We start from the raw sequence: 57,671 nt of genomic DNA on the forward strand, positions 1-57,671 counted from the left end.
GTTTCAGTAAATCCACAGAGATACCTGTGACCAGGGTCTGGTAATCGCCGATGATTTTGTAAGCTTCAAAGGGATCATCCTGTTCCAGCATGATGATCATTGAGCCCTTGGGCAGCTGTCTGAAACGGTCCAGTGTATTCATGAAGGAGCCTTCACCCAGCAGGAAGAATTTGGCGCCGGCCTCCATATAAGGCTCGCAGTGCTTCTTAAAATCTTTGAAGAACAGCTCGTCGTACATTTTAGGTGAGAGGAAGCACTCACTGTGGTAGACGGTAGACCCGAAAGGCAGCGGATCGTCGCCAAAATCCCGTTTGATTTCAGCCACATCCGTTTTATAGCCAGCCGTGGTCCAGTCAATAATCGAATCGCAGGCAGCTTTTACCTTGTTTGGCATTCTGCGGAGGTCGATCAGGGAATTTTTCACACCGCGCAGACGGTCAAAGAGGAAGTTAAAGCCGGAATAAAAGCTGGGCGCCTTTGATGGCCACACAGACACAACGCCCTTTTCAGCGCCCTTCTGCCCAATGAGCATGTTGGTCATCGCAAAATTCTTAAATGCCGGCAGCGCTTTGCGCATGGCGGCAACAGCCTCGTCCCGCGGACCCTTGAACACCGGGCAGCGGTTTTTAATGAAAAGATCATTGATGACATATTCCGGGTTTGAGATGAGTAAATCGTAATCTTCTTCAGAAATATAGTTTTCCAGTGCCTGGCCATGCGAAATACAGGTATCGTCATTGGCGAGGTAATAAACCGTTGAGTTCAGCGCTTCAAAAGTTCTGACAGCCAGAGGAATCCCGAGAGTCATGGCAAAATCAATGTTCAGGTCGTCCACGAATTTTGTGTAGGCCTCCGCTGCGGCTGCCGGATCGTCAATGACAGCGCGGTAGGTGGTACCGGCATAGGCAAAAGCCCAGGTGGTTGCCAGAATGGCGGTGGGGACTTTTTCAGGCTCCCTGAAATTGGTCGTATCAATCATGCTTTGCAGACGTTTGGCTTGAATACTTGTCGTGTCCATATTTACACCCCTTTTCATATTTTGTTAATGTTTTATTTTTTACGATTATATCAGCTTTCTGCTGGCTTTGAAATGACAAATCAGCACAGAATGTCCAAGATAGACACTCTGTGCTGATTTGTCCGGATTTTACCGGAGAAAAAGGGAAAAAGGGTATAAGAAAGGCCTGGATGTCACAGAAGAGGACATCCAGGCCTTATATTTTATCAGTCGTCAATACCAATCATGACAGAGGTTGCCTTGATCACCGCGTAAGCGTCAGAGCCGACAGTGAGGCCAAGCTCTTTGATGGCAGCCATGGAGATAGTGGAGGAAATCTGGTTTCCACCGCCGATATCTAAAACAACAATGCCGTTAACCGCGCCCTCCTTGATGGAGACGACCTTGCCGGCCAGCTGGTTGCGTGCGCTTAATTTCATAAGAAACGCCTTCTTTCTATGGTTTATTTTGTCCTTATCATAATGAATACAGCTTAAGAAGAGCTTTATTGGTTTTTGAGCCCATTATCGATCAGTGTGGTGTATGTTTACGATCTTAATACGGGTCCTATGAATCAATTCATAAAAAGTTTTGAGAAAATAAAAACAGGCGGTTATAAGGCTGTTATTCCGGGGAAGTCTTGGATTTATATACGAAGCCAGAAGGTCGGCTCAGCGATCGAGTACGGTCGGCTTTCTGGCTATATTTTATGACACATATTTATTTAGTCCGGATAAGATTTGACAGAAGAAGTAAGGGGCTTTTTAATTATGCAGTGATGTCCGGTTGATCATATCCAGCAAAACCTGGCGGCCTGCTTCGAAATCCTTATCACGAATAGAATAATATAGTTTCCAATGGTCCTCTGTACTGAAAATAGCATCGCCAGGCTTTAGGTTTTTTATCCTTTCGTGTCCAATTGTCAGCATGTGTTCACGAATTGCTTCCTTGGCAACTGAGAAAGAGTAGCTCAATAAATCGTTATGTGACATGGCACTGATCTGTGAGTGAAGATCAATATCACTGTCGTTAAATTTTTGAAACAGAACACTACGGTTTTTAGAGCTCTCGGAGGTGTTAATGTATGCGGTGATATCCCGCTCAAAGGTTTCACAGCACTCTTTTAATAAATTCAGATCTTCTTCTGTGGCACGAAGAACCGCTAATCGCAGACATTCCACTTCAATAATTGAACGAAATTCAGCCACATCCTTTAGCAAATCAGCCGTCATGTATAGTTCGGAAATAGTTTGCATATGTTTGTCAAAATCAAAAGAACAAACATAAGAGCCATCACCCACCCGAGTCTCCAAGATCCCCAGCGTGTTTAATTTTTGCAGTGCCATGCGTACGGTAAAGCGATTGACGCCGAATAATTCGGCTAGATCCCCTTCGGATGGAATCTTTTCATCTTCCAACCAAACACCTCTTAAAATAAGAGATTTTATTTCTTCGCACACCAAATCGGGTGCCGACATTTTTCTGATTTTTAAATCCTTTTTGTCCATGCAGTGCCTCAATTCTCCAATTATTATTAATATAATACACTTAATCTATTTTATACGTCAAGGACAAAAAATATATCGATACGAGTAAATTGAAAACAATGAATATCAATTGATTTTCAATAAATTTTCAGCTTTCAAAAAAATGTTGACAAATAGAATCGAAGACGTTATCATGTACACATAGTGAACAGGTGATCTAATGATTTGATCAATTTGCGATAAAGCTTGAAGAAAGGAGATATTAATGGCCAATGTACTGGAAATGCTAATGCTGATTTGTTTTGGGGCTTCCTGGCCAATTAATCTAAAAAAGGCTCTACAAACTGGCACGGCACAGGGAACGAGCTTGATTTTTCTGTGCTTGATTGAATTTGGTTATGTGTGTGGTATCGGAGCGAAAATCTTGCACGATAATATGAACTACGTTCTGTTTTTTTACATTCTGAACCTTGTTGTAGTTGCTGCAAATATTATTGTTTATTTTATCAACAGGCAGAAAGACAAGAAAAATGGTATAACTTAATAATTTTAAAGGAGTCGTAAAGATGACATTAATTAAAAAGTTTATGGAAGATGTAGAGGCGAATGGGTTCTTTATCATTGGGGCTCAGGTTCGGAAGGACGGTGAAGTGGTGGATGAGTGGACACGATTCCCCGCAAAACCGAGATTTGAAACTTATTCGGTAGCTAAGACGTATGTAGGTGTTGCTGCCGGAATTGCCCTTGAGGAAGGCTTGATTACGCTCGATGAACGCGTTGCGGACAGTTTTCCTGAATCCAATTTCGACATCACGAATGAAAACGCCCTCAGCATTACGGTCAGGGACTTGCTGACAATGACCTCGGGTCTCAGTGAGACAATGATTTGGCGCGATGGTTATGAAAGAAAACACGAACAGGATTGGGTTCGCTTTTTCTATACTAAAGGTAAATTTGACAAAAAACCTGGAACGACATTTTTATACAATAACGTTAATCCTTATATTTTAGGCTGCTTAATAGAGAAAAAATGTGGTCAGAATTTACGTGAATATCTGAGGTACCGTTTATTTGAACCCATTGGTATCAACAATGTTGAATGGACGAGCTGCCCGAAGGGGCATACGATTGCTGCCAATGCGTTACAGATCAGTATTGATGAAATGGGTCAATTTGGACAACTTTTGGCGAATGGCGGCGAATACAATGGAAAACGAATTGTGGCTGAAAAATATGTCAAGGAAATGATGACACCGTTTGGTTTGGAAACCGGTGAGTTTATTCCTTCAGATCCACCAGTTGGAGCCGGCTACGGTTACCAAATGTGGATAGACAGTGTAAACGATGCTGCTTACATGTGGGGGATTTTCGGACAGTACTGTGTTGTATTGCCGAAAAAAAATGCGGTCGTTTCTGTTATTTCGCTGGAAAAAACAGATGGCGGGTCTAACGGTGCTTATGAAACATCTCCACTTCGTAAAGTTATTTGGGATAACTTGGTTTCACAGATTTAAGCATGTCCTGCATGATATAAAAAGAGATAAACATTTCAGGAAAATGTTTATCAAAATTAAGTAACGATTTTAAATTGTGAGATTTAAAATATAAAATTTAAAGGAGGTATTTTATAATGAGTACCAAAAAAGACATTAAGGTATGTATTAATCCACATTTTGACGCAGTATCTTTGTGGATCGGTTCGTTTGGTGGTGAAGATTCGCCTTGCGATATTTCCAGAGGTGTACATGGTGCAAAACGCGGTGTTCCACGTTTATTAGATTTATTTAATCGGTTTAATATTCCTGTAACCTGGGGTGTAACAGGACATTCAATGGAAAGTTTCCCAAAAGCAGCTGAAATGATTTGCGATGCTGTTGCAACGCGGGGGCATGAAATTGGAATTCACGGTTATTGCCATGAAAACCCCATCGCCATGACACGTCAGCAGGAAGCAGATGTTCTTGACAGAACAATCAGTACGGTTGAAAAAATCTCAGGAAAAAAACCACAGGGCTATATGGCACCATGGTGGGAATTAAGTCCGAATACGGTTGAATTATTGTTTGAACGCGGTATTAATTATGACTCCAGTTTAATGGAAGACGACTATCATCCATACTACTGCCGTGTTGGCGATAGCTGGACAAAGATCAATTACAATGGTGACGCTGCAGATTGGATGAAGCCCTGGCAGCCAGGTAAGGCCGTTGATTTGGTAGAAATTCCTGCGAGCTGGCATCTGGATGATGCGCCTCCGTTCCTTTTTGTTAAGGCTTCTGCGAACAGCGCAGGTTGGCTGACAGGCCGTCAGCTTGGTGAAATCTGGCAAGATCAGTTTGACTGGGTCTACCGCCATCACGACTATGCGGTTATTCCAATTTGCTGCCATCCTGACGCATGCGGTATCAACCCACATGGCCTGATGATGCTTGAACGTCTGATCGCCCATATGCAAAATCATGAAGGCGTTTCGTTCGTTACGATGCAGGAGGTCGCGGACGACTATCGTAAGAGAGCACCTTTTGGCTCAAAGATTGAAGTTGGTCCGGAAAGCGGATTACATGAAGCTTGCTATTAAAAAGCAGGAATATTGATATCCATACGATTATAATTTAGATTAATATAGACAATTGCAACGCTCCCGTCAGTGTTATTGCACTGTCGGAAGCGTTTGTTAAGGAGGAAAACTATGTGTGCAGCTTGTGGGGTTTTAAATGGAGGAGCCGACTGGCTTGAACGTGCGGGGAATCCTGAAGGTATCGGTTCAGAGGAAGGAGCTACAACGCGAAAAGCAGAGCGGCAAAAACTTATTGGGATGATCAATATCCTGTTAAAGCCCAGTCGGGCAAAACTCTGTGACTTCGATACAAAGCTGGTAATCAAAGGACCGACTGGACAAACTAAAATTGCCGATGATCTGGCACACGTTTGGGTTATGGCGGATATGATCGGATTGCGCCAGGTTGATCCGCTTGATGAAGAATACCTGGAAGCCATTGGATTTTAGACAGAAGGGGTAGAAAAATGACAGAAAGAATACCGGTAACGGTTCTGACAGGATTTCTGGGAAGTGGAAAAACCACATTATTACAGCGATTACTCGAATGTGAAGGAGGTGACGGCGTTGCCGTCATCATGAACGAACTTGGGGAAATTGCGCTGGATAATCTCTTTGTACAAAAAGTTACAGAGAGCATGGTTGTTCTGAAAAACGGCTGCGTATGCTGTACAATGCGTCAGGATCTTCAGACAGGACTGCGGGAGCTTATAGATAACAGAGACATGGGAAAGGTGAAGCCCTTTAACCGGATAGTTGTGGAAACGACAGGATTGGCGGACCCTACTCCTATTGCGATGACACTGGATGCGGATCCGCTGTTACGCCGTCATACCCGGCTGGCAAATATTATTACGACGATTGATGCAATATTTGGCGCAGAGCAGCTTAAAACCCATGAAGAAAGTTTACGGCAGGCAGGTATTGCAGACCGACTTGTATTAACGAAAACAGACATTGCTACGCCTGAGCAGGCCAGACGAACAAAGGAAATGATTCACAGGGTTAATCCAACAGCGATGATTTTGGATTCTAACAGTGATGAATCGCTCTGGACGCAGCTTTTTGATATTGACCCGTTCGATCCATTGACTAAGTCCGATGAAGTGCAGCATTGGCTGTCACAGATAGCAGAAATTGATGAAAAAGATGAACCTGCCCACCAGCATCACAGCGAAGGCGGGGAAGGGGAAGTGCATCATTATCACGGCAGCCATCATCATCACGATGAAAACGATATTCAAACCTTTTCTTTCAGAACAGAAGAGCCACTGAACTGGACCGCTTTTGGCATTTGGCTCTCAGCTTTGCTTCATCGGCATGGCAGCAAAATATTACGTATTAAAGGGCTTCTGAACGTTCCCGGAGCGTTGGGCCCCGTCGTCATCAACACAGTGCAAAGCCATATCACACCACCAATGCATCTGGATGGATGGCCTGATGAAGATCATTCTTCACGTCTGGTCTTTATTGTACAAGGTATTAAACCGGAAGTCGTCAGAAAATCACTGAATCATTTTTTGGCAGTTCTGGATCAATAGTTTTCTTTTACAAGATGTATAGCTGGTTTATTAGTGATAAAAAACGTTATAAACAAGCTGAAAAGTTGTATCAATTAAAAACTGTTTTTTAAAGCGTTTTATAACGTTCACATAAGAGCCGCTAAAAATTGAAGAGAGATATTATTTATAATTTTGAGAGGTGATATTATGACTATGGGTGAAAAATTAAGGAGACATACGCCGATCGCTTTATTTGTTGGCATACAGGCTTGTGTGATTCAAATAATCGACAACTGCTTACATGGTGTTTTACCGCCAGCAGTCAATGTTGGCTTTTCGTGTATTTCATTTTTGGGCTGGGCCACTTACTTTATGGCTGGCTGTACGATCAAAGACGGCATCCGCTGTTTTGCCGGATTTATCGTTGGTATTATTGCATCAATTGTGATCATGAAATTAGGCGGTGCCTTCGGTATTTTGGGAACTTTTGCGACCCCTGCCGCTATTTTGATTATTGCCTGGCTGCTGTTCTACCTTGAGCTCGCGCCCTTTCCCTTTAACTTTGTTCCTGCTGTTTATATCTCTGCAGGCGCCTACTTTGCGACAATGTCGTACGTGCCGAATGCGACAATGAGCGGTATGTTTATGACGGAGATGGTATACTTGACACTCGGCCTGGTTTTCGGTTGGATGACAATTGCTTTCAGAACATGGTTCGAAACGAAACGCGACAATCAAAAGTAAAAAGTGAGTAAGTAAATTTTTTGACAGGAGAAAAATATGAATTTCCCATATATTGAAATTGAAGGAACGCCCTACGAAATTGGTTTTCAGGAGGGGGAAAACTTCAAGGAACAAATTCAAGGAAGCATCGACTGCTATAAAGCGATGTTCATGGATTACTCAAATCTTAGCTGGGACAGGGCCAAAGCGTTATCAAAACAATTCATTCCTGTGATCACAGAGTACAATCAGGATTACATCGCCGAAATGCAGGGCATTTCAGATGGCTCAGGCTTTGACTTCGAGGATATACTCGCTTTAAACTGCCGTAGCGAGCTGGTATTTGTGGGTAAAGAATTTGACAAAGTTGATGGAGGGTGCACATCCATTGGTATCAGCAGAGACGCCGGTATTTCCAGTAACGCATTTCTGGCGCATAATTGGGATTGGAAAACGAGTCAGCGTTCCTCAATGGTCATGATGAAAATCACTCAAAAAAATGGAAAACCAACCATTTTTATGGTGACGGAAGCCGGAATTATTGGTAAGACTGGCTTTAATTCTGCAGGTGTTTGCCTGTATTTAAATGCTTTATCAACAGACCAGGCTCCAGCTGGTTTGCCTTTGCACATGGCAATGCGCGGGATTCTGGACTGTAAAACCATCGCCGAAGCAATCGGAACGGCGACGCGAATGCCATTAGGCTGCTGTGCGAGCTTTATGATTGGGCATAAAAATGGTGAATGTGTTGTTCTTGAAATTGAAAATGAGGACTTCGATGTGCTTTATCCAAAAGACGGTATTCTCATTCACACCAATCATTTTATCAGTCCACGATTGCCTCGGGCACCGAGGAAAGATACCTGTAAGTACAAACTTCCGGACAGTTTCGTCCGCCTTGGACGCGCAGAGAAAATCATGCGTAAAAAAGAAAAATATATCACCCCAGAAGATATTATGGTCGTGCTTAAAGATCATGTGGAATATCCGACAAGTATTTGCCGGCACAATGACCCAGAGGTGGAACCTGGACTGCAAATGGGCACGGTATTTTCAATGATTGCCAACTTAACAACTGGAGCTATTTATTTTTGCAAGGGTAATCCTTGTGAAAATGAGTATGAAATGTACCATATTGATTTAATATAGTTGATTCAGGCAGCGAAAAACGCTGCCTTTAAAATGCAAAAATTCAAAGAGGTGCTCTATGCAATTAGAATTTGGCTATGGTCAGAGTACACAGAAGGTCAATGTACCCGACCAAAATTTGATAAGGGTATTAACTGCGAATCCGGTAGAACACAAGCGCGAAGGGACAGAAGCGGTACGTTACGCGTTGGCACATCCCATTGGTTCTGTAAGGTTAAAGGATAGGGTTAGGACTGGACTTCGTATTGCAATTATCACAAGTGATGTTTCACGGCCTTTGCCATCTTATGATGTGCTTCCGGACCTGCTGGACGAATTATATGAAGGCGGCATCTGTCCTGAAAATATTACGGTTGTGTTTGGTCTTGGATCTCATCGCAGGCAAACCGAGGAAGAAAAACGCCGCCTTGTCGGCGAACGGTGCTACAATGAGGTACGCTGTGTTGACTCAGATGTGGAGGATTATGTGCGGGCAGGCATAACGGCAAATGGAACACCCGTGGACATTACGCGGATCGTGGCAGAAGCGGATTTCAGAATCTGTCTTGGCAATATTGAGTTTCATTATTTTGCCGGTTATTCTGGCGGGGCAAAAGCACTGATGCCAGGAGTATCGACACCGGAAGCCATCCAGCAAAATCATCGTTTAATGGTCAAAGACGGAGCATGTGCTGGAAACCTTGCTGATAATCCATTACGGCAGGATATTGAAGAAGCAGGACAAATCGTCGGCGTTGATTTTATTGTTAATGTGGTTTTGGATGAAAAGAAAAAAATTGTTTATTGTGTGGCAGGTGACGTCATCAAAGCACATCGGGCCGGTTGTGCGTATCTTGACAAAATGTATCGTACACCCATTCCTAAACGTGCAGACATTGTAATTGTATCCCAAGGCGGAGCGCCAAAAGACGCTAACTTGTATCAGACGCAAAAAGCCTTAGATAATGCCAAGCATGCTGTCCGAACGGGCGGTACAATTATCCTGATCGGCGCGTGTAATGAGGGGCTCGGGAGCACCAAATTGGAACAATGGCTTTTTGAAGCTTCTAATGCGCATGATTTAATCGAACGTATCGAAGATGATTTTCAGCTGGGAGGGCATAAAGCTGCTGCGATTGCAATGGTTTTAGAGAATGCACAGATTGATTTGGTCTCCGAGCTGGACGATGCTTTAGTGCGTCGTATTTTTCTTAAGCCTGAACCCTCGGCTCAAAGTGCTTTTGAAAAGGCAATGGTGCGATACGGCTCTAATGCAACTGTGATTGCCATGCCCCACGGAGGGGCAACCCTGCCAATTATAAATTGAAAAAAATAGCTGTATTGTCTAGAATAGAACGCAAAAAATAAAAAGGTGGAGGTAAGTTAATGGACTACGCTAAGGAATCATTAAAAATGCACTATAAATGGCATGGAAAAATTGAAGTTACTGCCAAAGTGGCAGTAGATAACAAGGAAGCGCTTTCGCTTGCTTATACGCCAGGAGTGGCTCAACCTTGTCTTGAAATCCAGAAGGATATCGATAAAAGCTATGACCTGACTCGTCGTTGGAATACTGTTGCTGTTATTACGGATGGAACAGCAGTGCTCGGGCTTGGTGACATCGGGCCCGAAGCCGGTATGCCTGTTATGGAAGGAAAGTGCGTCCTGTTCAAAGCTTTTGGCGATGTGGATGCCATTCCGCTTTGTATCCGAAGCAAGGATGTCGATGAAATTGTGAACACGGCTGCCATGATTGCCGGAAGCTTTGGTGGCATTAATCTGGAGGATATTGCTGCGCCACGCTGCTTTGAAATCGAAAAAAAACTAAAAGAACGTTGCGACATTCCTGTTTTTCATGATGACCAGCATGGCACTGCGGTCATCACCTTGGCAGGACTCATTAATGCTCTGAAGATTGTGAATAAAAAAGCTGAAGAGATTAAAGTCGTTACTTGTGGTGCAGGCGCTGCGGGAATCGCCATTGTCAGACTACTGATCAGCCATGGGGTAAAACACATCGTCATGACGAATCGCAAGGGGGCTGTTTATAAAGGCAAGGAAGGGCTTAATCCTGTGCTTGAAGAAATGGCCGAAGTGACAAACGAAGATCGTGAGTCTGGAGCACTCGCTGATGTTATAAATGGTGCGGATGTTTTCATTGGTGTTTCTGGACCAGGAACGCTCACAAAGGAAATGGTCAGAAGCATGAATAAAGACCCAATTGTTTTTGCCTGTGCGAATCCCATACCAGAGATCTTTCCTGATGAAGCTAAAGCCGCCGGTGCCGCCATTGTTTCAACCGGACGTTCAGATTTTCCGAACCAGATCAACAATGTCTTAGCTTTTCCGGGAATTTTCAGAGGCGCACTAGATGTGCGGGCGTCTGACATTAATGACGATATGAAAATTGCTGCGGCTTATGCTCTGGCAGGTCTAGTAAGCAATGATGAGCTCAGTGCCGACTATATTATTCCTGAGGCTTTTGACCCACGGGTTAAGGACGTTGTGGCTAAAGCTGTGGCCGAAGCTGCTGTTGTAAGCGGTGTTGCGAGGTTAAAAAAATAAAATTAATTTGCGTCGTGCCCTTACGGTAATTTAAGTGAGTGTGGATTTAAGCAGGGTACTTTGAGAAACAGAATTTTTATAGGATAGTCGTTTTACGGGAGTCTAACATGTAAGTTGTTGTCTTTACCTTATTGGTGTCTGCTCTGTCAATGCGCATTGGCACTGTTTTGTTTATTAAACTAAATGAAAAATATCCCTCCAGCATTGGTATGCTGTCGAGTCTGTCCGCTGGATTTTTGATGACGATTAATTTTGTTGGAATTATCCTGATGCTCCGGAGGGCCCACAAACTTATATAAACTAAGAAAACCCTTATAAATAAAGAATTTAAAGGTTTTTTGGACCAATAGATATCTTTGTATTTATAGAGGTAAACTATTGACTTTCTCAAAAAACCTGCTATTATGTTATTATAAGTATAACAAATAAAAGAAATTTGTAGAGAGTCCTGTTAAAGGAAAGTAACCTCGTTACTCTGGAAAATTAAGTGAGAATCTTTTACTGATGCACAGCCGTATTTTGTTTACAATAAGTCGGTAACCCTCAATCTACAAAGACAGCATAATAAAGTTTTACGCATCTCTTAAACTTCTGTCATAAGCCTTTTTGGTTGACAGAAGTTTTTTGTTTATATTAAGCGATTTTGTTAACGGTTATTCTGGACAAAGCAAGATGAGCTTATACGAATTGAATCTTTTTTATAGCAAGAGATCAAATACATTGGATACTGTTCAAGATAAAATGAAAGTTAAGGTAATTATATGACAAAATCAGATTTTAAGTATGCAATGCAGCGCGGCTTGGGCAGCTGCGCTCTGGCAATCCAATCTGCCAGCGATATGGAGCAGTATCGTGATATCATTCTCTGGGGATGTCTGCGAAATCTGTCGTTTGACACCCAATGTGAGGGAACCAGGGCGCGCTATCTCTATGAGCTTGCAGCCCACTATGATAATGAGGCATATTTTGTTGAGCCAGTTGTCGCTGCATTTAAAAAAATACGCTCAACAAATGGATGGGGAAAGTGGCGGTTCACCCATTATTGTGAAATTCTCCTGTGTTTTGCGCAGGCCGGAAATGCAGAAGCAAGAGCCGCCCTTTACGAAAAATACAATGTCCTTTATCAAAAGCTTCTCCGTGCGCATAACGGCTCAAGAGCGTCATGGAGTCTTGCGTGGGATTTTGAAGCACTGTGCATCGTTTTAACATCCTTGGATGGCATTGACCGGTATCTTTCGACAGCATCCGATATTGGAGCTTTGTTTAAAAAATCCCGCTTTACTGTAGACGACTTTTGGTGCTTTATTGACAATGGTAAAAGTGAGTTCGGAGAGAAACGTATCTGCAAGAACCTTTTAAAAGCAGCTGAGGATTCAGAAACACTGGCTTGCTTTTGCGACCAGATCAGAGAACAGGAACGAGTAAATCGTGAACGGAGACCAGTGCCGACCCAAATGGCAGACACAGCCGACGAGCTCTTAGAAAAGGCCGCCACTGGCGAATTATCCATTGCTAAAAGAGTCCAATTCAGGAGAGCCGCCAGTGATGAGGAAAAGAAAAAATTAGCAGAGCATATTCTTGCCTGTGATCAACCATCAGTAAAGGCAGTGCTCCTTTCTACATTTTTCGGAATAGATTTTCCCGGTCCATGCGAAGCGATTATCGCAGACGTCTGTTCGGAAAATCCACAGCTCCAAGAGGCTGCGCTTAAGGTGCTTGAAACATGCCGGGATGAGGCAGTAAGAATATTGGCCCTCAAACTGCTGTCGGAAAAAGTACACACAGCAAATGCGATCTGTATGCTGATTACGAACTATTGTAAAAATGATAAAAATGCACTGCTCAAGGCTTTATACCGTTTGCCTGTTACATACTCCAATGTGAGCGGTTGGCATGGAATAACGCGGCACATACTCTGGGCGTTTGAACAGGGAGTGTGTCGGGTCTATCCAAGAGAGCTTCTGGATTACATATACCGAAATTCGCTTTGCTCCGGTTGCCGTGAAGAAGCCGTTAAACAGCTTATAAGGCAAAAATGGTTAACCTCTGAAATCATGAATGAATGTCATTATGACAGTAACGCGCATATTAGAGAGTATATTGCCCATATCCAAAAAGAAAAAAAGTATAGCGAATAATCAATATCGACTCGTATATCGAGTAGATACTCTACTTCAGCGCAGCAGCTTTTAGATTATGGCCGTTACGGTACGCTTGAACAAATCAAGATACTGGCGGGTCCAATAGGAGCAAAGCCAGTTACAAAAGAAAAAGAAGCGCCTGTTCCATTTGTGCTTCCTGAAAAAAAGAAGCCCTATCGGAACCTTTTCGCCCATCTCATCAAAAACCGCAAGATCAACCAGCTCATTGTCCAGTATTTTAACGAGCAGAAGAAGCTTTACATGGATAAACACAATAACTGCGTCTTCCTAAGCCAAGGACAGCCCGTCGCTGCCTTTCTGCACGGCACTTATGTTGTATACAGGCTTTATAGCCCTGCCGGTACGGCTGGCCCTTAAGAACGATCTGCCACTACTGTTGATTTTGTCCTTAGCCGGTCTTGTCCTGATGCTGCTATTTACTTTGCATGGTGTCGGTGTGATGGTTTGCCAACATCATTATCATTGGATTGGACAGGAGCATGTGCGGGAGAGGGAATATGATCTTAAACGTGAATAAATCAGTTGTTGTACTTCAAGTGAAACGGTATAATTAAAGTATTACAACAAACTAAAATTTGTAAGTTTGTACTGGAAGGAAATTAAAGTATAATGACATATACATTTGAAGAAAAACTATTCAAATCGGGAAATCGATATTTCATAAAAATTCCTTTTAATGTATGGGAAGAGTGTGATCAAAAGGGGTTGATTCCAGTAAAAGTTTCCATAGAAAGCTGTACATTTGAGTGCCGCCTCATTCCAAAAGGAGAGGGGATCTATTACATTCCAATTACAAAAAATATTGTAAATCAGATTAATTGTGATGATGAGATTAGTATTTCCTTTAAAATCATTAGCGGATTAACCCGAATAAATCATGATAGTCCATATTCAAAGGAAAACCCTATACGAAAAATTGACAATATTCATGCTATTACTTATCCAAAAGACGGATATTGCGGTCAAATATGTATTGCTATGCTAACTGGACTTAGTGTAGATGAAGTTATAGATATTATGCACGCAAAAGCATGGCAGTGTTCTTTCTCAAAACTGTTAGAAACATTGGACTATTTTGGTATTATACACGATGATAAAATAACTTATACCAAGCGGAAAGAATTTAGTTTGCCAAAGTGTTGTATTGTTAATGTGAAAGAGGAGCAAATTAACCATCTTGTTTTGTATTATAAAGGACATTATTATGATAAGAAAGATATTAATCTTGACAGTATAATAAGTTATTTAGGAATTAGAGTTGATTAGAAAGATAAAGGATAGATTAAAATGAAATCGAAAAAATTCACTTTAGTTTTGTTTATCTTTTACTGTGTAATTTTGATATGGATTATTATTTTCAAATTACAGTTTACTTTTGAAGATTTGCCACATTTCAGAAGTCTTAACTTGATTCCATTTAGTGAATCGGCTATTGTAAATAACAAAATGAATTTTAATGAAATCATTCAAAATATGTTAGTATTTATACCTTTTGGCATTTTTGTTCATGTTCTTTTGGAAAAGGAAATGTTAATAAAACAATTCATTCCAGTCATTCTTACAAGCTTATTTTTTGAAGGAATACAATATATTTTTGCTATTGGTGCAAGTGATATCACGGATATTATTTCTAATTCATTAGGTGGAATAATAGGAATTGTTGTTGCAATTGTTATTTCAAAAATAACAATTGCAAAAATTGGATAACGTTGATAAATATGATCAGTTTTATTGGAGGAGTTATGTTAACGCTATTGATTATGATTGTACTTTTGGCAAACATGTAAATGTCTTAAAGAAAATGGGAATAAAAAGGAGAATAGCAGTGGACAGAACCCAGATGATACAGTTTATAGCAGAACAATATAACGCATATGAAGAAAACCCCTGGAAGAAGTATCCAAATCATTCTGTATTCAGACATAAAGATAATCAAAAATGGTTTGCCCTTATTATGAGTATTTCTAAAAGTAAGTTAGGCTTAACCAGTAGTGAGATGATCGATGTGTTGAACGTCAAGTGTGATCAGATGCTTGTCAGTACACTCAGAAATGAAAAAGGAGTCTATCCCGCATATCATATGAACAAAGAAAACTGGGTGACGCTTGCTTTGGATGGAAGTATCAAGGACGAGCAATTAAAATGGTTACTCGATCAGAGTTTTGAATTAACAGCATCAAAGAAGAAACAGAAGTAGAATCGTGGACTCGTGAAGAGAGAGCGCTCATTTTATCAGTTTTAACACATTGCTGGTATGGCTACAAGAATAATTTATCTTTCTGGGAGAAGAATGATGATTAAAAAATACGCAGGAATACAAAGGAGAGTAGACATGGAGTTTGAGGCCATGGTAAAGGAAGCTGAAAAAGTGATAAATAAAAACGGTGCAGATGAGGGTAACGCGTTTGCTCTGTTTACAAATAAAGGAAATTTATATATTCCTTTTTGTGCTGACGGCTGTTGTGGCTATGGAAAAAAGTTTTGTGAAAACCACAACCTTTTTAATGATATGATTGACGCTAATGATACAAGAATAATAAAAATTGCTGGTGTTTTCAAACAAACTGAACTGGCAAAACAAACAGGTATTAACATCCCTTGCGCTTGGATTCTACAGTTCATTTACAGTATGAACAAAGAGAATATTAATGCCGAAATTCTTATGCCATCAAGTGGCACCAAAACACTTATGGTTTGTTGTCCGCCAAATATGGAAATATCAAGACATGAAAGAGAAAAAAGATTTAAGTAGAGTATATTAGAATTTTGTTAGAAAAATAAAAAAAGGCTTACATTGTGGGTTTAAAAACCAAAATCAGGGTATATTATTAACATTTAGACTGAAATTAACGCTTGCCAAATAGAATGAATTAATATTACCTAACACCGCATAAATAAAGGTTTTGAAGCATTTCAGAACTATAAATACCGACGACATGCGAAATACTGATATTGGCCACTTTTTATCCATTTGTTAGAAAAATGTTAGAAAAGTCCCATAACTACTTAATGGATAATCAATGGATTTTTAATGAGGTGTTTTGTATGAAAAGACAAAAAATATTGATTAAAAAAGGTTTTATTAAAAATTAAATTGTAAATAGAGTTGGCAGATTAGCTTTTTATCCAGAGAGTTAATCTGCTTTTTTTATTGGAAAGGAGAGCTTATGTACAGTGATGATCAAATCACCTTTGTGAATCAAATCAACATCCTTGACTACGCCCGGGCAATCGGTCTTGAACTGGATTATCGACCGAAGCATGTTTTAGTCAGAGGAATCGACAGCCTTGAATTGACCCTTGACGGCAGAGAATGGCATTACCATTACAGCAGTATCGGTGGCGGAATTGTCCAGTTCGTCACCTGGCTTCAGGATATCAGCTGGAAGGAAGCCATGCAGCAGCTCTTAGATTATGGCCGTTACGGCACGCCTGAACAAATCAGGATACTAGCGTGTCCGATAGCGGCTAAGCCGGTTACAAAAGAAAAAGAAGCGCCTGCGCCATTTGTGCTTCCTGAAAGAAAGAAGCCCTACCGGAACCTTTTTGCTTACCTGATTAAAACCCGCAAGATCAGCCAGCCCGTCGTTCAGTATTTTATCGAGCAGAAGAAGCTCTACATGGATAAACACAATAACTGCGTCTTCCTAAGCCTTAATGAACAGGGACAGCCCGTCTCTGCCTTTCTGCGCGGTACTTATGACCGTGAGGGAAAGGACCATTTTAAGTTCATTGTGCCCGGAAGCGATGAACGGTATGGCTTTACCAAAGAAGGTAGCAATCACCGTCTGCTTATTTTCGAGGCCTGCATTGACCTCATGTCCTACATGACCATTAAAAACAGGCAAAATCCATCTTATCTTTATAATACCCAGGATCATTTCATCGCGACCAATGGCCACAAGTATGAACCGATTCTGACCTATCTGCGCGCACACTCCGAGATCGACCAGATCATATTCTGTGTGGATAACGATGCGCGCAACACCATGGGCATCATCCCGTCTGAGAAGTTTATGGAAAGGACAAAAGTCATGGTCAAGCAGGCCTTCCCAGAGCGCTTTCAGGAAGGTGATCATTTTTACAAGCGCCTTCCTGAACTCAAAGACTGGAATGATGACCTGAGACAAATGACCGAAAGGCAGGAAAAATACAAGCGACAAAAGAATCAAAATGCCTTGTGCCGCTGACCAGCAGCTTTCAATCAAAAGAATTGAGGGCTGCTTTTTTATATCCTGGGGGCATAAGCCTCGCCTGTGCAAATCAGGCAGCCCCCTATTTGTATTTCTTTTCAAGGATTGGAACCAGCAGCATTAGGCTGAACCCAATGGGACAACAATAAACGCCTTTTGGCGGTTTACATAGATAGTTCGCATGAAGGAGGTTAAAAGTGAAACACAAATTAAGAAGGAGGACGAAACTCAATGAGCCTAAAACTTAAAAAAGCGATGGTCGTTTGGATGGCGCTGCTGATGTTATTCTACTGCGCCGGTTTTACAGCCGAAGGCCCGGTAAAAGCCAAAGAACAAAACAGCCATCCGGTACAAACCGAAGCCACTGAAGAGGAGTCGGGAGGACAAAAAGAGGCTGAGGTGACACCACCTTTGACGCCGGAGGAAGAAGGCGTACTTGAGACCAATGGGATACAGCCCACAGAGGATACCGGCAGCGTTGATGCTTCCGGCAACTACATTCTCGGGGAAACCGCAAGCGGCGGAACCGTGACCTGTTCTACGAGTCTCAGGACATTGGTAAGCCGAAGCTTTGGGGATGAACCCTACTACAAAAAATTTCAGCGTGCCGCAGGCTGGGATGATGGGGTCATCTACAGTTCAGACTTTGCCAGCCCCGACGGAACGGACATTATTACCACGACCACGCCCATTATCCGAATATCCGATAACGGCGTGGATCAGATCGCCTACTGCGCCGATCCATCCCTCAACATTCCCTCAGAAGTCGTCGGCCCCAACGGTCTGGTCACCTACAACCGGGAAAGCTGGAACGTGCAGAACTGGCGCATTCGAAATGTTATGTGGCACGGCTTCCATGATGGTCAGAACGGCGAGTATTATGTTCAAACCTGGGCGGCCATCCGTGTCATTGCGGGGATTGGGGCCTATACGAATTATTATATGACCGATCCCACGGTTGCCAACCTTGTAAACACCCTCAGCTATCAAAACCCAAATAACTGGGATGCCAGCTGGAGCATTGTTCCGGAACGCGAGGAAGCGATCTGGAACGCAGGTACCAAACGTCAGGAAACCGGCTGGTTTCAGACCTACTGTAACAATATCGCTGATCATGGCACTTATACGGTCACTTTGCCGAGTGGTGTTCATGCGCTGCTGCGAAACACCAGCGGACAGGTTTACAGTGATGTAACAGACCAGTTTACCGTTTATGATGACGACGATTTTATGCTATACGCAAGCGGCAGTTATCAAGGCGAAGTCACGGCAAACATTATCCCGACAACCATCAAGCGGCACAGCAGTGATGTGGGAATCCCAGACGCCTGTGTCATTTACGCGCCGGACGTCCCGGACACCCAGAGACTTTTCGTCTCCCTTGCCGTCGGTCAAAGTCCGTTAAGCGGCAGCTTCCGGGCAAACTTTACCGGAGCAACCGGAGACGCACAATTACAGAAAACAGATAACCGCACCAAAGAAAAACTGGCCGGAGCGACCTTTGGCCTGTACGATACGAAAGATAACCTTTTGAAGCAAGGCGTGACTGATGAAAACGGGAGATGGGAGGTCAGTGATTTAGTCTTTGGAGATTATTACTTTATGGAGATCGCCGCCCCAAAAGGCTATGAACTGGATCAAACAAAACTGCCCTTTACCATTGACGGCATCCGGGATGTGGTGACCGTCTCTAAAACCAATGAGCCGAAAAAGAGCCCCTTTAACTTTAAAAAACTGGACGCGGAAACCAAACAGCCCTTAAAAGGCGTCACTTTTGTGTTGTACAGCTGTGATAAAAACCATACACACAATGAATTGCAATCCGATAAGGTGACCACCTGCTGGACCATGGTTCAGGGCACACGAATCAGCGGGAGTGACGGAGCGGTCGATTTTGGAAACCTGTATGCCGGAGAATACCAGCTGGTCGAAACGAAAACCGTTCCCGGATACGAAAAGCCTACCGGACAATGGCGCGTGACCATTGATCCTGAAGCGTCCGAACCGGTAAAAGTAAGCATTAAGGGCAATGCGCCCGCCTTCTCCAAGGACAACAGCACCTTGACGGTCATGAACAGCAAGAACCACAAGCTGCCCTTTACCGGCGGTACCGGAGATCATCGAACCGCGTTAATGCTCATCGGCATTGTGCTCATCCTTGCAGGTGCAGGTGCTGCCCTGGTATTCAAAAAGCGAAACACCTATAAAAAGACAAACCAAAAGTGAAAGGAAGAAAAAAATGAACTTAAAAAATAACCAATGGATCAAGAAACTTGGCGGCATTGCCCTGTCATTGGCCGTCTTGTGTACAAGCTGTACGCCGACATTTGCGGCCACCGGATCACCCGATACGTCAGTGGAACGAAGCCTGACCATTCATAAATACCGGATGGAGGATATGAGCCATTCGACCACCGAAGGCACCGGTCAGCAGACCGATGTTGTTCCGGCCGATGCGGTTCCGCTTCCGGGCATCGCGTTTAAAGTGACCAAAATGCAGGATACCGACAACACGAAGGTAGATACCACCTGGAATATCCAAACCGTGATGACTGGCACAGACGGTTCGGTCACCATCAGCGGCAACAGTAACCTGCCCATGGGGGTCTACAAAGTGGAAGAACAAACAAACCCGGCCATCGCCATCAAAGCCGACCCGTGTTTGGTATCTGTTCCCCTCACCAACCCCACCGGCGACGGTTGGATCTACAACGTCCACGTGTTCCCGAAAAATAAAATTAAGCCGGGGCCAGAAATTGATAAATTTGTGACCGAGCTGGAAAACAAACATGACACCGCGGATATTTCACAGAGTGTGAAGTGGATTATCGAAACCACGCTGCCAGATGACGTGGCAACCTGTAAAGACTACACGGTCACCGATACCATCGACACCCGATTAGATTATGTTCCCGGAAGTTTGAAGCTTTACCGCGTAGATACCGAAAAGAACCGCGTGCTCATGACACCAGATTGCTACACCGTGACAGAACCAAATACGGCCAACAGCCAAACGCTCACCGTTCAGCTCACCGCCATCGGCAAGCAAACCGCCGCCAAATCTTTGCCCAACAAAGAAGACATCTCCGCGACACTGAATATTGAGTTCAATACCCTAGTGAACAAAAACGTCGAGGGCAGTCTGGGACAACCGATTCCAAATGGTGCGACCATTTATTATACGAACAACCTGGACATCGTCTTTGAGCCGCAGTCCGTCAAGGAGAAACCCGAAGTCCATACCGGCGGTGTCAACCTGTTAAAGGTCGATTCCGAAGACAACACCGTCAAGCTTCAGGGCGCTAAGTTTAAAGTCTACCGCACCGAAGCCGATGCGAAGAAAAACATCAACGCGGTCAAGGACCCGGAAAACAACCGACTCGAATGGGAAGTAACCACCGATGCAAACGGCATCGCGCACTTCTGGGGCCTGGCCTATGGACAGAAGGGGCAGGACGCCTACTATGGCGACAGTACCAACTACTGGATCGTGGAAACACAGGCCCCAACGGACAATGAAGGTAAGACTTATAATCTGCTCAAATACCCGGTCAAGGTGACTGTGAACAGCAACTCCCACAATGAAGCCAATAAAATAATGATTGAGAATATTAAACATTACGACCTGCCCTATACCGGCGGTATGGGAGACCGGACACCACTTTATATTGGAGCGGCCTTAATCCTTTTGGCAGGCGGAGCCACCGTGATCCTTATCCGCAGACACCGCCAGGAAAAACAACGCTAAATAACGCTCAAAGGAGTCCAGAAAATGAAACGGTTTTTCGCCTGTCTGTTCGTGTTTATCCTGTTTTTGATGGGAATCGGCTGTCTCTTCTTTACCGACGTCGTTTATTTTCTGGCCGCCCAAAGACAAGGAAAAGTCATTGAAGATTATCAAATGAGTACGGAAGCAATGAACATCCAGCGTCTGGAGATCGAGTATCAGAAGGCCGTCAGTTATAACACACAGCTAAATGCGGGTATTCCTGACGATCCTTTTTCTGGAAATCAGCCAGACAATGCGGATCCTTACCGTACAATTTTAAACATCAACAACACCATGGGAACCTTGGAAATCCCAAAGATACAAGTCAATCTGCCCATCTATCACGGGACCGACGATAAAGCCCTGTCTGAAGGTGTTGGACATTTGAAGGGTACTTCCCTTCCTGTGGGCGGAGCCAGTACCCACGCCGTTTTGACCGGCCACCGCGGTTACTCCGGAGCAAAGCTTTTTACCGATTTGGACAAGCTTCTAATGGGGGATCGTTTTTACCTGCATGTTTTAGATCAGACCCTGACCTATGAAGTGGATCAGATTTTGACGGTTGAACCCGACCAGACCGAAGCATTAAAAGCCGACCCGGAACAGGATTATTTGACCCTGCTGACCTGCACCCCGTACCAGATCAACAGCCATCGGCTGTTGGTACGCGGCAGGCGGGTCACTGAAACACCCAGGATGCCGCCAACAGAAGAAGAGGAACCGCTCCCGACCAAAGGATTGATCCTTTCTTTTGTAACCCTGGAAGCAGTGGCGGTGTTGATCTGGTATGTCAAAATAAAAAGAAGGAGAAAGTAAAATGGAAGCATGGTTACAAATGCTTTTAGGTCATGCAATGGAGATCATCGCTTTGGCATTAATGATCTGCATGGGGACATGCCTGTTAATCGTCCGTATTTATCTGCAATGCAAAAGGATAAAAAAGTGTTACCCACCGGCCTTTGGGGTACAGTTGCTGATGTTGTTTACAGGCTTTATCGCTCTGCCGGTACGGCTAGCCATTAAGAACGATCTGCCACTACTGTTGATTTTATCCTTAGCCGGTCTTGTCCTGATGCTGCTATTTACTTTGCATGGTATCGGTGTGATGGTTTGCCGACATTATTATCATTGGATTGGACAGGAACATGCGCGGGAGAGGGAATATGTTCAGGAAAGAGAATAAAACCGTTGTTGTCCTCAGGAGAAAACGGTATAATTCAGGTATAGCAAAAAACGAAAGTTATAGACGAGGACGAAATGGCATCGAATTATGAAAAAATGAAGCGGCAAATGCAGGGAGAATTTTTGAAATACAACCAAGAGGATATGATAAAGCGCTTTAACATAGACGCTAATGAAAGGTATTTGACGGTTGACTTTATGGGGGGAATTTGCCGAATAGGCCGAAAAACCGGCTTTGTAGAATGTAGCCATATGGAAATCGATGGGTTCAGAGAAGCAAATTATAATGAAGCAATGACGATATATGATCTTCTGTGCTGGTCAAAGCCAGATGCCGTGCCATCTGGACAGTTTGTGAATATGCAAAGTATTTCGAAATTACACAGCACGATGCCTGATTCTGGTTCCGGTTTTTTCCATCAGGAAGTGAAACTGTTTGACCATCGAGAGACTATGCTGCGTGAAGTGCTGGAGAAACTGGGAGGAAGGATTGTTGACGGTGGTGATCTGGCGGCACAAATTCCCGTGTTTTGTGGATTGGACCTTCTGTTTCGTTTCTGGAACTCAGATGATGAATTTGCACCAGAGATCCAATTTTTCTGGGATGCAAATGTATTGTCTTTTATGCACTATGAAACCGTATGGTTTGCGAATCATGTTCTCATTCGCCGCATTCGTGAAATGATGGAAAAACAGATGTCTTAACAGTAGGTAAATAGAATTTGAAAAGGAGAATTGCAATGGATAGAGCGGCGTTAATACAGTTTATAGCAGAACAATACAGCGCACATGAAGAAAATCCCTGGAAGAGGTATCCCAATTATGCCGTGTTCAGACATAAGAGCAATCAAAAATGGTTTGCCCTTATGATGAATATTTCTAAAAACAAGTTAGGCTTACCTAGTGATGAGATGATCGATGTGTTGAACGTCAAGTGTGATCCGATGCTTATCAGTACACTCAGAAATGAACAAGGAGTCTATCCCGCATATCATATGAACAAAGAAAACTGGTTAACACTGGCTTTGGATGGCAGTATCAAAGACGATCAATTAAAATGGCTACTCGATCAGAGTTTTGAGTTAACGGCGTCAAAGAAAAAACAGAAGTAGAATTGTGGACTCACGGAGGGAAAATACTCATTTTATCAGTTTTAGCATATTGCTGGTATGGCTACAAGAACAATTTATCTCCCTGGGAGAAGCATGTATGACCATAAAACTAAAAAATTGAATAAGCCAGCAAAATCGTTGAGATTGGAAGTTTTTAGTTTTTATTTAGCAGTTTGTTTTACGAGGAGAATTATAAATGAATCAGCATTCACCATTACTAATCTATACAACCAAAGACGGCAGTACAAAAGTGGATGTTACCTTTGATAAGGATACGGTATGGTTGTCAAAAGCACAGATAGCAGAGCTTTGTTATTTCAAGGCATATCAAAAATGTTTTTTTAGAAGGTGAACTTCCAGAAGCGGGTAATGTGCAAAATATGCACATTGCAAATTCAGATAAACCCGTAGATTTTTAAAGCTTTGATGTCATTATTTCTGTAGGATACTGAGTAAAGTCACAACGTGGTGTACATGAATGATAAAAAGAAATAAAGCGTACCCGATATTCGATGACGTGCAAATATTATTTGTGGAATCTTCGTCCGGAAATAAGATTTAAAGGGGGAAAACATGGAAAACATACAGCTATTTGAAAACAGTATCATCCGCACTGCATGGGATGAAGAAAAAGAAGAGTGGTACTTCTCAATTATTGATGTCATCGCTGTTTTAACAGAGGTCGAAAATCCCAGGCGTTATTGGAGTGATTTAAAAAGAAAGCTGAAATCAGAAGGGGCGATTCAACTGTACGAAAATATCGTACAGTTGAAAATGAAGGCCAACGATGGAAAAATGCGACAGACCGATGTAGCGGATACCGAACAGTTGCTGCGCATTATTCAGTCCATTCCATCCCCAAAAGCAGAACCCTTTAAAGTCTGGCTGGCGCGTGTGGGAAGTGAGCGGATTGAAGAAACCATCGATCCCGAGCTGACCATTGACCGAGCCCTTGAAACCTACCTTAAAAAAGGTTATAGCCGGGAATGGATCAATCAGCGATTGCAGGCCATTCAGGTGCGCAAGGAGCTGACCGATGAGTGGGATAACCGTGGTGTAAAGAAAGGTATGGAGTACGCCATTTTGACAGATGAGATTACAAAAGCCTGGTCTGGGATGCGTACACGGCACTATAAAGATTTTAAAGGTCTGAAAAAAGAAAACCTCAGAGACAACATGAGTACCCTCGAACTGGTCTTAAACATGTTGGCCGAAGCCACAACCACGGAGTTATCCAAGGCTAAAAAACCCGAAGCTTTTGAAGAAAACCGTCAAGTCGCCAAAGAAGGCGGCGCCATTGCCGGGGATGCCCGAAAGGCCATCGAAGCCAGCAGTGGAAGACCAGTGATCACCTCCCAAAATGCTGTTGATTTTACACAGGTACTCAACGAAGTGATAAACGCTTTACCAGATGTGGAAGCAACCGATCAGGAGGAACCCGGTGTCAAGAAAAAATCACCAGACAATTGATGGCAGGCTGCTCCGAACCGATAAACGCATCAGCCATTTAAAACAAAAACAGATTGAGAAGATCAACGCCTGGCTTTATGAAGCTTATCGGATACAATATCAAACCCTAAAGCAGGCACCAGACAAGCGCCACAATCGGGCGATTGTCAATGCAGCCTATGATAAAATCCAAGCAGCGGATATCTGGATACCCTATGAAGAAGTCTGGACGTATTACCTGAAAAAGAAAAGTAAGTTTGAAAAGCGCATGGAAAATGAACAAAACAGAATATTGAAAGAAACAGATTAGGAATACACCGAACGTATTCCTTTTTTAATTTTTACGGCAAACCGCTCATCATTGATTGAGCGGTTTTTTAGTATTAGGAAAGGACAGACAAATGAAAGAAGCAAAGACGATTGCAATCTGCAATCAAAAAGGGGGCGTCGCCAAGACCAACGTGACCGTCAACCTTGGTATTGGCCTTGCTAATCAGGGAAAAAAGGTGCTTACCCTGGATACAGACCCCCAAGGGGATTTAACCACCTCACTCGGCTGGCGCGATACGGAAAAGCTCGATATTACAATGGCTTCACTGATGAAAGAAACGATTCTGGATGAACCCATCCATACCCGAGAAGGTATTTTACACCATCCAGAAGGCATTGATCTTATTCCAGCAGACTTAGAGCTTTCAGCCATGGAAATGACCCTGGTTACCGCGATGAGCCGGGAGTATGTTTTAAAGCGCATTGTGCAGGAGTTGAAAAAGGATTATGACTATATCCTGATTGACACCATGCCCAGTCTGGGGATGATTACCATCAACGCATTGGCCGCCGCTGACAGCGTCATTATTCCCGTTCAGGCCCATTACTTACCGGCAAAGGGCATGACGCAGTTAATTAAGACCATCGGAAAAGTACAACGTCAGATCAATCCAGCATTGACCATTGAAGGGGTTATTTTAACCATGGCTGATGTCCGCACCAATATGACCAAAACCGTCGCAGAAACGATCCAGGAACAATATGGCAGTGCCTTGAAAATCTACCGAAACGTCATACCATTCGCCATTGCGGCGGCGGAAACCAGTGCGGAAGGCAAGAGCATTTATACCCACGCCAAAGGCAGTAAAGTTGCCAAAGCCTACGAAGCATTCACAAAGGAGGTGCTGCAAAATGCCGAAAAGCAAAGAACTCAAGCTCGATCTGCCCAGTGTCGATGAGCTGTTTACCACCGAAGAAGAACGACTGGACGCAAACCGGGAAAAGGTACAGGAGATCCCACTTGATCAGATTGAGGACTTTCCAAACCATCCATTTAAAATCAAGGAGGACGAAGCCATGAGGGAAATGGCCGAGAGCATCAAGGAGTATGGTGTTTTAGTACCAGCACTGGTCCGTCAGAAAGCAAATGGCCGCTATGAGATGGTGGCCGGGCATCGAAGGAAGTGTGCAAGCCGGTTAGCTGGGATGAAGGAAATCCCCTGTATTGTCAGGAATCTTACGGATGATGAGGCTACAATCATTATGGTAGATAGCAACTTACAACGCGAAGAAATTCTACCTTCTGAGCGTGCTTTTGCCTATAAAATGAAAATGGGAGCAATGAATCGACAAGGAATGCGCACAGATTTAACTTCTGCAACTGAGTTGCAGAAGTTAAGAGGCAAAACATCAAGAGATCAAATAGCAGAGGAAAATAAGCAAAGCCATGAAACTATACGTAAATATATACGCCTCACTGAGTTAATAAGACCACTTCTTGATATGGTCGATGAAAAAAAGATTGTGTTAATGACAGCAGTTACTTTATCTTATTTAAACAAAGACGAACAGGAACAGCTTCTGGACGCCATGCAATATGAGGATTGTACCCCCTCACTGGCTCAGGCAACTAAAATCAAGCAGTTTTCCCAGGAAAATAAGCTGAGCGAAGCGGTCATTCTCTCCATTCTACAAGAAGAAAAGCCCAACCAGGTGGAGAAAATCAAAATCCCGAAGGAACGGATCAGCAAATTCTTTCCAAAAGGAACACCTGAGAAGAAAATGGAAGAAACCATTGTGAAAGCCTTAGAGCTATACCAAAAGCGCGAACGGCAGAAACAATCGGCAAGGTAGTTCTAAAGCGGCAGTAATGCCGCTTTTCCCGTTACAAAAGATAAGGAGTTAGCTATGACAGGAGAAGATAAACGAACCGTTCACGGTTACCGCATCATCAATTCAATGATCATCGGCAGCCAGGAGATTATTCTCGGAGAGAAACAAGCCGAGAGCCCGGATAAACGCTATCTGTGTGCCTATGATGATCTCGATCATCTGGACAAAGGCTGTGAGGTGGTAGCGGTCGGTGACTATTTTGAAGTGCTGGAGCGCTATACCAAACGGATTCAGGGAGAAATCAACACGCTTCGGAAAGCAGAGCAAAAGCTCGGGGGATCCAATGCGCCCATTCCTGTGGAGCACTGTCGGTTGGATGATCGCACAAAAAGCATTATGGGGAAGTTTGTGGTCATTAAGGCGGAGGTTTTCAGACCTGAATACAAGCGGGCCAATCAACAAATCTGCTACGTGACAGGAGGCTCCGGCGCAAAGGCCAATCCTAAAGGAAAGGCTATTCTTGTAAAGAACGTGTACGACGGCAGAGAGGCCCAGTTTGAAAGAAGCGAGGTGCAGGGGCTTGTCAATATGAGCAGCCTGCCGGAATGGGCTCAGAAAGCGGTTAAGAAATTCCGGAAGAAAGAAATCATCAAGAAAGGAGCAGCGCGCTGATGAATGCAGAAAACAATGAAAGCATGCAGTGTGGGGATTATGCGATTACCCGAGAACTGTGTATTGGAGATAAAACCGTTGTACTGGGTGAGAAACCCGGCGATTATGGGCCGGATCGGTACCTGTGCGCTTATCGTCAGGTATTCCTCTTTTACGCCCAATATTCTGAAATTGAAACCGGCGCTTATCTGGATATGATGGATGTGTTTACCACCCGCGTGAAAGCGCAGATTGAACAGGCACGGGAAACCCTGAGTTCGATCACAGTTCCCATGGCGGTGATTATCCCGGAGATGTGCTGCCCGGATGATCCCGCCGAAAGCATTGAGGGAAAAGTCATTGCGATCAAGCCGGAAGTTTTACGGCCAGAGTGCCAATCCGCGGTGTACCAGCTGGGCTATGTGACGGGTGGGTTTGGAGCCCATGGTACTGCCCGTGGGAACGCCGTTTTTATCAAAAAGCTCTACAGCCAGGAGGATACCCGCTTTGAACGTTCTGACGTTCAGGGAATCGTGAAGCCCGAATGCCTGCCAGAATGGGCAAAGAAAAACCTCGAGAAGATCAAACAAAGACAAAAGAAAGAAAAAAACCGGAAAGGAGAAGCCCGCTGATGAAAGAAAAAGCAGAACTGCCCGATTATTGCTATACCACCTTGTTTTCAACCGGCGAGATTGTTCGGGTACGAAAGGGGGCGCTGACCTATGAAAAAACCGAGCTCTCCACCCCGGACCAGAAAATGAACCGCCGGATCACAGAGCGCGCCAACGTGGCATTGGGCGTCACTAAAGCCCAGAGAGAAGCCATGCTCGGCGGAATGCTTTTAGGCTGGGAGCGGCCAGCAGCGGACCCAAACCGGTATGACCGCAACGGCAACTTTATTCTGATCGACGATATGGAAAAATAACGTGTTACAAAAGAAAAAAAGGAGAATTTAACAGTGAAAGACGAAATCAATCAAGGCTATATGATCACAGACCGCGTAAGTGTTGATTCCAATAATACCTTTGTTTTAGGCTATAATCCAAAGGCCCCGGAGCCTTTTGTCACCTGGAAATGCGCCCCAGAGGATTATTATTACCATGGACACTATTTTAATGATCGAAACAACGCCATCCGCGATTTATGCACACGGGTGATGGAGGCGCTTGACTACAAAAAAGAGTTTGAAAAAATGACAGAGGATAAAAATGAACTGCCTGAGAAGTGCTACAGCACACATTTGGAAACAGGTGAGCTCGTGGTCATCAAGCGGTTTGAACCAGGGTATTTTAAATGTGCGGATTCAACCTCTGATCCAGAAAAGAATAAAAGCTTAGCAAAACAGTTGAATGAAGCGGCCGGTATCACAAAGGCCCAGGTTTCGGCCATGAATGCGGGATCAATCTGCGGCTGGGACGCACTCAATGCCAGGCCAGACTACTACGATGAAAACGGCCGATTTAAAAAGCGCCAGCACAAAAATTACTCGAGGTGAGACCATGGCCAAAAATACCAAAGGCATCCGGCTTCTGACGCGTCTGATCGATGCCGGGTACAATACCGAAAAAGCCATTGCCGGTATGACACTTGATGATATCATCGCATTGGAAGTCAGCAATAAAAACGATATGGCCACATTGAATGAACTGATCAAAAGTGTCAAAGCCAACCGCGTGGTGACGTTTTTAGCATCAGGACCAGATCCTGAACGAAAGGACGTTCCGTCGCAGGATACTGCGTTAGAAGGAGATGAAAACAATGAAGAAACCCAAGCCAATCCCCCACATGATCCCGTTTGTTGATATCCACGCGCTGGATCTGTTTGAAATCCCCGACGGTGAAAGCATTATCATTGTCCCAATGACGGGGTGTCCGGTGACTTATCCCTGTTACTTCGTCGATCACAGACATTTTAAGCTGCAGGATACCGTTTGGCACCCCATTGAGTTTGCCCGGCAGATGGTCCGTTTGGGGAACCGCTACCGGCCCGAAAACCCTGGGCTTTCCGATGTGCTGGATTATTATGAAGTCTATCAGATTCCAGACCGTCAGAACACCGACTACGGATTTGGGCCGCTTGAGCAGTTTCTCACCCGCTTTAAACATGAGGACTACGTGAAGTGTTACCAGGGGATGCTGGCGCCGGTGACCGAACTGCTCGACCTGTACAAATTTCACAACCGAAATGACCGGCCATTTCAGGATCAGACGCACCCTTTGTGTATGGGTGATATTATCGTCACGCATCGGGAAGGAAAAGTTCAGGCCTTTTACGTGGACGCTGAAGGCTTCCCGGAGGTTCCGCAGTTTCTTAAGCGGCCCGTAAGGTAGCCCCATGAGATACCAAAGCGTTGTCACGCTTTACAACGCGACCCTTCAGGAGGTGACCGCCCGGCCCGAAAACTGGCTGGCCTTTTTAAAAACCGCCAGCGCCAACTTCCGCCTGCCCTTTGATGAGCAGCTCCTGGTCTATGCGCAGCGCCCCGATGTGACCGCCGTGCTCACCACAGAGCGCTGGAACCGTCGCTTTGGACGGTGGGTGAAGCCGGGCAGTAAAGGGATCGCGGTCTTTGACAAGCAAAGCGACCGCCTTCACCTGAAGCACTACTTTGACCTTTCCGATACCAAAGAAGGCTGGAACAAAGACCGCGTCCGTCCCGTTCCCCTTTGGCAGGTCCAGGACCCATACCACCTGGCCATCATTGAAACCCTTGAGGATACCTTCGGAACACTTGAAGCCCGAGACAATCTGATGCAGGCCATCATCAGCGTCAGTGTCAACGCCGGTGAAGACAATCTGAGAGACTATCTGGAAGATCTGAAACAAAGTGTGGCAGGCAGCTACCTCGATGGTCTGGACGACCTGAACCTGAGCAAACGCCTGCGGGACCTGATGGTGAACAGCATGACCTACATGCTCATGCTGCGCTGCGGCCTGGACACCAAAGACCTCTTTGAAGCCGATGACTTCAGGGAGATCACCACTTTTAACACGCCCCAGACGGTTAACATCATCGGCAGTGCCACCTGTGAAATCACGGCGATGGCCCTCAGCGCTGTTGCGAAAACCACGCGCAGGCTACAGCGGGAGGAAAAGATCGATCCGGGCATGTTTGCAAAAACGGAAGAACCCGCCTACAATGAGAAGCAAGAGAAAACACCACTCAATGAAAGGAGTGTTAAAAATGAACGTCACCTACAGCCAGCAGGGCGATTACCTGCTGCCCAACCTGACCGTGCCGGAGGAAGTGCCCATGCCACAGGGCAAATACGCGAGCCTGCGGAAAACCTACCTGATGCAACACCACTACGGCCTGTACCTGAACCTGCTCACCCAGGGGAAACTCAACGCCCACTTAACCGAGATACAGGAAAGCGCCAGCAAGCGGATGGCCTTGATCACGACTCAGATGATGGCAGCGGAAGGGATCAACGAGGCACTGAAAGCTCAGAATCCCATGCGGTGGACCGGGCTGGTGAACAACCTCCAGAGGACCGTGGAGGAACAGATTCTTCAGGAACTGATTTACGATTAAGTACGGCATTGCCGGTATCGACTTTTCCAGAAGATATTTTTGAAGAAATCCTGATTATAACCCCGCACCTGCGGAATCCGAAAAAAACGATTCAGGCGGTTTTTGAAAAACAGACCGAAGCGGAGCGCCGTGCCCGTTACCTTAACCGCATTTTCAACAAAGAGGTGACGGCGCTAACCCTGAAAAATGGCCAGCCCGTCTTTTATGAAGCCACTGAGGACGCCCTGTGTTTTTGGAGCGGTACGTCTGAAACCCGAACAGCCGAAAGCCATGTGAGCTGGCAATCCATGGCCAAGAGCCTTGACCGGATGATCCGCACTAACCGTTTCACAGATCATTACCGCCCCATCCCAAGCGCCTTAGAGCAGCAGCGTCTTTTAGATGGAAAAGCAGAGGAGAAAACCCCCTCTGCTTTTTTATTGGCGCAGGAACGCCCGTCTGAGCTAAAGGCGGGTGATTCGATAGCCTTCGGGACAACCGAATACCGTATTCTTCGTATGGATGATCAGCAGGTGGAGCTGCAAAACCAGGCCTATCCGCTTTTAACCGAAACGTTCGACCGGGAGGTTTTTGATCAAAGGCTTCAGGAAACATCAGCCCATATTCTGCAACCTGCGCCAGTAAAGCAGGCTCCGGATATAGTAACAGAAGACACTCCGGTCCCAAAAACGGCTGAGGAAACCGTTGAGTTAGATACAAAAGAAAAAAGAGCGCTGTCATCATTACCCGAGATACCTAAGGACGTACCCGGCTATCAGCTTGGTTATGGCCTGCTTGGAAATGGAGTGACCGTGTGGAACCGCCTGGTGGAAGAACACGGCGATTACCAGACCATCGCGCATATTTCCCCGGAAGGACAGATCACGTTCTACCAGGACGATCTGCCGGATGCAGTGATTCAACGCATCGAAAACCAAGCGGCGAGTGAAAAACGGGCATATCTGGAGAGAACCAAACCTGAAAAGCCAGCCGAGGCAATTACAGTCGGGATGGAACTCGAGATTGATGACCGGAGGTATCGTGTTGATGCCATTGATCAGGAACTTAATGAAGTATCTTTACAGGATATTACATTTAATCAGAGCACTGGTTTCCCGATTTTCCGCAGGGAACCGCTTTCCTTTGTTAACCGCTACCTTGATAAACAGCCCACACGGCCTGAAGCGCATCGGACGGATGAAAAAAGTCCAGTACAGGAAAGCGCCAATCATGAAGACTTCAACGAGCCAGCCCCGGATAAAGCCATCCTTACCGCCTCTCTGGAACAACATCAATACCGTATCACGGAGGATACCCTTGGAACCGGCGGCCCAAAAGAGAAATTCAAAGCCAATATCGCCGCCATCAAGACCCTGAAGCAATGCGAAGCCGAAGGACGACTGGCTACCGCTGAGGAGCAGAACATATTAGCCGGATATGTTGGCTGGGGCGGCCTTCCTGATGCATTCGACACGACCAAAGACAGCTGGCGCACCGAGTATCAACAACTGAAAGATCTTCTTACTGAAGAAGAATACAAAACCGCCCGAGCCTCCACCCTGACGGCTTTTTACACGCCGCCGGTGGTCATCAAGGCCATGTACCAGGCCCTTGAGCGCATGGGCTTCCGTCAGGGAAACATCCTGGACCCGGCCTGCGGGACCGGCCATTTCTTCGGCCTGCTGCCTGAAAGCATGGCGGATTCCCAGCTCTACGGCGTTGAACTGGACCCGCTCACCGCAGGGATTGCGAAGCAGCTCTATCCAAACAGCCACATTGTGAACAGTGGGTTTGAACACTTCAAGCCCCCCGATGGCTTCTTTGACGTCGCCATCGGTAACGTCCCCTATGGACAATTTAAAGTGAATGATCCCCAATACAATCGGGAAAACTTCTTAATCCACGATTACTTTTTTGCCAAGGCTTTGGATACGGTCAGGCCTGGCGGCATCGTGGCCTTTATCACCTCCAAAGGCACCCTGGACAAGCAAAATTCGTCCGTGCGGGAATACCTCGCAAGACGCGCCGAGCTCGTGGGTGCGGTCCGTCTGCCGGACAACACCTTTACCGCCAATGCCGGTACTCGTGTGACCGCGGATATTCTCTTCTTTAAATGTCGCGATTTTTTGGTCCCGGAGAAAGAAGAACTGCCAGCCTGGACAGCTTTGAATATGGACGATGCGGGCATAGAGATGAACGACTACTTCGTAGACCATCCCAAAATGATTCTGGGAAAAATGGTGGTTGAGAACGGCCCTTTTGGCCCTGAAACAAGGTGTAAAGCCGTAGAAGGTGAACGTCTGGCCGACCGGCTCAGCGAAGCCATCCGCCGCCTGCCGTCCGATATTTTCGAATACGATTTTGGCCCCGAGGAGGACATGGAGGGGGAGGAAACCGAGACCATTCCAGCAGACTTTTCCGTCCGGAACTTCTCCTTTACCCTTAAAAACAACAAAATCTACTACCGTGAAAACAGCCAGATGCGCCGGATCACCACCAACAAGACCGCGGAAAACCGTATCCGGGGCATGATCGACCTGCGAGAGATTACGCGAAAGCTCATTGATCTGCAGCTGGAGGACTACCCGGATAAGGACATCACGCTTGAGCAAATGCGTCTGAATCAGGTTTATGACGCCTATGTGAAGCATTATGGCCGCCTTAACACCCAGGCCAACCGGCTTGTTTTCCGGGATGATCACAGCTACCCACTGCTATGTTCATTGGAAATTCTGGATCCCATGGGCAGCTTTGTCCGCAAGGCCGATCTATTCACCAAACGCACCATTCTGCCGCGCGTTGAGATCACCCATGTCGATACCGCAGCGGAAGCCCTGGCCGTTTCCTTAGCCGAACGCGCGAAGGTCGATTTGCTCTATATGGCCGGATTGCTCTATACATCCGAGCAGGAGCCGGGGCTGTTTGCCCCCCAACAGGAGACGGGGGGTCCCCTGATCACACTGGATGAGACCCCTTTTCGAAAGCTGGTTGAAAGCCTGAAGGGCGTTATTTTTAAAACGCCGGAGAGCGGTCCCTTTGACTTTGCAGGGAACTGGGCCGAGGGCTGGCAGACTGCTGATGAATATTTGAGCGGCAACGTGCGTGAGAAGCTCTCGGTCGCAAGACTGGCGGCTGCCGCCTATCCAGAGTTTACCCAAAACGTTGATGCCCTGGAAAAAGTCCAGCCACAGGACCTGGACGCGTCAGAGATTGCGGTGCGCTTGGGCACTACCTGGATTCCCCAGGAGGACATCCAGGACTTCGCCTTCGAGACCTTTGAGACCTCCAATTACTATCAGCGTAAAATAAAAATCCGGCAGTATCCCCACAACCTGGAGTGGCGCATTGAGGGAAAGATGCTGGACCGGGAGAGCGTGCTGGTCCATGAAACTTTCGGAACCACCCGGAAAAACGCCTATGAGATTCTGGAGACCACCCTCAACTTAAAGGACGCCAAGGTCTATGATTACATTTTTGATGACAATGGCAATCGAAAACCTGTGCTGAATCAGAAAGAGACCACCCTGGCCCTTGAAAAGCAGGAGCAGCTGAAGCAGGCTTTTCAGGATTGGATCTGGTCCGATTCCGGGCGCAGGGATCGCTTAACCAAGTATTATAATGAAAATTTTAACGCGACAAGGTTACGAACCTATGACGGCGCGCACTTGAAATTCTATGGGATGAATCCTGAGTACACCCTGAGACCCCATCAGCTCAATGGGGTTGCCCGGACCATTTACGGCGGCAATACCCTGCTGGCCCACGTGGTCGGCAGCGGTAAAACCTTCACCATGATCGCGTCCGCCATGGAGCAGAAACGCCTGGGCCTTTGCCGGAAAAGTATGTTTGTGCTGCCCAACCATATCGTCGGGCAGTTCGCCTCTGAATGGCTGCAACTCTATCCTTCCGCCAATCTGCTGGTCACCACGAAAAGAGATTTTGAACGGCAGAACCGGCGGCATTTTTGCGCCAAAATTGCCACTGGGGACTGGGATGGGGTTTTGATTGCCCACTCCCAGTTCGAGAAAATTCCCCTGAGCAATGCGCGCCAGATCGCTTTTTACCAGATCCAGGTCGATGAGATTCTTGGCTATCTGGAGGAACTCAAATATGAGCTGGGGGAGCGCATGACCGTGAAACAGCTTGAAAGCAGCCGGAAAAACATTGAAAAAAAGATTCAGACCCTGATGCGGCAAAAGGACAAGGACGACGTCATTACCTTTGAAGAGCTGGGCGTGGACCGGCTCTTTGTGGATGAGGCGGACGAGTTTAAAAACCTCTTTGCCTATACCAAAATGCGCAACGTCGGTGGCATCAGTCAGACGGAAGCCCAGAAGTCCACGGACATGTTCTTAAAAACCCGCTACATGGACGAGCTTACGGGCGGAAAAGGTGTCATCTTTGCCACCGGCACCCCGATTTCCAACAGCATGGTTGAGATGTTCACCCTCATGCGTTACCTGCAATATCACACCCTTAACCGGTTAAAACTGACCATGTTCGATGCCTGGGCGAGCACCTTTGGAGAGACCATCACTGCCCTGGAGCTGGCGCCCGAAGGCAGCACCTACCGCATGAAAACCCGGTTCGCACGGTTCCACAACCTGCCAGAGCTTATGACCCTGTTTCGGGAGGTCGCGGACATCCAGACGGCCGACATGCTGAAACTTCCAGTGCCCGAGGCCATGTACCGTGTCATCGAAACCGAGCCCAGTGAATTTCAAAAGGAAATGCTCGAGGGCCTGGTGGAGCGGGCCCAAAGGGTTCGGAACCGCCAAGTGGACCCAAGCGTAGACAACATGCTGTGCATCACCAACGATGGCCGCAAGCTGGCCCTGGACCAGCGGCTCTTAAACCCCATGCTGCCCGACGATCCCGGCAGCAAGGTCAACGCCCTGGTTCAGGAAACCTACAATCTGTGGAAGGAAAACGAAGAAAAACGGTTAACCCAACTCATTTTTTGCGATCTTTCGACCCCGAAAAAGGACAGCGCCTTTAACGTTTATGACGACATCAAGGCCAAACTCATCCAGAAAGGTGTGCCCGATGTGGAAGTGGCTTACATTCACGAAGCCGACACCGAAGCCAAAAAGAAGGCCATGTTTGCCAAAGTGCGGACCGGCGTGATCCGCATTGAGCTGGGCAGCACGGCGAAGATGGGGGCCGGGACCAATGTACAGGATTTGATCATTGCCTCCCACGATCTGGATATTCCCTGGCGGCCCCGGGATCTGGAGCAGCGGGGCGGACGTTCCATAAGACAGGGGAACCAAAACCCCAGGGTGCAGATTGTCCGCTACATTACCAAGGGGACCTTTGACGCCTACATGTTCCAGCTCCTCGAGAATAAACAGCGCTATATCTCCCAGATCATGACGGGCAAATCCCCGGCCCGGACCATGGAGGACGTGGATGATGTGGCGCTCTCCTTTGCCGAAATCAAGGCCCTGGCAACGGGCAATCCGCAAATCAAGGAGAAGATGGACCTGGACATTGAAGTCTCCAAGCTTCAGACACTCAAACAAAGCTACTTGTCTCAAAAATACCGTCTGGAGGACCGGATCAGCAAGGAATACCCGAAGGAGATCGCCGGGCTTGAGGAAACCATCGAGCAGCTGGAAAAGGATGTTTTGCATGTCAAAGCTCAGGGCCCCCTGGATAAAGAGACCTTTACCATGCGTGTCGGTCAGAAAATCTATACGGATAAAGTAAAGGCCGGTGAGGCTTTGATCCAGGCCTGCCGGGGCATCAACGGCAGTGACCCGGTGCCCATTGGCACCTATTTAGAATGGCCCATGACCCTGCACTACAAAGCCTTTTCGCAGGAATTTAAGCTGAAAATCGGTCATAAGATGAAGTATGCGGTCACGCTGAGCACCAACCCCGAAGGGAATATCGCGCGTATCAACAACGCCATCAAGGGCGTTGAAACAACGCTTCATGAGAAAAAAGAAGCACTGGAAAACACGAAGACACAGCTCGCGAAGGCGAAAATTGAAGTGGCAAAGCCCTTTACACGGGAGCAGGAGCTCAAGGAAAAATCCGCCCGCCTGTTTGAGCTCAATGCGCTGCTGTCCGCGGACAGCAAGGATATTGCGCTCATTGACTCTGAGCCTGAGGAAGGTGAAATACAGACGGTGAAAACCAAGGAAAGAACGCGTTAAGTCCAGAAATCATTTTGTTAATGCTGGATTTTATAAAATTGTAGCAAATTTAAAAATTAGGATGTTATGGCAAGCGGTGTTTCAAGGTGATATGCTGCTTTTTTATTTCCCGGAAAGGAGGGGATGCCCTTGGGCTTTTATGAATGAAATCGCAAAATGAACGGTTTATCTCGCAGAATTAACAGAAAAGGAGACAAAATGATGTGTAAGATTCAGATCGAATTACCCGATCAATTTAAAAAAAGGAGACCCTAAAATGGAAAATATTTTAAAGCAGCTCATCGATGGACTGGCCAATTGTGATGTCGTAATGGACTTTGCTATTATGACCAATCCCGCAGAAAATCCCGTGGACACGCTCAAAGCCAGCGAAGCTGAGCTTGAAAAGCTTCAGGACCCTTACGAGGAAGAAAGCCTTCATGACAGCCTGCCGGACAACCCACAAAACTCAGATTTTGAGAAACTTGATGAAAACTGGGAGGAGATTGACATGGATGATTTTTACCCAGAACCATCGCCCCTGACCGCCATTTACCTGGATACCATTCAACGGTTATCGGTCAATAACGTTGACTATCAGAACTTGAAAGACGAACATGACGCCATGATGGACGATCCTTCGCTCATCAAATTGCTTTCAGATGAAGCGGCCATCACCCTGACCAGTGAAGAACTTCAGCAGATCCATCACTACTTGTTTTTGGAAGATCAGATGGCCGAAATGGAGCAGGAAGCGCTCTATTTCAGAGGCCACGCCGATTGCCTGAAATACCTGAAGCGTATGGATCAGGCCCATTAAAAAAGCGTGACGGCCAACCGGTTTTATGTCGGTTGGCTTTTTTAATGAAATAAAATATCCACGGGTTTGTGGAAAGGATATGCGGTGAACAATGAGGATTTAAAAACCATGCAGGCGTGGCCTTTGGAACGCAAGGTCCGCGTCTCACAGTTAAGAATTATGGAGTGGTATCAGTATTGGCATGGACAGGTGTGTGTGAGTTTTTCAGGGGGAAAAGACAGCACCGTGCTCCTGGATCTGGCCCGGCACATTTATCCAGATATTCCTGCCATTTTTGTCGATACCGGCCTGGAGTACCCGGAAATACGCCGCTTTGCCCTTAGTCAGGACAATGTTTTCAGGTTAAAACCGAAGCTGCGTTTCGATGAAGTCATTAAAGAGTACGGGTATCCGGTCATCAGCAAAAGAGTGGCTGGAGCCGTTGAAGATGCCAAACGGAACCTGCCCCTTGGAAAAATCACGACCGGGATACAACAGCTGATGGGCACTTATCAGGAGGGACGTTCCTGGTTTAGCTTTCCGAAATGGTATTTTCTAATCGACGCCCCCTTTAAAATCAGCGTCCGGTGCTGCGATGTGATGAAGAAAGCCCCCATCAAAGCCTTTCAGCACACGCATGGTTTTCAGCCCATGGTGGGAACACTGGCCGAGGAAGGGATGCAGCGTAAAGTGAATTGGTACCAGTATGGCTGCAACATTTTTGATTCGAAAAATCCGGTATCCCGGCCCCTTTCGTTCTGGCGAAATCAGGATATACTGGCCTATCTGAAGCAGACCGGCCTTCCGTTTAGTTCGGTTTATGGGGCGATTGTGGAGGAAGCACAAATGACCATGCCCTTTATGGAGCGGAAGCTGCGCACCACAAAATGCGACCGGACCGGGTGTATATACTGCATGTTTGGCATCCATCTGGATCAGAGGCCCAACCGGTTCGAACGCTTGCGATACACCCATCCAAAGCAATACCAGTATTGCGTGGAACAATTAGGCTGCGGAAAGGTACTGGATTTTCTCGAAATCCCCTATTAAAAAAAATCAATTGGAATCAAAAGCTGACAAAACGTTGGCTTTTTTGAGTAAAAAAGGAGACAACAGAATGCCCAAATATGATGTCACCGTTACCGAACTTGCCTGTGCCGTTGTGACGGTTGAGGCAGCAGACAAAGAAGCCGCGAAGGATCAGGTGGAAGCCATGTTTAACCGTGGGGAGTGTTCCTTTACGGATGATAAAGACCTCGAATTTGAAGCCGAATTAAACCCCGAGGCGTTTTATGAAATTCAGGAACCTGAAGAAATAACCGTTTTGATGGTGCCAGAAGGGAAGCCGCCAAAGCCCCAAACCGTTGAAAACAGTATGCGAGCCATCAACCGAATGATGGGTGGATTTGTGGAGTTTTATCCCTTGGAAATCCCCACGGTCATCATCTGGATCAGAAGAAAACAGTTTGATAAAACAGAAATGAATCGAATGATCGATGATGAAAAAGGCAATCATCAGCGGGATGTCTACGGTGATTTTTTCCTTTGTAACCGGGCACCAGATGGCCAAAACTTTGAAAGCCTGACCCCGGAACAGATCAAGAAATACACTCAAAGATTTGAACAACCCGATGAAATGCGAACGTCCCCCAAGGATCAAAAACGCCCGAAAAAGAAACGGGATAACGTGCGTTAACCCTAAATAAAGGAGAAAAATTTATGGAAAAATATGTTGTCACAGTCTGCGAAACACGTCAGCGGGAAATTGAAGTGGAGGCTGAAAGTGCCGAGCTGGCCCGGAAAATCATAAAAGAAAGATGGTGTCAACGGGGGCATTTGTGTCTGGATGAAATGGATTTTGCCCATGTCACCATTGAAGCCGAGCCAAGCCCCAAAAAGCGCGAAAAGATCACCTATCTCTATGTGCCGGTGGGAAAACCGCCCGAGGTCCGAACTGTGATTAAGGATTCCGAAACGATGCGAAGGCTGCTAAGAGAGTACCGGAGGGCACGTCCACTTGAGGAGAACGTGGCACTGATGAGCCGGGAAACCAACCAACCTTTAAACCGCGCGCTTTATGGCGAAGACCATGATTTACAGACGGTTATCACCGGCGATTTTTTGATTTTTCATGCACCCTGGGATAAAGGGTACTGTGAAAGTTTGACGCCGGAACAGATAAAAAAATACCAGGAGCGCTTCCAATATCCCGAAAAATTTGTCAAAAACGGCGATGAATTTTCAGTCATCACCATTAAAACCAAGCCCAAAGCGCACGCGCGATGAAGTGTTTTACGAAGAAGACCATCCTTTTTTAAAAAAAGAACCATTAAGAAAGTGTATTTATCAGGGGAATCGGGGTCCCGTGAGTCGGTCTTAGCCAGCACTGAATAAGGTTACTACCTGCGGCGGAAACCCGATTCGCTGTTTGGGGAGAACCCCAATCCCCCTTTGATACAAAAGAAATGAAAACCATCCGAATATAAGGAGCGAAAGATGAAACGATCAGAACTAAAATTTGAGGATGCCGGCATTTTTGTGATCCGGCAGCAGCAAGAGGAAGAAGTCAAGGTTACGATTACCGAGAGCAAAGGCGGTGCCGTCATGTCGGTCAGTTTTTATCATGGTGCGCTGTTTAAGATCACCGCCAAGGATCGAATGGTGTACGCCCGAAGTAAAGACCGCATCTATTTTTCAGAACCGCCCAAAGGGTATCGTGGCTATAAAATTTCCAAGAAAAATAAGCATGAGGGCAGCAAAGCGGTCTATGGAATCTCCTCCACAAAATTTGTCCATCAAGATATGCAGGGGCAGTATGATCTCCGATATGATCCGGAATGCGAACTCTTTTACATTGATAAGATGGACCGAATCGAAGCAGGTGATCACCATGCGCACACGAACCGTTGACATTCACTTTCGGCTGACCCCGTCTGAAGCCAAACGCCTGAACGCCAACGTCCAAAAGACCGGGCTGAACCGGTCTGAGTATCTCAGAACCCTGGTCGAGGGCAAGCAGCCCTGCGAAAAACCCGACGAGACGTTTTATGAGATGATGGGAGAAATGCGGGCCATTGGCATCAACCTGAACCAGATTGCGGCCAAGGCCAACGTGCTGGGCTTTGTGGATCAGCCCCGGTATGAAAAAGAAGCGGCCCGATGGCGGCAGTTCATGCTGGCAGTCAAAGAAAAATTCCTGGAGCCTAAATAAAATGGCCACCACCAAAATCTGGGACGTCCATGGCCGGATCGACCATGTGATCAACTACGTCCTCAACCATGACAAAACTGAAAACGAAGGCTTTGCAGAAACAGCGACAGAGGGGGAAACCCTTCAAGCCCTCACCGGTTATGTTACCCAGGTGGATAAAATCAAACAGCCCTTCTTTGTGACCGGGCTCAATTGTCTGCCCGAAACCGCGGTCCAGGAAATGAAATTGACCCAAAAGCAATATCATAAGGAAGGTGGCATTATAGCCTATCATGGCTATCAGAGCTTTGCCCCCGGAGAGGTCACCGCCGAGCAGGCCCACGAGATCGGCGTGAAGCTGGCCAAGGAACTCTGGGGTGACCGTTTTGAGGTGATCATCGCGACCCATCAGGACCGGGAGCACCTTCATAATCATTTTGTCCTCAATGCCATCTCTTTTAAAGACGGGCTTCGATATTACGATTGCAACGCCACCTACGACCTCATGCGCGAGACCTCGGACCGGCTCTGCAAGGCATACCAGTTGTCTGTCATTGAAGATCCGCAGACGGGAAGGCGGCCAAGCTACAAAGCCTACCTGGATAAAGAGTCCGGTAAACCCATCTGGCATGATCTGATCATCAAGGACATTGACGCGGTTATGGCGGAGAGCGTGACCCTGCGCCAGTTCTTTTTCCGGATGCGGCAGAAGGGCTACCAATTTAAGCCAAACGCCAAATATTTTACCTTAAGGCCGCCGGGCAAGGAACGCTTTGTCCGCATTGACCGCAAATACCCAGAGTACAGCCTGGAGAAAATCGAAGCCCGGATTTACGCGCAGGAAAAAATCAAGCGTCATCAACCCGAACCGAGCATCACCCATAAAAAAATGAAACTCCAGGGCAATTATCAGAAAGTTAAAAAGACAGGAGGTCTGCGGGGCCTGTACCTGCATTACTGCTACCGGCTGGGTGTCTTTGAGAAAAGAAAAAACAAAAAGCGGGATACCGCCCATTTAAATTTTGTCTACCGGGAGGACATCCGCAAGCTTGAGCAGATAACGGATGAAACCATCTTTTTATGTCACCACAAAATGGACAGCCTGGAAGCACTGCAAGCCTTCAAGGCATCCAACCAGGAGAAAATCAAGACACAGTGCATTGCGAGGAAGAAGCTGCGCAACCAGCTCCGCACGGTCAAAGACGAACCCCAGCGGTCCGAGCTTTTGAACCAAGCGGCGGAGCTGAGTGTCCAGATTAAGAAGCTGAGAAAGGAGGTGAGGCTGTGTGAAAGCATTGAGGAACGGGCTGTAAGCCTGCGTGAAAAAATGAAAGCTGCCGAAGCGGAAGCAGAAAAATCAAAAAATGAAAAGGAGGTAAAACACATTGAACACTAGTGGAGACGCGGCGGAGAGTATTGTCCGTCTGAGCATGGAAGGCATCGAAGCCGCCCTGCGGGTTACCGGTTCTGGAGCCAAGGGGCTGGCCATGGTGATCATTGCCCTGCTTCAGAGCAAGGACAGTATCCGGAACAAAGGCCGGACCCGATTGAAAACCATGCTGAAATCCGGCAAGCCAACCGCGGTCTTTGCCGTCAAAAACGAAGATCTGCAATCTTTTATGGCATCGGCCAAAAAATACGGCATTCTGTATGCGGTCGTCCGCGACCCGAACGGTATGGAACATGACGTCACCGACGTGATTGTCAAATCCGAAGACGCAGGCCGGGTCAACCGGCTGGTTGAGAAGTTTGACCTGAACGTGAAGGACATCGGCGCCATCGTCTTAGAAAGAGAGCGGGAAGCCCTTCTGTCAGCCCAGAATCAGGAAAAAGGAAGCAATGAAACGTTGAATCCCGACGAGGAAGCCGCGTATCAGAAAGAGGAAGCCAATGCTCAGGCAGTCGTCAACGATCTCTTTGGAGAAGCTCCGGAGCTTGAGCATCCAGAGCGTGAGACCTCTCCGGAAGCCGTGGTGGAGGATCTCTTTACCCCAACGGAAAAAAACATCACGAAAGAAGAAGCTGCCACGGGGGAGTCTCCAGGGATGTCCCCGGAAACCCCTTTGAAGGCGAAAAGCCCTCGGTCCGAGCCTTCCTCGCCGCCAGACAAAGACGCTACTATTGAAGCACCGACAAAACCGTCCGTGAAAGCCGCACTCAACCAGATTAAAGCCGACCGCGCGGCCCAGATCGCCAGGGTAGCGGTGAAGGAGGCTCTTGTCGCAGAAAAAACAGCCCGGCCAAGCATTTCAAAGGCTGGACCGAAAAAGAATATGAAGAAAAATAGCGCTAAAAAGAAAACCAAAGGAGGAAAAACACGATGAGCGATCTCTATGATCTCTTTAAATCCAAGGAATCACCACCGGCCCCGCAGGCCTTTGACAAGGCAGCATGGGCCGAGAAAAAGAAAGCCGAAAAATCAAAGTGCTACGCCATGATTGATGCGTCCCTTGAGCGCATTGGCCAAGACGCGGCACTGTTTGAAGGCTACCTCAAGGTACAGAGCCAGTTTGATCTGTACTCCCCGAGAAACGCCTTACTGATCCAGGCACAAAGGCCCCTGGCCATCAAGCTGGCGGACAGCAACACCTGGAAGGAGCAGGGCATTCTGGTCAAGAAGTTTGAATACAAAAACCCCGTCATGATTTTAGAACCCGGGAAGCAGTACGAGCGCGCGGACGGGAGCATTGGCCAGTCCTACAACGTGAAAAAGCTCTATGATATTTCCCAGACCATGGCCCGTATCCCACCGCAGGAAACGGCGAAGATGGATGATCGGCTGCTCATTTCAGCCCTTATCACGGGCGCACCGGTTCCGGTGAAGCCGATTGATCCGCAAAACGGCATGGACAGCGTCGCTTTCAGTCCGGAAGAAAGAGGTATCCTGGTACAGCGCGGCCTGACGCCCGATGAAATGTTCCGGGGCCTTACCCGGGAGCTCGCAAAGGTGGAAATCCTTGTCCGGCAAAGACCCGTTCAGGATTTGGATTTTACGGCCGGGGCTGCTGCTTACATGCTCTGTCATCAGACGGGCATTGAGCCTGACCGGCGTTTTATCGAAGCACTGCCCAAGGCCTTTGAAGGGCTGGAACCCCGGGAGGTGGGCGAAGCACTTTGTGCCATGCGCGACACGGTCAGTGATCTTTCAAGCCGGATGACCATGAACATCCGCCGACAAAGGAAACAGACAACCACTCCGGCCAAAAAGCCGGAAGCCCGTTAATGAGGAAATCATTTCATGGACCTTGAAGCCTTTAAAAAGTATTGGATTTTCTATGTGCTGGGAATCGTACCCGTCATTGGAATGGCTCTGCGTATTGCCCCTTTCATCAATGTGGGACTTTATGGCTTTATTCTTAAGTTTCCTGAAGTGATGGAGCATCCCTTTAAAATCACATGGGGTGAGAACAGTTTAAAATCCATCCTGATTTTGATGATTCTATATGTCATGGGAATCGGGGTTTTTTGTGCTACCCGGAAAAACTACCGCCGGGGTGAGGAGCACGGGAGCGCCCGGTGGGGCGAAGCCCGGCCCCTTTGTAAGAAATACAGCGATAAAGCCTTTGAGGAAAACAAGCTTCTGACCCAGAACGTGCGCATTGGCCTGGACGGGTACAAGCACCGGCGGAACCTGAACACCCTGGTCTGCGGCGGGAGCGGCGCGGGGAAAACCCTGTTCTTTGCCGAGCCCAACGTCATGCAGGCCAACACCAGCATGGTCATTCTGGACCCCAAGGGTGAGATCGCAAGAGCTACCGGCCATCTGCTGGAGGCCAAGGGCTATGCGGTGCGCATCCTGGATTTAATCAACATGGAAAAAAGCCACTGCTACAACCCTTTTGTCTATCTGAACACCGACAACGATGTGCAGCGGCTGGTGACCAACCTCTTTAAAGCCACCACCGTCAAGGGCACGCAGTCAAATGATCCCTTCTGGGATACGGCGGCCAGTATGCTCTTACTCGCGCTGGTCTTTTTTCTGAAATACGAAGCACCGCCCGATGAGCAGAACTTTGCCATGGTCCTGGAGCTGCTGCGTGCCGGGGACATGCCCGAGGAGGACGATGGCAGCTATGTCTCCCCGCTCGATGAACTCATGGAGCGGCTGGAAGCACGGGAGCCCGAGCATATCGCCCTGAAATATTACCGGAATTACCGGTCTGGTGCGGCCAAGACCCTGAAATCCATCCAGATCACCTTAGCCGCGCGGCTTGAAAAGTTCAACCTGGAAAGCCTGGCGGCCGTGACCATGACGGACGAACTGGATCTGCCGAGCATTGGTGAGAAAAAGACCGCCGTCTTTGCCATTATCCCGGATAATGATACGAGCTTTAACTTTCTGATCAGTATCCTTTACACCCAGCTTTTTCAGCAGCTCTTTTATCTGGCTGACCACAAATACAACGGTCGGCTCCCAGTTCACGTCCACTTTTTGATGGACGAGTTCGCCAACGTGAGCTTACCCGATGACTTTGACAAGATACTGTCCGTCATGCGCTCCCGGGGCGTTTCTGTGTCCATCATCCTGCAAAATCTGGCGCAGCTGAAGGCCCTTTTTGAAAAGCAATGGGAAAGTATCGTGGGCAATTGTGATACCTTCCTGTATCTGGGTGGAAACGAGCAGAGCACCCATAAGTACGTCAGTGAGCTGCTCGGCAAGGAAACCATCGACACCAATTCCTACGGGAAAAGCAGCGGCCGTAACGGAAACTACTCCACTAACTTTCAAAATGCCGGGCGGGAGCTCATGACCCCCGATGAGGTGCGATTGCTCGACAACCGGTACGCCCTGCTCTTTATCCGCGGGGAGCGTCCGGTCAAAGATTTGAAATACAATATCTGGAAGCACCCGAATGTGGCGCTGACCGAAAAAGGCCATGCGCCCAACTACGAACACGGCAGCACCGATCATGCGGTCGGCACCATGACGGTCATGCGAGACGACCCGTCCATTCCCAATCCGGTAATCCCAGAGGCTTTATTCGAGGCCTTGCAGCATTACGAGGTCCTGTCCGAAGAAGAATTACAGGAAATTTTTGAAACGCAGAAAAAGGAGAAAAAACAACATGAAGAAAAAAGCAAACACTGAACCCGAGCTTGTACGCCGTGGGCGAATCCGAAAAAAGAAACGACGGATTTTCTATGTGCTGGCCGTTGTGCTGTGCTGTTTCAGTACAACGGCCCTCGCAGCGGACGACCCCATTGCGGTGGTCAATAATCTTTCGAATTTCATTTTCGGCCTGGTCCGGGCCATCGGGATGATTCTCATCGGCTATGGCATTGTCCAGATCGGCCTGTCCTTAAAATCCCATGATCCAAGCCAACGCGCCAACGGCATCATGACCGTGGCCGGGGGGATCGTCGTGACCTTCGCGAAAGAGATTCTGAACACCATCGCGGGATAATGATAACCATAATACATCAAAAAAGGGGCAGGCAAAGCTTCGGCCTGCCCCCGAAAGGAGGGATTCAATGGAATCCGATAACTGGATTGCCCAAAATTTACAGAACGCCTTAAACACCTGGAACGGGAAGCTGACCGAGATCTGGCAGCTGCTGACCCAATCACCGGAAACCTTCAAGGGCGGTGGCATCTGGGACGTGATTGTGAGCATCAACGGCACGCTTCAGGCCATCGGCTACGCGCTGTTGGTGCTGTTTTTTCTGGTCGGTATGGTTAAGACCTGCGGGAGCTTTGTGGAAGTCCGAAAGCCGGAGCACGCATTGAAGCTCTTTGTCCGCTTCGCCATTGCCAAGGGGGTGATCACCTATGGCCTGGAACTGATGATGGCTTTATACACCATCGTCCAGGGCGTTGTGAGCCGCATCATGGCCACCTCCGGGCTGGGCAGCGCCGGGGAAACGGTTTTGCCAGATGCGATTGTGACCGCGGTGGAGAACGTGGATTTTTTTAACAGCATCCCGCTCTGGGCCGTCACCTTAATCGGTGGGATCCTCATCACGATTCTGAGCTTTATCATGATCATGAGCGTTTACGGCCGCTTTTTCCGCATTTACCTGTACACCGCCATTGCGCCCATTCCGCTGGCCAGCTTTGCCGGAGAGCCCAGCCAGAGCATTGGCAAAAACTTTTTAAAGAGCTACGCGGCGGTCTGCCTCGAGGGCGCCATTGTGGTGCTGGCCTGTGTGATCTTCACGGTCTTTGCGGCCAGTCCACCCCAGGTGGACCCGAACGCCAATGCCATCACCATGGTTTGGACCTATGTTGCGGAACTGGTGTTCAACATGCTGGTGTTAGTTGGTACCATCAAGATGTCGGACCGCGTTGTGCGCGAGATGCTGGGGCTGTAACCGCCCAATAAAAAAAGGACGTTTTTCAACGTCCTAAATGAGCGGTTTGTGATCGGTGGTATTTCGCAGGGTGCCATCATCATCCATATAGAGATCCTTCAAGGGCACGTTGCGCTCCTCGGCTTTTTGAAGCTGCCAGTAGAGATCCGCCTCAAGCCCCCGGTCAAGCCGATGGTCATCCATGCGGTCTTTGATAAAAAGCACGAGGGTGATGATCCAGCGAATTCCCGCCTGGCCGATAAGCAGGTAAATGATTTTAAAAGCCAGCGCTTCATGGGCACCGGCCCAGGGACTGAGAAGGGTGCAGAACAGCACAAAGCAGGTCAGCGGCAGGGTCAGCTTCAGCTTGGGTGCGATCATAAAGGCAAGCACAACGAGCACAATGACCACAAAGAAAATGAGTGAAACCCGCATCAGTTCATGAAAAAAGTCGAGCATGGATAAAACCCCCTTTAAAAGTGTTTTTTCTTTAGTATAGACCCATTAAAGGGGAAAAACAAATCTACAGGAGGTGTTTTCTTAAGAATACGATGAAGCAGTTTGAAATAAAACATATCGAGTTAAAGGTGGCCAATGCGTTTGTTGCCGAACACCACAGACACCATGGGCCCGTCACCGGCCACCGCTTTTCACTGGGATGTATCCGGCGGGAGGACCAGGCGCTCTGTGGCGTGGCCATTGTCGGCAGGCCCCTGGCGCGCGGGATCAACCACGAAACCACCGTGGAGGTGCTGCGGCTCTGTACCGACGGCACGCCAAACGCCTGCAGCGCCCTGTACGCGGCCTGTCTGCGGGCCGCCAGGGCCCTGGGCTACCAGCGGATCATCACGTATATTTTAGACGATGAACCCGGCACCAGCCTGAGGGCGGCGGGCTGGACCTTTGGCTATCGTACCGCCGGTGGATCGTGGAGCAGCGCCGGGCAGCCGAGAAAGGCGTCGGCGCATGAAGGGCCAAAGAAAATGTATGGTGCCGATTTAAACCATGAGTAGACAAGAAGAAGCATTTAAATTTAATAATTGGAGGAAATAATGGAAGTCAAAATTAATCGCGGTGCGACTCGTTCCTGAACAAACACCATTCCATCGGGAAAAACTTGATGGGCACAAGACCATGTGGTGCTAAAATCAGGCAACTTCTTTAAGAAGTGAGAACTGGTAATCCGATAGGTGGAATGACGGAGTAACGTCCTGAAACGCCTACCCTGATTCTCCGACTGGCATTCTGTGCGAAAGCGTGAGCGTCAGAAGCTCGGTAAAGTCGGCAGAGAGCAACCGTAACACAAATCAGCGAAAAGCCATGTGTCGAAAGCAGTCCAGAGGTGGACTGTGTTGCCTATATGCCGGGGGTCTAAAAATTGTCTATGGTGAGAATGTCAATCGTGACTGACGAACTTGCGAATGTACGGGTCTAAATGATTACTGCGTAGAAATGTGTAGGGCAGTCGAACTGCGTTGGTGTGGTCGAGTAAAAATCACGGTTATGAAAAACCATGTTGTGTTATAGGCACATCTAAGCCAACAGGCTCATAGTAAGCACCTAAGGGCATATGTACAGATAGGATTATCGGAACGAGGAAAGGCATTGGGTTTCTCATTTGAAATAGGCGGACGAAGCAAATAAGCCGCCGAACCAATGCTGAAAAGTAGAGGTCGAACCAGTGAAGTCCTTGTAATGAGGATGGAGGGATGGCCTCAAGTCGTTTGTAAGGAACAAGTATTATCGGGTCGCAATAGGGATTGCGAGTATGACCAAAAGGGTCGCTCCAAGAAAGGAGTGATGCCCTATGCCAAAGGAGAAGCACGGAAAACAACTATCCGTTGAGAGTTTACGACATATGGAATATTACGGAATGCAGCAAACTTTTGATGATTTGTATGCCAGAAGTAAGAACGGAGAAAATTTCACTAATCTTATGGAATTGATTCTCTCACGAGAAAATATTCTGCTTGCATATCGGAACATCAAAGCCAACACAGGAAGTAATACACCGGGAACGGACGAAATCACCATTAAAGAAATTGGGTGCCTGTCACCTGAAGAGGTAGTGGATAAAATTCGTTTTATTGTCGAAGGCAGTCAACACGGCTATCGCCCAAAGCCAATTCGTCGAAAAAACATCCCAAAGCCTTATGACCCCACGGCAACCAGACCGTTGGGCATCCCATGTATGTGGGATAGATTGATACAACAATGTATCAAACAGGTTATGGAGCCAATCTGTGAAGCAAAGTTTATCGAAAACAGTTTTGGATTCAGACCAAACAGGTCAGTGGAAAATGCGATTAACAGAACCTATTGTTTAATGCAGCGGTCAAATTTGCACTATATCATCGAATTTGACATTAAAGGGTTCTTTGATAACGTAGACCACTCCAAACTGGTAAAGCAGATATGGGCAATGGGAATACGGGACACACATCTCATATGGATAATCAAACGAATCTTAAAGGCTTCAATTAAGATGCCTGATGGAAGTATGATTACGCCAACCAAGGGAACCCCACAGGGCGGTTTATGTTCGCCGTTATTTGCGAATATTGTGCTAAACGAGCTTGACCACTGGATTGAAAGTCAATGGCAAAACCATCCGGTTACAAAGAAGTATAGTGCAAAAACAAACCCAAACGGTTCAAAAGACAAGGGTAATGGCTTTAAAGCCATGAAGAAAACCAACCTAAAAGAGATGTTTATTGTTCGGTACGCAGATGATTTTCGTATATTCTGCCGCACTAAAAACGAAGCTGAGAGAACAAAAATTGCGGTAACGCAATGGCTGTCCGAAAGGCTGAAATTGGAAGTATCGGAAAAGAAAACACGGATAGTCAATGTCAAACGGCGATATTCGGAGTTCCTTGGTTTCAAAATCAAGGTGTATCCAAAAGGGCAAAAGTATGTAGTGAAATCGCATATCTGCGATAAAGCAATCAATCATCAACGGCAAAAATTAACGGAACAGGCAAAACGGATTGCAAGACCAAGTGGAGGACGTAAAGAGCGAGATGAAATCACGCTTTACAATTCAATGATAATGGGAATGCATAATTACTATTGTATTGCTACCCATGTCAGCATAGACTGCGCCAAATTGGCGTATTCGGTGAAAATAGTCCTTCATAACAGGCTCAAAACACGCAATGGGAATGGTTTGAGAAAAACCGGCAGGGTTCTCACCAAAGCCGAACAAAAACAATATGGGGATTCAAAGCAACTTCGGTATGTTCATGATGAACCTATATACCCTCTCGGATTTGTTCAGCGCAAAGTGCCAATGGCTAAAAAGTTACAAGTTTGCAGTTTCACACCGGAAGGCAGAAAAGAATTGCATGATAATCTTCGGATAAATGTATCTCTAATGCTAAGGGTTATGAAACAGCCACTTTATGGCAGAAGCGTTGAATATGCAGATAATCGAATATCACTGTTCTCGGCTGGGTGGGGAAAATGTGCGGTTACTGGACAAGCCTTTGAATGTATTGAAGATATTCATTGCCATCACAAAATTCCACGGAATAAGGGTGGTACGGATAAATTCAACAATTTGATATTGGTGCTTACGCCAATACACAGGCTCATTCATGCCACGACCAGAGAAACCATTAACGGATACCTCAAAGCGTTAAATCTCAAAGAGAGCCAACTTGCAAAAGTAAATGAATTCCGTAAATTAGCAGAACTGGAACCGATTGACTCACTACACTATATAACAAATATTTAAATCTTCTCTACAATGGTGACTCGATAAATGCAAAATTCTATGCAACCGATGGAACGCCGTGTGCGGGGAAACTCGCTTGCACGGTGTGGAGTGGGGGAAAAGTTGGCGATGACATCAAAGACTTACCTATCACTATAAATCAGAGCCTATACGGAGAGCATGTTCTTCGGGCTTTCGCTGCGCCAGTTCGTGTTTTCCGTGCTGGCCTGTGGCGTGGCCGTCGGCCTGTATTTTTTACTCAAGCCTTACTTTGGCGTGGAAACCCTGTCCTGGATGTGTATCCTCGGGGCCGCGCCCTTTGGGGCTCTGGGCTTCATCCGCTATCATGGCATGAGTGCTGAGAAATTCATCTGGGTGTGGATTAAATCCGAGCTTCTGATGCCAAAAGAGATCGTCTTTAAAGCGGAGAATCTGTATTACGAAATGCTGACCCACCCCATGAAGGTCAAAAAAGAAAAACGAAGCAAAAAATCAAAAAGAAAGGACGAAATGAATGCTCAAAACGCTTAGAAACGCGAACACACTGGAAAAGGAAAAATTGAAAATCCCCAAAAGGGCACAGGAAGCCATTCCCATCAAGGTCATTTATCCGGATGGGATTTTTTTAGTCCGGAAAAATGTCTACAGCAAGACCTTTAAGTTTACGGACATCAATTACGCTGTGGCTTCCCGGGAGGATAAGGAGGCGCTGTTTTTAGAATACAGTGAGCTTTTAAACAGTCTGGACAGCGGCGCCACCACCAAGCTGACCATCAACAACCACCGGCTGAACAAATCGGCCTTTGAAAAAAGCATCCTGATTCCTCTGGAGGAGGATGGCCTGGATATTTACCGGAAGGAGTATAACCAGATGCTACTGGACAAGGCTACCAGTACCAACAGCATGCTCCAGGAAAAGTATGTGACCATCTCGGTTTCCAGGAAAAAATATCAGGAAGCCAGAACCTATTTCACCCGGGTGGGCACCGAGCTCATGGCCCACTTTTCCCGGCTCGGCTCCCGGTGCACAGAAATGGACATGGAGGAGCGTCTGCGGGTGCTCCACGATTTTTACCGTACCGGCGAAGAGGATGCCTTTTACTTTGACCTGAAGCAGACCATGCAGAAGGGCCACGATTTTCGAGATTACATCTGCCCGGACGCCATGACCTTTCATTCAGACTATTTTACCATGGGCGGCCGATTTGGACGGGTACTTTATCTGAAGGAGTACGCGTCCTTTATCAAGGACAGTATGATCAATGAGCTCACCGATCTGGACCGGAACCTGATGCTCTCCATTGAGATCATTCCCATGCCCACCGATGAAGCCGTGCGGGAAGTGGAAAACCGGCTGCTCGGAGTGGAGACAAATATTACGAATTGGCAGCGAAAACAGAACGAAAATAACAACTTCAGCGCCGTCGTGCCCTATGATATGGAGCAGCAGCGCAAGGAAGCCAAGGAGTTTTTAGATGACCTGACCACCCGGGATCAGCGCATGATGTTTGGCTTATTAACGTTAGTCCACACCGCCGATACCCGGGAGGCTCTGGAAGCGGATACCGAGGCCCTGCTCACCACGGCCCGGAAAAATCTCTGCCAGTTCGCCATTGCAAGGTTCCAGCAGCTCGACGCCCTGAACACCGTGCTGCCCATTGGTCACCGGCGACTGGACGCTGTGCGGACCCTGACCACCGAAAGCATGGCGGTGCTCATGCCCTTCCGGGTCCAGGAGATCATGGATGAGCAGGGGATTTACTTTGGCGAAAATGCCATCAGCCACAACCTGATCCTATGTAACAAAGCCAATCTGCTCAACCAATCCGCTTTTCTTCTGGGCGTTCCCGGCAGTGGGAAAAGCTTCAGTGCCAAAGAGCTGATTGTGTTTCTGGCCCTGGCCACAACGGATGACATTCTCGTCTGTGATCCCGAGCGCGAGTACGTTTCCCTGATCAACGCGTTAGGGGGTGAATCCATCCGAATCGCCGCTGGAAGCGAGGACCACGTTAACGCCATGGACATGGTGGAAGGCTATGGAGAAAATAATAATCCCGTCATTGATAAATCCGAGTTTGTGCTGTCTTTGTTCGAGCAGCTCGATAAAGATGGCCTGGGACCAAAGGAAAAGTCCATCATTGACCGCTGCGTGGCCTATGTTTACTCGGATTACCAACGGGGCGGCAAGATCCCGACACTGTGTGTTCTCAGAGATAAGCTGATGGAGCAGCCCGAACCCGAGGCCCAGGACCTGGCGCTGGAGCTTGAACTGTTCACGGATGGCAGTCTGAACGCCTTTTCCCATGAAACCAACGTGGACACGCAGAACCGGATCGTGGTGTACGACATCATGGATCTGGGGCGACAGCTCAAAACCATGGGACTTTTGGTTATTACCGACGCCATGTTAAACCGGGTGACGGATAACTGGCGAAAAGGCAAGCGGACACACATCTTTATTGATGAGTTCCATGTTCTTTTTGAGAATGAATACTCGGCGGCTTTCTTCAACTCGGCCTGGCGGCGTTTCCGAAAGCGGGATGCGTTCCCCACGGCCATCACCCAGAACGTGGAATACCTTCTGGATTCGGTGTCGGCCAGCACTATGCTCTCGAACTCTGAGTTTATTGTGATGCTGAATCAGGCCCCTTCCGACCGGCAAAAGCTGGGCAATCTTTTAAATATCTCTCATGAACAGATGAGCTACATCACCAACGCTGACGCCGGGTGTGGTCTGATCAAATACGGGAGCGCCCTCGTGCCTTTCATCAATCGGTTTCCGAAAAAGACGAAGCTATACAAATTGATGTCCACCAAGCCTGGAGAAGAAAGGTTATAGCGTGTGGACGGCCTTACGCCAAAGGAGGTGAGGGACCATCAGCAAGGCGATTAAAACCCGGGAAGTCCGAAAGGACATCAAATTTCTGAATAAGGCAAAAGCCGCCACGTATCATGTAAAAGAAAATACCATCCGCACGAAAAATGCCCTGGAGAAGGTTGGTGAGCGGTCTGAACGCGCACCGAATGAGTACGCACAAAATCAGGTCATGGACAAGGGAAGCCGAACCGTCAAGAAAACGGTGGAATCGGTCCAGAGAAAGGGAGACCGGCTTGTGCATTATGGCATGGATCGATACCAGGCCGGAAAGCAGGCAAAGAAAGCTGCGGCAGAAGCCGCTGAAAAAGCTGCAAGGGAAGCGGCTGGAGTGGGCGGCGAAGCCGTTTCTGAAGCTGGAAAGCAAGTGCCCATCAAAACCCGTGAAGCCATGAACGCCATGGAGAAAAACGCGCAAAAAGGCCTCAATAAGCCCGTGAAACCGGCCGATGGGAAAATCATTAAGCAGTCCTTTTATTCTTCTGCTAAAAGCCAACGCGCGACGAAAACGGTGTTCCAGAAGCACACAAAACGTGCCATTAAAACCTCTGAGAAAACCGGAAAGCTGAGCATCAAAACGGGCGAGGAAGCGACCCGGCTGACCAAAGGCAGCATACGGACCATGAAGCCCGGCATTAAAACGGGCCGGGCGGCGGCTCAGGCGAATGCAAAGGCCACGAAAGCCACAGCCAAAGCCTCTGCCCGGGCAAGCAAGGCTGCGTCCAAAGCAGCGGTAAAGGCATCAGCCCGGGCGGCGCAGCAGTCCGCCAAAATGGCCGCCAAAGTCTCGGAAACCACCGCAAAAATGAGTATCCAGGCAGCAAAGCTGGCAGTCAAGACGACCATGACTGCGGCTAAAGCCCTGGCGGCAGCTGGGAAAGCCTTCGCCTCTGCTTTGGCTTCCGGCGGCTCCGTGGTGGTTTTAATCATTATGGTGGTTATTCTGTTTGGTGGGACCCTGTGCCTCATCGGCGGGAGTAACGCCACAGCGGCCGAAGCCGTCAGTGAAGAAGTCCAGGCCTATACGCCGCTCATACAGAAGTATGCCGCCGCGCATGGTATCCCAGATTACGTTGAGCTGATTAAGGCCGTCATGATGCAGGAATCAGGCGGACGGGGCGGCGATCCCATGCAGTGCAGCGAGTGCGGCTATAATGATCAGTATTCCGGAGGCATTACCGATCCGGAATATTCCATCAACATCGGTATCCGGTACCTGTCGGACTGCTTGAACGCCGCGGGAGTCGCCAGCCCCATGGATCTGGAACACATCAAGCTGGCCTTACAGGGCTACAACTTTGGAGCCGGATACATCACCTGGGCGCTGGAAAAGGATGGCGGCTACACCCAGGCGAACGCGCAGGAGTTCGCCAATCTGCACGGCGGCAGCTATGGCGATGTAAGCTATGTGCCGAATGTGCTCCGATACTATCCCTTTGGCCGTATCCCAACCGGCGGGGGCAACAGCAGCATGGTGAACGTGGCAGCCAGCCAGATCGGCAATGTGGGCGGGGAGCCCTACTGGAGCTGGTACGGCTTCAGTTCCCGTGTCGAATGGTGCGCCTGTTTTGTCAGCTGGTGCGCCGATCAGTGCGGTTACATCGACGCCGGGATTATCCCCAAGTTTTCCTATGTGCCGGATGGGGTGGCCTATTTCCAGAGCAAAGGCCAGTGGCAGGACGGCAGCTACACGCCGAAAGCCGGGGATATTATTTTCTTTACCTGGGATGGCAGCGGCGGTTCCGATCATGTCGGGATTGTGGAAAGCGTCACCGATGGCACCGTCAATACTATCGAAGGAAATACCACGGACAGCTGTGCAAGACGAAGCTATGCACTGGGCAGTTACGTCATTCTGGGATATGGCTGCCCAGGCTATATGAATTAAAAGGAGAATTCAAAAATGAGTATTGGACAGAAAATAAGAATGGAAGCGAAGAAGCAGCACTTAAACTTTAAACAGCTCTTCATAAAGGCCGAGCTGTCCTACAACAGTCTTTATTCCATTATTAAGCGCGATAGTCAGGGGGTTCAGGCTGTGAGTCTTTATAAAATCGCCAAAGCTTTGAAGGTTCCGATGGAGAGCCTGGTGGACGAAGGTGCAGCGACAGGTGTATATAAAGAACCGCCAAAGCCTGAGAAAAAGAAGAAAAAAGCAAAGAAAAAGAAAAAATCTAAAAAAATCCAGCATTGAGGCAGGGCATTGCGTTGAGAAAAACGGGGAACTGGAGGTACTGGCCTTCGTGTTCCCCTTTCTTTGTGTGCGGAAAAATCGAATAATCCGGGGTTTTTAGGCTTTTGTTGATCCCCATTATCAAAATAACAAATATGTCTGGCCCAGCAGATGCAGAGAATGGGCCCGGCGGTGCGGTAGACCACTTGTGCCAATCCGTCGTCAATGGGGTGGAGAGCGCAGACCCATGTAAAACAAAAGCGGCTCGGGGGACTTCCTATGTTGTGCTGTGTGTTGCGCCATTGAATAAATGGTAAGCCTGGACGGGAATGGGCAAAAGAAACACGCGGGAAACCGCCTTGAAGTGGACCTGCTGAAAAGAGAATTTTTGATATTGCAGGCAAGAGATAGCTAATATCAAAAGTATGCTTTATTTTTTGATTTTTCCTGGAAACAGGCTATCTCTGCCCTGCGGATACAAAAGAAAAAATAGCAACAAATAATTGACCTGGATTTGCATAAATGCAGAGAAGCGGGCAAGATTTGTTGCTATTCTATATTCTATTCTTTTTTGTATCTGGGATTATTTCAAAATGGAGGAAAATAAATGGAATAGGCTGAATATTCAGTATTCGAACCTGAAATTAAATTGGCGCAATCTTAAAGTTGGAATTTTGAAACCATATTTATTCTTAAATAAAATCTTAAAGTTGAATTTTTTTAAAATCGTATGAAAGCGCATAGAAATACGGCCTTAACAGTAATAAAACAAATCGTTTCACAGAGTAGACACTTAGACATCACACAAACGTCAAATTGAAAAAGTATAATCGTCACAACTTAAAGGAGAATTGAAATCCTCGTTTAAGGAATGGTCGTGAGAATGCAGTCAAAGAAACAAAAGCACTGCATTTATCCTTTTACAGACTGGTCAAAAAGACTTAGTGATTGATGAATCGGTCAGGGGAAATGGTGCATCGACCGGAATCGTGAGCTGGTGATTGCGCATAATCCAGTTCAAAAATAATATAAGGAGAACGTTATTATGGATACAATGGTTGAAAAGACACAAAAATGGTTAAATGCAAACTACGCGCAATATGGAACGGATCGATTTCCCGAGGTTGCGGAAGATGGAGAAACAGGATGGGGCACAATTAACGGCTTGATCCGAGCTTTGCAGATTGAATTAGGGATTCAGGAAACGGCTGATAACTTTGGAGATGGAACAATCGCACGGTTTAATCAGCAATATCCGAATGGAATTTCAGAGCAGGCAGATTCGGATAAAAGCGAATCAAATGTTTACGGTATTATCCAAGGTGGTCTCTGGTGTAAAGGCTATAGTACCGGATCAAGTGAAATCACCAAGCATTTTTATTCTGGA

58 protein-coding genes (2 of these 58 running past the window's edge) are annotated in these 57,671 nt (G+C 47.0%); 53 read left to right on the top strand and 5 right to left on the bottom strand.

Annotation, left to right across the window (positions count from 1 at the left end):
- The 3 genes from I2B62_RS10170 to I2B62_RS10180 form a co-directional block, all read right to left on the bottom strand.
- Nucleotides 1–1,018: the 5' portion of a hypothetical protein gene (locus I2B62_RS10170; RefSeq protein ID WP_195268845.1), read on the bottom strand. It extends 170 nt beyond the left edge of the window; only the first 1,018 of its 1,188 coding nucleotides appear in the window; it begins with the start codon at nucleotides 1,016–1,018; the stop codon falls past the left edge of the window.
- 206 nt (nucleotides 1,019–1,224) lie between these two features.
- Nucleotides 1,225–1,437, bottom strand: coding sequence for a molybdopterin-binding protein (locus tag I2B62_RS10175; protein ID WP_195268846.1), 213 nt, complete (start codon nucleotides 1,435–1,437; stop codon nucleotides 1,225–1,227).
- 324 nt (nucleotides 1,438–1,761) lie between these two features.
- Nucleotides 1,762–2,505 (bottom strand): GntR family transcriptional regulator, encoded by a 744-nt coding sequence (locus I2B62_RS10180; protein ID WP_195268847.1) that lies wholly within the window; start codon nucleotides 2,503–2,505, stop codon nucleotides 1,762–1,764.
- A 244-nt stretch (nucleotides 2,506–2,749) separates the two neighbouring features.
- Between I2B62_RS10180 and I2B62_RS10185 the strand changes: the two genes are divergently transcribed.
- The 32 genes from I2B62_RS10185 (at nucleotide 2,750) to I2B62_RS10345 (ending at nucleotide 29,911) form a co-directional block, all read left to right on the top strand.
- A complete protein-coding gene (locus I2B62_RS10185; RefSeq protein WP_195268848.1) occupies nucleotides 2,750–3,028 on the top strand; it encodes a hypothetical protein in 279 nt (92 codons plus the stop codon).
- A gap of 22 nt (nucleotides 3,029–3,050) precedes the next feature.
- Nucleotides 3,051–3,998, top strand: a complete 948-nt coding sequence (locus tag I2B62_RS10190) for a serine hydrolase (RefSeq protein WP_195268849.1) — start codon at nucleotides 3,051–3,053, stop codon at nucleotides 3,996–3,998.
- Between the two features lie 116 nt (nucleotides 3,999–4,114).
- Entirely contained in the window at nucleotides 4,115–5,062 is a 948-nt protein-coding gene (locus I2B62_RS10195; protein ID WP_195268850.1) for a polysaccharide deacetylase, read from the top strand.
- A 111-nt stretch (nucleotides 5,063–5,173) separates the two neighbouring features.
- Nucleotides 5,174–5,491 (top strand): hypothetical protein, encoded by a 318-nt coding sequence (locus tag I2B62_RS10200; RefSeq protein WP_195268851.1) that lies wholly within the window; start codon nucleotides 5,174–5,176, stop codon nucleotides 5,489–5,491.
- A 17-nt stretch (nucleotides 5,492–5,508) separates the two neighbouring features.
- Nucleotides 5,509–6,582 carry a GTP-binding protein gene (locus I2B62_RS10205; protein ID WP_195268852.1) on the top strand — a complete coding sequence of 358 codons (1,074 nt, stop codon included), beginning with the start codon at nucleotides 5,509–5,511 and terminating at the stop codon, nucleotides 6,580–6,582.
- 174 nt (nucleotides 6,583–6,756) lie between these two features.
- Nucleotides 6,757–7,287 carry a DUF1097 domain-containing protein gene (locus tag I2B62_RS10210; protein ID WP_195268853.1) on the top strand — a complete coding sequence of 177 codons (531 nt, stop codon included), beginning with the start codon at nucleotides 6,757–6,759 and terminating at the stop codon, nucleotides 7,285–7,287.
- A gap of 36 nt (nucleotides 7,288–7,323) precedes the next feature.
- Nucleotides 7,324–8,415, top strand: a complete 1,092-nt coding sequence (locus I2B62_RS10215; protein ID WP_195268854.1) for a C45 family peptidase — start codon at nucleotides 7,324–7,326, stop codon at nucleotides 8,413–8,415.
- Between the two features lie 58 nt (nucleotides 8,416–8,473).
- The gene (larA, locus tag I2B62_RS10220; protein ID WP_195268855.1) at nucleotides 8,474–9,721 is read left to right on the top strand and encodes a nickel-dependent lactate racemase; all 1,248 of its coding nucleotides are present in this window, start codon (nucleotides 8,474–8,476) and stop codon (nucleotides 9,719–9,721) included.
- Between the two features lie 59 nt (nucleotides 9,722–9,780).
- On the top strand, nucleotides 9,781–10,959 hold the full coding sequence (locus I2B62_RS10225; protein ID WP_195268856.1) for a malic enzyme-like NAD(P)-binding protein: 1,179 nt from the start codon (nucleotides 9,781–9,783) through the stop codon (nucleotides 10,957–10,959).
- 761 nt (nucleotides 10,960–11,720) lie between these two features.
- Nucleotides 11,721–13,097: a hypothetical protein gene (locus I2B62_RS10230; RefSeq protein WP_195268857.1), complete on the top strand. Its 1,377-nt coding sequence runs from the start codon at nucleotides 11,721–11,723 to the stop codon at nucleotides 13,095–13,097.
- A gap of 633 nt (nucleotides 13,098–13,730) precedes the next feature.
- On the top strand, nucleotides 13,731–14,387 hold the full coding sequence (locus I2B62_RS10240) for a DUF1905 domain-containing protein (RefSeq protein WP_195268859.1): 657 nt from the start codon (nucleotides 13,731–13,733) through the stop codon (nucleotides 14,385–14,387).
- Between the two features lie 21 nt (nucleotides 14,388–14,408).
- Nucleotides 14,409–14,828 carry a VanZ family protein gene (locus tag I2B62_RS10245; protein WP_243259477.1) on the top strand — a complete coding sequence of 140 codons (420 nt, stop codon included), beginning with the start codon at nucleotides 14,409–14,411 and terminating at the stop codon, nucleotides 14,826–14,828.
- A 118-nt stretch (nucleotides 14,829–14,946) separates the two neighbouring features.
- Nucleotides 14,947–15,318: an MmcQ/YjbR family DNA-binding protein gene (locus I2B62_RS10250; protein ID WP_195268860.1), complete on the top strand. Its 372-nt coding sequence runs from the start codon at nucleotides 14,947–14,949 to the stop codon at nucleotides 15,316–15,318.
- Nucleotides 15,319–15,411: 93 nt separating this feature from the next.
- Nucleotides 15,412–15,873, top strand: a complete 462-nt coding sequence (locus tag I2B62_RS10255; protein ID WP_195268861.1) for a hypothetical protein — start codon at nucleotides 15,412–15,414, stop codon at nucleotides 15,871–15,873.
- A 415-nt stretch (nucleotides 15,874–16,288) separates the two neighbouring features.
- The gene (locus I2B62_RS10260; protein ID WP_195268862.1) at nucleotides 16,289–17,311 is read left to right on the top strand and encodes a DUF3991 and TOPRIM domain-containing protein; all 1,023 of its coding nucleotides are present in this window, start codon (nucleotides 16,289–16,291) and stop codon (nucleotides 17,309–17,311) included.
- A gap of 234 nt (nucleotides 17,312–17,545) precedes the next feature.
- Complete coding sequence (locus tag I2B62_RS10265) at nucleotides 17,546–19,540, top strand: LPXTG cell wall anchor domain-containing protein (protein ID WP_195268863.1); 1,995 nt, start codon at nucleotides 17,546–17,548, stop codon at nucleotides 19,538–19,540.
- A gap of 13 nt (nucleotides 19,541–19,553) precedes the next feature.
- Nucleotides 19,554–21,062, top strand: a complete 1,509-nt coding sequence (locus tag I2B62_RS10270; protein WP_195268864.1) for a SpaH/EbpB family LPXTG-anchored major pilin — start codon at nucleotides 19,554–19,556, stop codon at nucleotides 21,060–21,062.
- A 24-nt stretch (nucleotides 21,063–21,086) separates the two neighbouring features.
- Nucleotides 21,087–21,899, top strand: coding sequence for a class C sortase (locus tag I2B62_RS10275; RefSeq protein WP_195268865.1), 813 nt, complete (start codon nucleotides 21,087–21,089; stop codon nucleotides 21,897–21,899).
- Between the two features lies 1 nt (nucleotide 21,900).
- Nucleotides 21,901–22,266, top strand: a complete 366-nt coding sequence (locus I2B62_RS10280) for a hypothetical protein (protein WP_195268866.1) — start codon at nucleotides 21,901–21,903, stop codon at nucleotides 22,264–22,266.
- Nucleotides 22,267–22,340: 74 nt separating this feature from the next.
- Complete coding sequence (locus I2B62_RS10285; RefSeq protein WP_195268867.1) at nucleotides 22,341–22,970, top strand: DUF3786 domain-containing protein; 630 nt, start codon at nucleotides 22,341–22,343, stop codon at nucleotides 22,968–22,970.
- A 35-nt stretch (nucleotides 22,971–23,005) separates the two neighbouring features.
- The gene (locus I2B62_RS10290; protein ID WP_195268868.1) at nucleotides 23,006–23,377 is read left to right on the top strand and encodes an MmcQ/YjbR family DNA-binding protein; all 372 of its coding nucleotides are present in this window, start codon (nucleotides 23,006–23,008) and stop codon (nucleotides 23,375–23,377) included.
- A gap of 196 nt (nucleotides 23,378–23,573) precedes the next feature.
- Nucleotides 23,574–23,729, top strand: coding sequence for a hypothetical protein (locus tag I2B62_RS10295; RefSeq protein WP_243259478.1), 156 nt, complete (start codon nucleotides 23,574–23,576; stop codon nucleotides 23,727–23,729).
- Between the two features lie 221 nt (nucleotides 23,730–23,950).
- On the top strand, nucleotides 23,951–24,847 hold the full coding sequence (locus I2B62_RS10300) for a Bro-N domain-containing protein (RefSeq protein WP_195268869.1): 897 nt from the start codon (nucleotides 23,951–23,953) through the stop codon (nucleotides 24,845–24,847).
- The gene (locus I2B62_RS10305) at nucleotides 24,819–25,136 is read left to right on the top strand and encodes a transposase (protein WP_195268870.1); all 318 of its coding nucleotides are present in this window, start codon (nucleotides 24,819–24,821) and stop codon (nucleotides 25,134–25,136) included. The genes I2B62_RS10300 and I2B62_RS10305 overlap by 29 nt, the downstream gene beginning before the upstream one ends.
- Nucleotides 25,137–25,227: 91 nt before the next feature.
- Nucleotides 25,228–26,055, top strand: coding sequence for an AAA family ATPase (locus I2B62_RS10310; protein ID WP_195268871.1), 828 nt, complete (start codon nucleotides 25,228–25,230; stop codon nucleotides 26,053–26,055).
- Nucleotides 26,009–26,950: a ParB/RepB/Spo0J family partition protein gene (locus I2B62_RS10315; RefSeq protein ID WP_195268872.1), complete on the top strand. Its 942-nt coding sequence runs from the start codon at nucleotides 26,009–26,011 to the stop codon at nucleotides 26,948–26,950. Before I2B62_RS10310 ends, I2B62_RS10315 begins: the two co-directional genes overlap by 47 nt.
- Before the next feature lie 54 nt (nucleotides 26,951–27,004).
- Nucleotides 27,005–27,601: a hypothetical protein gene (locus I2B62_RS10320; RefSeq protein ID WP_195268873.1), complete on the top strand. Its 597-nt coding sequence runs from the start codon at nucleotides 27,005–27,007 to the stop codon at nucleotides 27,599–27,601.
- On the top strand, nucleotides 27,601–28,212 hold the full coding sequence (locus tag I2B62_RS10325) for a hypothetical protein (RefSeq protein WP_195268874.1): 612 nt from the start codon (nucleotides 27,601–27,603) through the stop codon (nucleotides 28,210–28,212). Before I2B62_RS10320 ends, I2B62_RS10325 begins: the two co-directional genes overlap by 1 nt.
- Nucleotides 28,212–28,505 (top strand): hypothetical protein, encoded by a 294-nt coding sequence (locus I2B62_RS10330; RefSeq protein WP_195268875.1) that lies wholly within the window; start codon nucleotides 28,212–28,214, stop codon nucleotides 28,503–28,505. Before I2B62_RS10325 ends, I2B62_RS10330 begins: the two co-directional genes overlap by 1 nt.
- A gap of 33 nt (nucleotides 28,506–28,538) precedes the next feature.
- Nucleotides 28,539–29,075: a hypothetical protein gene (locus I2B62_RS10335; protein ID WP_195268876.1), complete on the top strand. Its 537-nt coding sequence runs from the start codon at nucleotides 28,539–28,541 to the stop codon at nucleotides 29,073–29,075.
- A gap of 4 nt (nucleotides 29,076–29,079) precedes the next feature.
- A complete protein-coding gene (locus tag I2B62_RS10340; RefSeq protein WP_195268877.1) occupies nucleotides 29,080–29,382 on the top strand; it encodes a hypothetical protein in 303 nt (100 codons plus the stop codon).
- Nucleotides 29,339–29,911, top strand: a complete 573-nt coding sequence (locus I2B62_RS10345; RefSeq protein ID WP_195268878.1) for a YodL domain-containing protein — start codon at nucleotides 29,339–29,341, stop codon at nucleotides 29,909–29,911. Before I2B62_RS10340 ends, I2B62_RS10345 begins: the two co-directional genes overlap by 44 nt.
- A gap of 85 nt (nucleotides 29,912–29,996) precedes the next feature.
- Here the strand turns inward: I2B62_RS10345 and I2B62_RS10350 are convergent, their stop codons facing one another.
- Nucleotides 29,997–30,272, bottom strand: coding sequence for a hypothetical protein (locus I2B62_RS10350; RefSeq protein ID WP_195268879.1), 276 nt, complete (start codon nucleotides 30,270–30,272; stop codon nucleotides 29,997–29,999).
- Nucleotides 30,273–30,834: 562 nt separating this feature from the next.
- Here I2B62_RS10350 and I2B62_RS10355 point away from each other — a divergent pair.
- The 14 genes from I2B62_RS10355 to I2B62_RS10420 all read left to right on the top strand — a co-directional run bounded on the left by I2B62_RS10355 (nucleotide 30,835) and on the right by I2B62_RS10420 (nucleotide 47,539).
- Nucleotides 30,835–31,116 (top strand): TnpV protein, encoded by a 282-nt coding sequence (locus tag I2B62_RS10355; RefSeq protein ID WP_243259485.1) that lies wholly within the window; start codon nucleotides 30,835–30,837, stop codon nucleotides 31,114–31,116.
- Nucleotides 31,117–32,105: 989 nt separating this feature from the next.
- Complete coding sequence (locus tag I2B62_RS10360) at nucleotides 32,106–37,259, top strand: N-6 DNA methylase (protein WP_243259486.1); 5,154 nt, start codon at nucleotides 32,106–32,108, stop codon at nucleotides 37,257–37,259.
- A gap of 256 nt (nucleotides 37,260–37,515) precedes the next feature.
- Nucleotides 37,516–38,058 carry a hypothetical protein gene (locus tag I2B62_RS10365; RefSeq protein ID WP_195268882.1) on the top strand — a complete coding sequence of 181 codons (543 nt, stop codon included), beginning with the start codon at nucleotides 37,516–37,518 and terminating at the stop codon, nucleotides 38,056–38,058.
- Between the two features lie 84 nt (nucleotides 38,059–38,142).
- On the top strand, nucleotides 38,143–39,087 hold the full coding sequence (locus I2B62_RS10370) for a phosphoadenosine phosphosulfate reductase family protein (RefSeq protein ID WP_347707807.1): 945 nt from the start codon (nucleotides 38,143–38,145) through the stop codon (nucleotides 39,085–39,087).
- Between the two features lie 67 nt (nucleotides 39,088–39,154).
- Nucleotides 39,155–39,733, top strand: a complete 579-nt coding sequence (locus I2B62_RS10375; RefSeq protein ID WP_195268883.1) for a DUF3846 domain-containing protein — start codon at nucleotides 39,155–39,157, stop codon at nucleotides 39,731–39,733.
- A 23-nt stretch (nucleotides 39,734–39,756) separates the two neighbouring features.
- Nucleotides 39,757–40,323 (top strand): DUF3846 domain-containing protein, encoded by a 567-nt coding sequence (locus I2B62_RS10380; RefSeq protein ID WP_195268884.1) that lies wholly within the window; start codon nucleotides 39,757–39,759, stop codon nucleotides 40,321–40,323.
- Between the two features lie 210 nt (nucleotides 40,324–40,533).
- Nucleotides 40,534–40,947: a hypothetical protein gene (locus I2B62_RS10385; protein WP_195268885.1), complete on the top strand. Its 414-nt coding sequence runs from the start codon at nucleotides 40,534–40,536 to the stop codon at nucleotides 40,945–40,947.
- Nucleotides 40,928–41,248, top strand: a complete 321-nt coding sequence (locus I2B62_RS10390) for a plasmid mobilization relaxosome protein MobC (RefSeq protein ID WP_195268886.1) — start codon at nucleotides 40,928–40,930, stop codon at nucleotides 41,246–41,248. Before I2B62_RS10385 ends, I2B62_RS10390 begins: the two co-directional genes overlap by 20 nt.
- 1 nt (nucleotide 41,249) lies before the next feature.
- Nucleotides 41,250–42,623: a relaxase/mobilization nuclease domain-containing protein gene (locus I2B62_RS10395; protein ID WP_195268887.1), complete on the top strand. Its 1,374-nt coding sequence runs from the start codon at nucleotides 41,250–41,252 to the stop codon at nucleotides 42,621–42,623.
- On the top strand, nucleotides 42,613–43,551 hold the full coding sequence (locus tag I2B62_RS10400) for a PcfB family protein (protein WP_195268888.1): 939 nt from the start codon (nucleotides 42,613–42,615) through the stop codon (nucleotides 43,549–43,551). Before I2B62_RS10395 ends, I2B62_RS10400 begins: the two co-directional genes overlap by 11 nt.
- A complete protein-coding gene (locus I2B62_RS10405) occupies nucleotides 43,548–44,450 on the top strand; it encodes a hypothetical protein (RefSeq protein ID WP_195268889.1) in 903 nt (300 codons plus the stop codon). The genes I2B62_RS10400 and I2B62_RS10405 overlap by 4 nt, the downstream gene beginning before the upstream one ends.
- A 15-nt stretch (nucleotides 44,451–44,465) precedes the next feature.
- Nucleotides 44,466–46,316: a VirD4-like conjugal transfer protein, CD1115 family gene (locus tag I2B62_RS10410; RefSeq protein WP_195268890.1), complete on the top strand. Its 1,851-nt coding sequence runs from the start codon at nucleotides 44,466–44,468 to the stop codon at nucleotides 46,314–46,316.
- Complete coding sequence (locus I2B62_RS10415) at nucleotides 46,294–46,632, top strand: TrbC/VirB2 family protein (protein ID WP_195268891.1); 339 nt, start codon at nucleotides 46,294–46,296, stop codon at nucleotides 46,630–46,632. Before I2B62_RS10410 ends, I2B62_RS10415 begins: the two co-directional genes overlap by 23 nt.
- 67 nt (nucleotides 46,633–46,699) lie before the next feature.
- Complete coding sequence (locus tag I2B62_RS10420; RefSeq protein ID WP_195268892.1) at nucleotides 46,700–47,539, top strand: hypothetical protein; 840 nt, start codon at nucleotides 46,700–46,702, stop codon at nucleotides 47,537–47,539.
- 33 nt (nucleotides 47,540–47,572) lie between these two features.
- On the opposite strand, the gene I2B62_RS10425 is transcribed toward I2B62_RS10420, so the two are convergent.
- Nucleotides 47,573–47,977, bottom strand: a complete 405-nt coding sequence (locus tag I2B62_RS10425; RefSeq protein WP_195268893.1) for a hypothetical protein — start codon at nucleotides 47,975–47,977, stop codon at nucleotides 47,573–47,575.
- Between the two features lie 92 nt (nucleotides 47,978–48,069).
- On the opposite strand from I2B62_RS10425, the gene I2B62_RS10430 reads away from it, so the two are divergent.
- From I2B62_RS10430 to I2B62_RS10460, 7 genes are all read left to right on the top strand, one after another.
- A complete protein-coding gene (locus I2B62_RS10430) occupies nucleotides 48,070–48,531 on the top strand; it encodes an XF1762 family protein (protein WP_195268894.1) in 462 nt (153 codons plus the stop codon).
- Nucleotides 48,532–49,325: 794 nt separating this feature from the next.
- Nucleotides 49,326–51,257, top strand: coding sequence for a group II intron reverse transcriptase/maturase (ltrA, locus tag I2B62_RS10435; RefSeq protein ID WP_195268895.1), 1,932 nt, complete (start codon nucleotides 49,326–49,328; stop codon nucleotides 51,255–51,257).
- A gap of 138 nt (nucleotides 51,258–51,395) precedes the next feature.
- Nucleotides 51,396–51,767 (top strand): PrgI family protein, encoded by a 372-nt coding sequence (locus tag I2B62_RS10440; protein ID WP_347707813.1) that lies wholly within the window; start codon nucleotides 51,396–51,398, stop codon nucleotides 51,765–51,767.
- Nucleotides 51,751–54,075: a VirB4-like conjugal transfer ATPase, CD1110 family gene (locus I2B62_RS10445; RefSeq protein WP_195268897.1), complete on the top strand. Its 2,325-nt coding sequence runs from the start codon at nucleotides 51,751–51,753 to the stop codon at nucleotides 54,073–54,075. Before I2B62_RS10440 ends, I2B62_RS10445 begins: the two co-directional genes overlap by 17 nt.
- A 208-nt stretch (nucleotides 54,076–54,283) precedes the next feature.
- Entirely contained in the window at nucleotides 54,284–55,999 is a 1,716-nt protein-coding gene (locus I2B62_RS10450) for a lysozyme family protein (RefSeq protein WP_243259479.1), read from the top strand.
- Nucleotides 56,000–56,014: 15 nt separating this feature from the next.
- Nucleotides 56,015–56,305, top strand: a complete 291-nt coding sequence (locus tag I2B62_RS10455) for a helix-turn-helix domain-containing protein (RefSeq protein WP_195268898.1) — start codon at nucleotides 56,015–56,017, stop codon at nucleotides 56,303–56,305.
- Between the two features lie 1,024 nt (nucleotides 56,306–57,329).
- On the top strand, nucleotides 57,330–57,671 hold the start of the coding sequence (locus I2B62_RS10460; protein ID WP_195268899.1) for a glycoside hydrolase domain-containing protein. Its footprint extends 1,557 nt past the window's final position; only the first 342 of its 1,899 coding nucleotides appear in the window; it begins with the start codon at nucleotides 57,330–57,332; its stop codon lies off the right edge, out of view.

It is taken from the genome of Eubacterium sp. 1001713B170207_170306_E7 (genome assembly GCF_015547515.1).
Taxonomy (GTDB): domain Bacteria; phylum Bacillota; class Clostridia; order Eubacteriales; family Eubacteriaceae; genus Eubacterium.

Coding starts and splice junctions, on each gene's coding strand:
- I2B62_RS10175 (WP_195268846.1), bottom strand. CDS start 1,437: ATGAAATTAAGCGCACGCAACCAGCTGGCCGGCAAGGTCGTCTCCATC.
- I2B62_RS10180 (WP_195268847.1), bottom strand. CDS start 2,505: ATGGACAAAAAGGATTTAAAAATCAGAAAAATGTCGGCACCCGATTTG.
- I2B62_RS10185 (WP_195268848.1), top strand. CDS start 2,750: ATGGCCAATGTACTGGAAATGCTAATGCTGATTTGTTTTGGGGCTTCC.
- I2B62_RS10190 (WP_195268849.1), top strand. CDS start 3,051: ATGACATTAATTAAAAAGTTTATGGAAGATGTAGAGGCGAATGGGTTC.
- I2B62_RS10195 (WP_195268850.1), top strand. CDS start 4,115: ATGAGTACCAAAAAAGACATTAAGGTATGTATTAATCCACATTTTGAC.
- I2B62_RS10200 (WP_195268851.1), top strand. CDS start 5,174: ATGTGTGCAGCTTGTGGGGTTTTAAATGGAGGAGCCGACTGGCTTGAA.
- I2B62_RS10205 (WP_195268852.1), top strand. CDS start 5,509: ATGACAGAAAGAATACCGGTAACGGTTCTGACAGGATTTCTGGGAAGT.
- I2B62_RS10210 (WP_195268853.1), top strand. CDS start 6,757: ATGGGTGAAAAATTAAGGAGACATACGCCGATCGCTTTATTTGTTGGC.
- I2B62_RS10215 (WP_195268854.1), top strand. CDS start 7,324: ATGAATTTCCCATATATTGAAATTGAAGGAACGCCCTACGAAATTGGT.
- larA (WP_195268855.1), top strand. CDS start 8,474: ATGCAATTAGAATTTGGCTATGGTCAGAGTACACAGAAGGTCAATGTA.
- I2B62_RS10225 (WP_195268856.1), top strand. CDS start 9,781: ATGGACTACGCTAAGGAATCATTAAAAATGCACTATAAATGGCATGGA.
- I2B62_RS10230 (WP_195268857.1), top strand. CDS start 11,721: ATGACAAAATCAGATTTTAAGTATGCAATGCAGCGCGGCTTGGGCAGC.
- I2B62_RS10240 (WP_195268859.1), top strand. CDS start 13,731: ATGACATATACATTTGAAGAAAAACTATTCAAATCGGGAAATCGATAT.
- I2B62_RS10245 (WP_243259477.1), top strand. CDS start 14,409: ATGAAATCGAAAAAATTCACTTTAGTTTTGTTTATCTTTTACTGTGTA.
- I2B62_RS10255 (WP_195268861.1), top strand. CDS start 15,412: ATGATGATTAAAAAATACGCAGGAATACAAAGGAGAGTAGACATGGAG.
- I2B62_RS10260 (WP_195268862.1), top strand. CDS start 16,289: ATGTACAGTGATGATCAAATCACCTTTGTGAATCAAATCAACATCCTT.
- I2B62_RS10265 (WP_195268863.1), top strand. CDS start 17,546: ATGAGCCTAAAACTTAAAAAAGCGATGGTCGTTTGGATGGCGCTGCTG.
- I2B62_RS10270 (WP_195268864.1), top strand. CDS start 19,554: ATGAACTTAAAAAATAACCAATGGATCAAGAAACTTGGCGGCATTGCC.
- I2B62_RS10275 (WP_195268865.1), top strand. CDS start 21,087: ATGAAACGGTTTTTCGCCTGTCTGTTCGTGTTTATCCTGTTTTTGATG.
- I2B62_RS10280 (WP_195268866.1), top strand. CDS start 21,901: ATGGAAGCATGGTTACAAATGCTTTTAGGTCATGCAATGGAGATCATC.
- I2B62_RS10285 (WP_195268867.1), top strand. CDS start 22,341: ATGGCATCGAATTATGAAAAAATGAAGCGGCAAATGCAGGGAGAATTT.
- I2B62_RS10290 (WP_195268868.1), top strand. CDS start 23,006: ATGGATAGAGCGGCGTTAATACAGTTTATAGCAGAACAATACAGCGCA.
- I2B62_RS10295 (WP_243259478.1), top strand. CDS start 23,574: ATGAATCAGCATTCACCATTACTAATCTATACAACCAAAGACGGCAGT.
- I2B62_RS10300 (WP_195268869.1), top strand. CDS start 23,951: ATGGAAAACATACAGCTATTTGAAAACAGTATCATCCGCACTGCATGG.
- I2B62_RS10310 (WP_195268871.1), top strand. CDS start 25,228: ATGAAAGAAGCAAAGACGATTGCAATCTGCAATCAAAAAGGGGGCGTC.
- I2B62_RS10315 (WP_195268872.1), top strand. CDS start 26,009: ATGCCGAAAAGCAAAGAACTCAAGCTCGATCTGCCCAGTGTCGATGAG.
- I2B62_RS10320 (WP_195268873.1), top strand. CDS start 27,005: ATGACAGGAGAAGATAAACGAACCGTTCACGGTTACCGCATCATCAAT.
- I2B62_RS10325 (WP_195268874.1), top strand. CDS start 27,601: ATGAATGCAGAAAACAATGAAAGCATGCAGTGTGGGGATTATGCGATT.
- I2B62_RS10330 (WP_195268875.1), top strand. CDS start 28,212: ATGAAAGAAAAAGCAGAACTGCCCGATTATTGCTATACCACCTTGTTT.
- I2B62_RS10340 (WP_195268877.1), top strand. CDS start 29,080: ATGGCCAAAAATACCAAAGGCATCCGGCTTCTGACGCGTCTGATCGAT.
- I2B62_RS10345 (WP_195268878.1), top strand. CDS start 29,339: ATGAAGAAACCCAAGCCAATCCCCCACATGATCCCGTTTGTTGATATC.
- I2B62_RS10355 (WP_243259485.1), top strand. CDS start 30,835: ATGCCACAGGGCAAATACGCGAGCCTGCGGAAAACCTACCTGATGCAA.
- I2B62_RS10360 (WP_243259486.1), top strand. CDS start 32,106: ATGGAACTCGAGATTGATGACCGGAGGTATCGTGTTGATGCCATTGAT.
- I2B62_RS10365 (WP_195268882.1), top strand. CDS start 37,516: ATGGAAAATATTTTAAAGCAGCTCATCGATGGACTGGCCAATTGTGAT.
- I2B62_RS10375 (WP_195268883.1), top strand. CDS start 39,155: ATGCCCAAATATGATGTCACCGTTACCGAACTTGCCTGTGCCGTTGTG.
- I2B62_RS10380 (WP_195268884.1), top strand. CDS start 39,757: ATGGAAAAATATGTTGTCACAGTCTGCGAAACACGTCAGCGGGAAATT.
- I2B62_RS10385 (WP_195268885.1), top strand. CDS start 40,534: ATGAAACGATCAGAACTAAAATTTGAGGATGCCGGCATTTTTGTGATC.
- I2B62_RS10390 (WP_195268886.1), top strand. CDS start 40,928: ATGCGCACACGAACCGTTGACATTCACTTTCGGCTGACCCCGTCTGAA.
- I2B62_RS10395 (WP_195268887.1), top strand. CDS start 41,250: ATGGCCACCACCAAAATCTGGGACGTCCATGGCCGGATCGACCATGTG.
- I2B62_RS10405 (WP_195268889.1), top strand. CDS start 43,548: ATGAGCGATCTCTATGATCTCTTTAAATCCAAGGAATCACCACCGGCC.
- I2B62_RS10410 (WP_195268890.1), top strand. CDS start 44,466: ATGGACCTTGAAGCCTTTAAAAAGTATTGGATTTTCTATGTGCTGGGA.
- I2B62_RS10415 (WP_195268891.1), top strand. CDS start 46,294: ATGAAGAAAAAAGCAAACACTGAACCCGAGCTTGTACGCCGTGGGCGA.
- I2B62_RS10420 (WP_195268892.1), top strand. CDS start 46,700: ATGGAATCCGATAACTGGATTGCCCAAAATTTACAGAACGCCTTAAAC.
- I2B62_RS10425 (WP_195268893.1), bottom strand. CDS start 47,977: ATGCTCGACTTTTTTCATGAACTGATGCGGGTTTCACTCATTTTCTTT.
- I2B62_RS10430 (WP_195268894.1), top strand. CDS start 48,070: ATGAAGCAGTTTGAAATAAAACATATCGAGTTAAAGGTGGCCAATGCG.
- ltrA (WP_195268895.1), top strand. CDS start 49,326: ATGCCAAAGGAGAAGCACGGAAAACAACTATCCGTTGAGAGTTTACGA.
- I2B62_RS10445 (WP_195268897.1), top strand. CDS start 51,751: ATGCTCAAAACGCTTAGAAACGCGAACACACTGGAAAAGGAAAAATTG.
- I2B62_RS10450 (WP_243259479.1), top strand. CDS start 54,284: ATGGACAAGGGAAGCCGAACCGTCAAGAAAACGGTGGAATCGGTCCAG.
- I2B62_RS10455 (WP_195268898.1), top strand. CDS start 56,015: ATGAGTATTGGACAGAAAATAAGAATGGAAGCGAAGAAGCAGCACTTA.